Below are 57,671 nucleotides of genomic sequence, written 5' to 3'. Positions count from 1 at the left end.
CCCGAAAAAGGGCGCAAAAAAAGAAGGGGCCGTTGTCCCTTTCGGAAAAACGGCCCCAATTCTCGATTTTTTACTGCTGTTCCATCGTCATCCCCGCCTCCTCCGGGGCGCTGCGCTCATAGATAAACTCCCGGCTGTTCCGGGTGATGTAGGCGCTTTCAGCGGCGGTCAGCACATAGCCCGCTTCCTCCAGCAGATCCGCCGCGTACCCCTCCAGATCGATGCAGCCGGAGGAGAGCAGTTCCTCAGCCACCCCCGCCTCCAGCAGCTTTCGCCTGCCAAATTCCTTCAGGCTGTCACAGGGGATCCACTCATAGCAGTGGAGATTCTGGATGATGTCCAGGGCAAAGCGCAGGTCATGGCAGTTCTCAAATTCCAGGGCAGCGGCAAACCTCTCCAGAAAGCGGGGCGTTCCCTGGCCCTGTTCCTCCAGCGCATAGCCCAGGTCGCTGCCGTCGTTGACCAGCTCCAGAGCGTCTGCATATTGCTCCATCAGGTCCCCCAACTGGGGCCGGCCGCACCGGGCGTCCATCAGGACACAGTCCTCCAGACTTCGGACATTCAGCTCGTCCAGGGCCAGGGCCACCTCGTCCGGCTGGCCGCTTACGGCGGAGTGATCCGGCAGGCGCAGCCATACCCCCTCCGGTATTGTGGGGGAGGCCAGCTTCACCTTGACGCTCCAGCCGTCATCCTCCGGAATGAGCCCCTGGCCGGTGTAGCGGAGAGGGACGGGGCCGGACGGATAGGCCACATAGCAGCTCCCGATGAACAGGCCGGGGTGTCGGTCCTCATACATCATGCCGATCCGTTCCAGATCCGCGTAGTACATAGTGCGTTCCGGCAGATGGGCTTCGTGCCGGAGATAAAAGCTCCCCAGCTGTGCGTAGCTTCCCGCGGGAAAGCACACCCCATAGTCCTCCATGGAGAGCAGCTGATTGATGGCCTCCGCCATGGATTCCGGTCGCGCGCTGATGACAATGGCGCTGACAATGTGCTTTTCCTTCTTGCTCAATGTGGACAACCGCTCCGCCAGCCAGTCCCGTTCCTGTTCTGTTCCCGGAAGTATCATCAGTTCCTCAAATTCCCACATTACATCATCTCCATTCCGCCCCGCTGGGGCTGTTCTGCCATGACCTGGCCGTCCCGCCTCTCTACCAGGCCGTACTCAGTCACTGTACTGCCGTACTTCTGGAGCAGAGCCTCCCCATACCGCCAAAGGGTCACATGGGGGAGCAGAAGCTCCGCCGCTTCGTCACCAAGGATGATCCGAAGTTCATTCTCCGCCACCTCCGGCATGGTGCGCACATCCGGCTCCACCATATATTCGTCCAGCTGTCCGGCCAGCCGGGACGCCTCATTGATATCTGAGGGATCCTCTGCTATGAGGATTGCTTTGTACTTTGTCAGTTCCTCCGGTCCAAGCCGCGCCAGATGCTGCGCCAGCCGGTTGACATGGGTGATGCTGACGGCCTCGTCCACCAGATCCTTCAGGGCGGGTGCCGCGCAGTCCAGACAGCGGAATCGGATATTCTGCCACGCTTCCGCTCCAATGGACTTTAGCTTGTTATCAATCATCAGGTGTGACGCTGGCAGCGGCAGCGAAACATTGTGTTCGCCATTTGTCAGTTCCATCAGAACCGCATAGTCCGGCCTGCGGAGGCGGAGGTCAAGGGTATCATAGACCTGCTCCAAGTCTGAGTCCTGCGTCACATAACCATGGCTGGTGAATACGCCGCCCTCATCCATGCGGGCCTTTCTGCCCAGCATTTCAAAATCCAGCATTTGAAACACGCTGTCAGGGATGGCGTCAAGCTCCGGCATAAAACCGTTTTCCGCATAAAACCTGCCGAGCTGGGAGTCGTTCTGCACCTCACTCAGCACATGGCAGCAGTCCGTGCTGTAGGCCAGGTCGATGATCGTGGATATCTGGATCGGACCATACTTTTTGGAGACCTCCACCTGGAACAGCCCCTCGAACGCGGCTTTCTGCCGTTCATCCAGCCGCGCCAGCCTGTCTGCCAGTGCATTGAGCTGAAATAGATCGCATTCATCCGTCAGATGAATATGGAGATACGGAAAGTCGTTATACTCGAGGATATCCCAGTCCGGCTTGCCGTCCATGGGCATTTGCAGCCGCTCCAGCGCGTCCAGCAGTTCATAGGGGGCGGCGGGAAGCTCCAGTTCGCAGTAACAGCCGTTGCCTCCAGACAGTTCTACCCGAAACACCTTATTCAAGCGTCAACCCTCCTGTCTTCGGCTGAAAATCTTCCAGATACTTGGCAGGGTCAGCACCGGGACATCCCCAGCCGCACATACTGCCCACCTCCATGGCCTTGCGCTGCCACATGGTCACGCCAAGCTGCTCATTGAGCTGGTCCGCCAGCTCCACATTCCGTTCCTTGTCACCGGTGTCCCAGTCGGAGGGGTAGTAACCGGTCTCGCCCCGCTTGATGCAGATCAATTCGCCGGTGGTCAGGATGGTGGAGAAGCACAGCTCCGGCAATCCCTCCGCAATTTTAGGACTGAACCGCTCCTCCTCGGTCTGGATGCTCCAGTTGTTCCAATTCCAGAGATGGACATACAACTCACCGCCATCTGCCTCGATCTCCCGCTGCTCAAAGCCCTCACCCCAGCCGTCTGAAGCCTGTCCGGAGACATACTCCTTGAGCGTGTCCAGTTCTTCCGGGGTGAGGGTGCCGACCACCCGACACTCCGCCACGCCCCAAAGCTGGCCGTTCCGCTCCTCAGCAGTGAATACCACAGACCTGACCTTGTCATCCACACTGTCATTTTTGCCGTACCAGTGCATGATCCCGCGCTCGGTTTCCTCCGGCATCCGGTTCTTCACCAATGCGGCAAGGATATCCCCTTCATAGGTCCGCAGCTCCCTGCCGTCCAACGGAGTACCTTCCTCCTCCATATCGCCCCATTCGTTCCGCTCATAGAGGTCAGCGGTCAGGGGCATATAGAGTTTCATGGTGGTGGGTTCGGGCGGCAGGACGGTAAAGCTGTCCTCACCAATGACCAGCGACAATGTTCTTCCGTTGTCCCACCTCATGTGGAAGTGGCCGGCGTCGTCGATGAAGTCCAGCGTTCCCATGGCTCCAGAAGAAATTGGATCTGGATCGGTTTTCATCTCTCTGAGCTTGATTCGGCTGCCCGCGGGGTACTGCTCCCGCAGGAAAGCCAGCCACTCTTTCGGAATACTGTTCATGACAATCCCCCCATCGTCATGCCCTCATCGGGCGTATTTTGATAGTCCTCCAACAGGCGGGGGTTTTCCTCGCCGTAGAGGTCGTACAGGATATCGTCCACCTGCTTGCGGACTGTGGGGTCATCGGTCAGCGTTTCATACCGGAAGCCGGTGGCCGGATGGTCTGGCAGCTCCTCCCGGATGCACTGGAGATATGCCTCCGCATCCGTGTACTCCACCTGTTCGCCGCTGGCAAAGGTCACCCGCCCCACCACCGGCTTATCTGTCATATTCTGTCTCTGGACACGGAGGTCAAAGGCGGTCAGATAGGCTTGATACTCACCGGCTACGGGGTTGCACCGCAGGCAGTAGCGATAGTTCTCTGTCTCCACGATATAACCGTAGTTCTGTACCCAGCCGCCGCTGATCTCTCCGCCATGGCCCCGGCAGTAGCCAGCCATGGCGGAGAAGTTCTTCAGGACGTTATTTCGCAGCTCATCCACCACATCCTGCAATTCGGACTTGAATTCCGGGGAGTTCAGCTCCTCCGGGCCTCTCGGCCACCAGGTGTGCCAGAACTCCGTGCCGCTCCGTCCGAAATCCATGCGGACATAGCCGACGCAGCCGAATTTCGCATCTTCCTCCGGACTCATGGCGTAGAAAAAGCCCGCTTCCTCGGGTGAAGCGGGCCGAATGGCAAATGTTTGATTGTGAAAGGGATATTCCAGGCTGTTGTTCCGGCAGTAGTCTCGCAGTGTCATGGTCTCTCCAAGCAGGAGGAACTGCCTGTTCACTCTGCGGGATATTGTGTCGGCCCGTTTCAGGGGAACGGGGGAAAGGACAGAGCCAATGGGATTTATACGGGCGCGGTCTGACAGTGCGATGGGCTTTTTGGCATTGCGGACGCTGCCTCTCAGTTCGTAGTAATACCAGCCTTCCGGGACATCCTCCCGCGGGATACGCTGGGGAGTGAACAGTACCGGCCTGCCGAACAATATGGCTGATCGCAGGGGATCGGTTTTGATATTGATACTCATAGCGTGCCTCCTTCGCTTTTTGGTAACGGGAACAATACCACGCTGATTCTCGAAAGTCCATACTTATTTTCCTTAACACTAACTGCGGCGGAAACCCACCAGGACCTGCCGAGCTATAATTCTGCACCCAGCGGCTTGGCTCATTTCCTGCAAGGGCAATTTTGACCTCCTATTATAGACTACATGCTTTGCTGGGACTGCGTCTGATTTGGAAAGGGCGTACTGATGCGTCGCACAAAGCCAAATTCGGTTTGCTGGACATCGTCCTCCTCCATGTAAGCCTCACCGAGCCGCTCGAAATCCGTGTAGAGTTCAAGAATATCGAGAACGTCTTCATCGACGCCGAATCGCCGCAGAACCTGCTTTCCATATTCCTCCTGGTCGTCAGGGACACGCTCATAATCGTCCAGCTCCAGCGCCAGATCCAGAGCGGCGGGAAAGTCCTCCGGCTGCTCCGCTGACAGGACGGCAAGGTATTTCAGCAGCTCGCCGTCTGTCTGTCCCATCTCCCGCACGGCCATCGCCAGCTCGTTGGCGGACTCCACGCTGACGCAGTCCACAGGAATATGTTCTTCCAGATAAGGGACGAGAAATTCAACCGCTTCGATCCTGGCCTCCGCGAAGTCCGTGATCCCAAGCTGTGCTTTTGCGGCGTCCAACTCTGTTTCCTCTGCGGGAAGATGCAGAACGCAGACTGTCCCGGTGGTTTCCAGCTGGAGCCGGATCACCGAATCCTCCTTTTGTTCAGGCTCTGCTGACTGTTTGCGCAGGACATAGCCGCTGTAGGTATAAGCGCCGCCTCGGTCGGCATAATACTCTGCGCCGATCTTGGCAAAATCCAAATACGGCCATGCTTTTTCCGGAAACCGGGGATCGCCGTGGAGCAGTCCGGCAGCAGCCACATATTTACCAAGATCGGTATCCGAGCTCACATTGGGGATGATGGTATATTCCTCCAGCGACTCTGAGACACGAAGCACATCATCCAGCCCGTTGACGCTTTCGGCATCCAACGCTCCGGCGAAGATATCCCGCTGACGCTTGCTCATCCCGCCGATCCTTTCGGCCAGCGTGTTGAGCTTTTGCATGTCCTCTCTGCTGTTCAGGTCCGCATAGCGGACATACTGCCCGATATTGGCAACCGGGCTTTTGACATCCAGGATTCTGACATCCCCGGCATAGCGGCTGACTGTATCCAGCAGGGCGAACGCCTCGCCGATCTCCGCGGGTGTTGTGGGAAAGCGCAGGCGGACGCCCTCCTGGTTATCCCCGCGGGTCAGATGCAGTTCGATCATGACAAGCCTCCCATCTGCGGGCCCTGCTCCATCTGCTCTGTTGGGATGTTCCGGGCCACAATCTCGCTGATCTCCTGCGCTGTCCCCAGGTAGGCCACATAGCCCCGGTCTCCAAAAAGCCCGCCCTCCTCCCGGATACGGCGCTCTCCGTAGCTCTGGTAGTTGATATAGTCCTCCAGATTTGGGTCCACCTCAAAATGGCCGGACTCCTGGATCATATAACGCCCATATTCCTCCGCGGTGCTGATGTCCGGCACCACCGTAAACTCGTGAAGATTTTCCGCCAGGGCCAGGATCTCCTCCGGCGTCTGGGGCCAGACTGTATCGAAAACAGTATGGAAGTTCTCCATTGCCTGCCCGTCGAACTTTCGCAGGTGCCGGGTCAGGGCGTTCAGGGCAGCCAGATGCTCATTCAGAGGATATTCACGCTCAAAGACGCTCCGGACCGCGTCGCTGAGTTCGGCGGTATCCAAGACTGCAATACACTGCTCCGGCCTGTCCGCGCCCAGCCGCCGCACCGCGCGGGCGATCTTGCTCTCCGCGCAGGGGAAATAGAGCGTTTCCTGCTGCTCCGGCTTTCCGATCACCGAAAGCGTTACAGAGGCCGCGCAGTCCTCGTAGAAAAACTCCGGGAGATGGCGGCCGTCATAGATACTGGACAGCCGCATGCCGTTGTCATACACCACGCCATAGGGTGTGACTGTCCCGCCTCCGCCCTCAATGAGCAGCAGCGCAGTCTCATATCCGTCCAGAGCGTCCAGTTCTTCCGTCCTGGCGCAGCCGCCATGCAGGTTCATGTAGTGGTCACGGCCTATGGCCTCCAGATCGGAGAAGTCCGTGATCACCGTGGCCTGCTGGCAGCAGAAGGTCAGGTTGATAAAGTCTGTCATATCCCGAAGATCCAGCTTTTCCGCCATGGCCTGAAACTGCGCGGCCTCACCAACATCAAAGCTGTCCAGCCGCTTTGCCAGGTAGTCCAGCTCGTCCAGATTGACGGTGAGCATCTCCATTCGCTTTAACACGGGAAAACTGCTGCTGATCTCCATGACCTGACAATCCCGGTGGACGGGATCGCCGATCTCCAGTGCGGATAGAAGCTCAACACAGTGGTCATATTCCTCGTTGGGGATGGGGAATGGGATGGTGGCCACGCCATATTCAGGATGCTCCTGATTGGCCAACACCGCCTGCACCAAGGGAGCCATCAGACCTCACCTCCCGTTCCGCCGATGGTGAACATGGCCTTGCCGTAGTGGGCGATCAGCATCGCGTCCAGGATCAGCGTCAGGGCGGTATCATCCACCAGCTCTCGGTCGCATAGTTCCTGGAATGAGATGTACTGGTGGTTTTGATAGAGCCCCTTTGCCGCCTGATAGAGCACATATTCCTGCTCACTCATCGCCCGCACGGTGTCCCACCCGCTGAGGCGGATGCTCCAGAGGCCAAAGATATTCGGTACGGCGCGGCAGAGCGATTCTGTGGCGGTCAGCAGGTACATGGTAGCCAGACGGCGCCGGCCTGTGTCATCGCCATGATGACGGAGCAGATAGGGATAATAGAACAGGAAGCGGGAGGTGTGGGCGGCGTCATAGTAGGCGACTGCTTTCTTGTTGGAGAGCAGCTCCGCGATCCGCTCTCCCAGCCTGCCGCTCTGCCAGTTCCGATAATAGTCAGCCGCCAGGGAGGAATAGGTGACCGCCCCCGCCTCCGCACGCTCCTCGATCCAAGGGCATACCGGCATGGTGCATTGCTTTCTTCTGTATTTGGTGCAGTGCTTGCAGGCCACATCCTCGGGCCGGTAGCGAAACCGGCAGAGGATCATTTGGCCTCCGCCGCGAGGGGAGAAGTGGGGCGGCGTCATCATCTGCCGCTCCAGCCCCGCCAGAGGGGTGTCTCGCAGGAAGTATTTCGTCACGTGCTGTCCTTTCCGGATGGGACCTTTATCCCGAAAGGGCGGCAAAAAAGGCCGGCGTCCCAAACGGGATACGGCCTTGTCCTGTGTTGATGATGATTTAGAATTGCTGGGTCATGCCCTGATATTCCGTATCTTCTGCTGCCTCCAATTCCTTCTGATTTGACTGGCTGACCAGCTCTGCCAGGGCAGGAACCGCACATTCGATCTGCGCCGCCACGCCCTCCAGCAGCTTTTGGCGTTCCGCGGTGATGGGATAATGATTCTCCAGCGTTTCGTGGACGCAGCGGTAGACCTCCGCAAGCTGCTCCTTAGAAAAAAGCTGGTGCTTGTCCAGCAGGCCGGAGCGGATGGCAAAGTCCCGCTTTGCCGCCTGATAGTCATTTCCAGCATAATGACCTTGCCACAGGCTGGTACGCTCATTGATCCACGCCCAGGTGGTGAATTGAACGCCGTGTTTGCCGGGGAGGGCGGCAAGCACAACATCATTGAACTCCGCCAGTACTTGATATGGTTCGTGCAGGCTGTCCGCTTTCAGCAATGGGGCTTTATCCAGGAGAGTCATGTACTCCCTGACCGTGGCGGCGATATCCGCGGCCCGGTCACAGGCCAGCTCGGTATCTGAGTCGGTCATATCCTCCTGTCGGTATCGGATGCCGCCTGTGCTGGCGACTCGGCACAGAGGCTGGTCGTTCCACTCTACCGGGAGAAAACCATCCTGTTCTGGCAGGACCACAAAGCCCGTTTGCCGGAGGCGGAGGGCCAGTTCGGAAAAATAAGATTTATTTGCTGTCGTTTCTGTTTTCATACGCATTCCTTTCAAAAATTAAAGCCGAAGCTGTTGAACAACTTCGGCTGGGCATATTGCTGTATCTTGTACGGCTGGAGGCGGGTTCGAGTCTGATCTGTATTCGTTTTTCCTCGGCAAATAGTCAAAGTTCAAGGCCCTTTAGCATTCGAGCTAAAGGGCCTTGAAAGGCTTGAAAACTCTTGCTTTTTCTGCAAATAGTCTTTTTCGCCTATTGGTTTGAGACCAGTCCTGGGATTCAAACCGGCGGGCAATGGACTGTTTTAAACGGTCGATATAGATCTGCTGAAGCTCTTGCCGCGTGTTTAAGATCCACTCGTTATAGTATTCATTCTCTTTCAGATAGAAGTCTTGCAGAAATTCTCCGGCATAAATGTTTGTAATTTCCGCAGAATCTCTGTTCAGCTGCTCAAGGTCCAGGTGTACATCGATCTCTGGATTGATCTGCAGAATGTTCTTTCTCGGCTCAATCAGAAAGTCTGTCCACAGCAATTTGCGCAGAACATAAATAGCGTTTCGCATATTGGACTTGACCTTTTGATCCCCCACATTGTTTCCCCAAATTAGATCGGCAATTTTGCTGCGGGGTGCTTCACGCTCCACCAAAAGATAATACAAAATGGCTTCTGCTTGCTTAAACGGAAACGCAACAAATTCCCCGTCCTTCAGAATACGGGGGGAACCTAAAAGAGAAGCGGTTAATTGCCTCATGAGAATCTACCTTTCCTTACACACACATGATCCATTTTGTTCCAGTTTCAGAAAGAACACGATATTTTAAATTAGATTATAACATATCTTTTTTGACGTTACTACATTGAAATTGCATGCTGTGTTTTCCGGAAAATGTGCAATGGTGGTTATGGTCATCCGTTTGACATAATTGACGTAAAATGGAGCGCTTTTCCGGAGAAAATGATTCAAAATTTTTATTAGATATTTTTTTGACGCTTTTATTGACCTGAATTTGATTTTGAGGCTATACACTGAAAACATATTTGATACAGGACAAACCGACGCAAGGAAAAGGGCCATAAACTTTTCTGCAGTTGTAAGCAGAACATTCTACTAGCACCCTTTTAGGAAGAAAAAATTTTAAAGGATGATAGTTTTGAAAGAGTTTCATGTAGTTGGAAAAGAACTGTCGAACGATCAGGCGTATGGAAAGGTAACCGGCCGGCTCCACTACTGCGGCGATGAAACCACGCAGGGCATGCTGTACATGAGATTAAAGGCGGGTACGGTCAGCCACGGAATGATCCGTTCCATTGATATCTCAAAAGCGGTGCAGCTGCCCGGAGTACGTGCGGTATATACTTGTGAGAATACTCCGGACCGTCTTTATGACCGCGGACGGGTGGGACCTTGGGAGACCGTTCCCAATCAGGAGCGTTTGTTTGACCGGCATATCCGGTATGTGGGGGAGCGCGTTGCGGCCGTGGTTGCTGTTTCTGAGGAAATCGCAGAACAGGCCTGCCGGTTGATCGAAGTAGAATACGATCCTCTGCCGTTTGTGGTCTCCGTGGACGAGTCAGAACGTGAAGATGCCCCCAAAATTCACCCGGACGGCAATGTGTATGAATGTGCCCCCTTCGATTATGGCGATTATGCCTCTGTCACAGATGTGTTGTGTCATTCCAGCTGTTCCCACATTGGACGCATGACTCATTTGGCGATGGAAACCCAATCTTGCCGCGCCAAATATAACGCCTCGGAGAAGACCTTGACCGTCTGGACTGGGTGCCAGTCTGTATTTGGGGTTCGCAGTACGGTGGCAGAACTGCTTCAAATGCCGTATTCCAAGGTGCGCGTGGTCAAGATGCCAATGGGAGGCTCCTTTGGTGTGCGTCAGGAGACGCTGCTGGAACCGCTTACATCCTATGCGGCATGGGACTTGCAGGGTGAGGTGCGGCTGGTATATACCAGAGAAGAGCAGATTGTCAACACCATGATGAAACACAGTGTGGATGCACAAGTCAAAAGTAAAGTCACAGCGGACGGAGTGATTCAGGGGGTTTCCCTCTCCTGCCGGCTCGATGCCGGAGCCTATCTGACCGTGTCCAGAGATTATGTCTCTACCATAGGGGAAAAGATCAATAAAGTGTATCGAATCCCCAACATTCACTTTGACGGAAGAGCGGTGTGTACCAATACGCCCATCAATGGGAGCTTTAGAAGCTGGGGTTCCTGTGAGCTTACCCTTTGCCTGGAAAATCATTGGAATATGGTTGCCGGGGAATTGGGGATGGATCCAATTGAATTTCGGCTGAAAAATATTCATCAGCCCTATGATGAGGAAGTCGTGCATCAGGTTTCCATTGGCAATACGCACTTTGAAGAGTGTTTGGTTCGGGGAAGAGAGGCATTTCGCTGGGATGAGAGAAAAGAGGAGTGCCGCCGGCAGAATGAGCAGCAGCGGCGCTACCGGTATGGAGTGGGAGTGGCGTTGGCATCCCATACCTCTTCCTTCTATCCGTACCGGGTGGATGTTGCATCCACAAACGCCAGATTGCAGGAAGACGGAAGCCTGATCGTACATGTTGCGGTCCACGACCATGGGTGTGGAACGGTAATGGCCTTGAAAAAGATTGCTTCTGAAGTGACGGAGATCCCCCTGGAAAACATTCTGCTGCAAGAAGCAGATACCCAGTCCTGTCGATATGACCACGGCTGTTATGCCAGCAGGACCGTATATTCCCTGGGTCAATCTGTGAAGACATGTTGTGAGAAATTGATGGATCAGGCACGGAAGAAGGCCGCCGCTGCGCTTCGCTGCAATGAAAATGTGCTGCACTATGAGGCTGGAGTGTTCTTTAAAGAGACAGAAAAAACGGTCAGGATTTCGCTGCAGGAGATTTGTGAATATTCCATTCGTGTCACCGGAGAAGACCTGTTTTGTTCGGTTACCACCAATGCTGCAGCAAATCCCGGCGTACCGGCTGCACACTTTACTTATGTGAGAGTGGATACTTATACTGGGTTTACCAAGGTTTTGGACTGCCTCTCTGTACATGATGTGGGCAAGGCCATCAACCCCGATATGTGCCGGGGACAGGTGGGAAGCGGAATTCAGCAGGGCATTGGAATGGCTCTGTGTGAAGAGATCAAAATTGATCCGAAAACCGGCCGTGCGCTGATTACAAACTTTAAAAATTATGAGGTAGCCAACGCGGTGGATATGCCGGATTATCAGACGATCCTGATTGAGGACCCGGAGCCCAACGCTCCCTTTGGAGCAAAGTCCATCGGCGAAGTGGTGCTGGCTCCGGTGGCGCCTGCTGTCGTGGCTGCGGTCAACCATGCCCTGGGAACGCAGCTGAGGCATTTGCCCCTGACCCCTGCGGTGATTTTAGAAGCGTTGGAGGCACAAAGATAATGGAACTGCATTTCACATTAAATGGGCGGCCTGAAACCATGGAGGTGGACGGCAGCAAACGCCTGCTGGATTTTATTCGTGATGACCTCGGCTTGACCGGAACAAAGGAAGGCTGTGGAGAGGGAGAGTGCGGAGCCTGTACCGTGATGCTCAACGGAGAGGCGGTTCATTCTTGCCTGACCATGACCGGGCAGTTGGATGGAGGAGAGCTGTGGACCATTGAAGGGCTGGAACAAAACGGAGAATTGGACGTGATCCAAAAGGCTTTTATCAAAAAAAGCGCGGTCCAGTGCGGCTTTTGCGTCAGCGGAATGGTGATGTCGATCAAGGCGTTGTTATTGAAAAATCCTCATCCCACGCAAGAGGAAGTAAAAATGGCAATCGCGGGCAATATTTGCCGCTGTACGGGATACCGGGAAGTCAAGGCTGCAGTACAGGAAGCCGCCGCGGCACAGAGTGAGGAGGAGTGAATATGGCAAGGACAGAATACCTTCAGCCGGGCACCCTGGAGGATCTGAAGAACTTACTGCCAACTCTTCCGACAAACACCGCAGTGCTGGCGGGTGGCACCGATTTGATGCCGCAGATCCGCACCCGGCACCCGGATTATGAATGTATTTTAAGTTTATGGAACATTCCGGACCTGCGTGTCGTGGAAGAGACAACGGACGGCTATTTAAAGATCGGCGCAATGGTTACTCACGCTGCTGCAGCGGACAATCATCTGATTCGCCGCTATTTTCGTGGACTTTACATGGCGTGCAGCCATGTGGGATCCCAGCAGGTCAGAAATAAGGGAACTTTGGGGGGCAGCCTTGTAAACGCTTCCCCTGCGGGCGATATTGCACCTTGTATATTTCTATATCATGGGCAACTGGAGATCCTCAGCCAGGACGGAAGCCGAAGGGTAGACATGGACGAGTTCCTGTTTCCCGATGGGAAGACCTGCTTGCAGCAGGGGGAAATCTTAACTGCCATATATCTGCCCATTGACAAGGAGCTGAACAGCTGCTTTGTTAAGCTTGGCAGCCGCAGGGAAGTGACCATTGCACAAATATCCCTGTGCGCAGCCTGGAAAAACTACAGCGGGAAACCGGAGGTCCTGAGCGCTTTTGTCGGTGCTATTGACCGCAGGCCGTGTGCTTTTCCCAATCCGGGCTTGTTGGCCGACCTGCTCACTGCGGAACAAGCGGCGCAGCTGCTGGCAGATCAGATCCGGCAGATTCGTCTGAAGCGAACCCGGCCGCCCAAGCTGAAGCTGACAGAGGCAGAGCAGCTATATAAGGAACGTGCAGCAAAAGGTGTGGTTTACGATGTTGTGGAGCTGATTGGAGCGGCCGAACTGTAATGTGTTGTTTGTCCAAGAGAGATAAAAATTTTGAGGGAGTATAACCAGAAAACCAAGCTTGTCTGTGACATCAGAACGGCTCAAGAGAGCCGTGCGTTTCGATTACCCTGAAAAATTTGGATGGGAGAGAATGTTATGGCTAAGACAACCAATGAAGTAAAAAAAGCCCCGGTAGATTTTGGAAAGTCGGCAATCGTATTTGTGATTACCTTTGCATTGATCCTCAGCGGCATCATGCTGTTTGGAACCTCGGCACACATGCCGCTGGTGCTGGCCGCGGCGGTCGCCGGAATTGTTGGCATTCTGTCCGGTTACAAATGGACGGAAATGGAGGCTGGTATTTGCGACACCATCAAAGCCTCTGCCCCTGCCATGCTGATTATGCTGATCATTGGCATGGTCATTGGCACCTGGATGCTGGGCGGTATTGTGCCCACTATGATTTACTACGGCCTGACTTGGATCTCTCCGAAGATCTTCCTGCTCACGGCCTGCCTGCTTTGTACGTTGGTTTCTACCTTTACAGGAAGCTCCTGGAGCACCATGGGAACCGTGGGAGTTGCGTTGATGGGCGTGGGTGCCGGTCTGGGCGTCAACGCTGGAATGACTTGCGGCGCTATTATTTCCGGAGCCTATTTTGGAGATAAAATTTCGCCGCTCTCTGATACCACCAATCTGGCTCCCGCTATGGCAGGTACCACCGTGTTCTCTCACATGAAGCACATGGTCTATACTACGACTCCTTCTTATATCGTTGCACTGATTATCTATGGAATACTGGGAATTTCGGTGGTGGGAGAAAATGCCGATCTTGGTACCATTGATCTGTATCTGGAGACGCTGGATGCCTGCTTTAACATTAGCCCCATTATGCTGATCCCTCCCATCTGCGTGCTGCTGATGGTCATATTCAAGGTCCCTGCTATCCCTGGACTGCTGGGGGTAGCGGCGTTAGGCGGTATATTTGCCATCGCATTCCAGGGGGCCACGCTGTCTCAGGTGCTGGGAGCCGCCTATACTGGTGTCAGCATGGACACCGGCGTTGAGGCCATCAACAAGCTGGTCAACCGGGGCGGCCTGTCTGGTATGATGGACACCATTGCCCTGATTTTAATTGCGCTGGCCTTTGCCGGAATCGTGGAGCGCACAGGAATGGTCCATAGTGTGGTGGAAAAGATCCTTTCCCACGCCAAGAGCGACAAGGCGATGATGACGACGACGGTGTTTTCTACCCTGTTTACCAATTTTGCCACTGGCGTTCAGTATGTCGCCATTGTGCTGCCCGGCCGGATGTTCCGCCAGACCTTCCGTGACCGCAACCTGCATCCCAAAAACCTGTCCCGTATTCTGGAGGACGTAGGCACCCTCTGTGCTCCGTTTTGCCCTTATGGAACAGACGGCGCGTTTATCTTGGGCACCTTAGGCGTAGCGACCGGTCAGTATGCTCCCTTTATGTTCTTTGCAATGCTGAATCCTATCATGTCCCTGATCTGCATTTGGACTGGCTGGACCATCAAGTATATGGATCCTGCCCAGAAAGATGAGGACATCATTCCCTGATATCGCGGTTTGACTGGAGAAACCGGCTGTGGCGCAGAGAAAGGAGCAGAATATGTATATTTCCGCTGTGATTGCCGCGGCCGGGCTTTCCTCCAGAATGCACCGGTTTAAGCCCCTGCTTCCGCTGGGGACATCTACTGTGATCCAGCATACGATTGACAGCCTGCGTGCTGGGGGAGCCGGTCAGATTATTGTTGTGACTGGTTTTCAAGGACAATTGCTGGAAGAACATCTTCGGTTTTCCTCTGTCACACTGTGCCGTAATGCGCAATATGCAACGACCGACATGCTGACCTCTATCCAGCTTGGTCTGGCTCAGCTCACTGCAGAGGCGGAGCGGGTATTTATTATGCCTGGTGACATTCCCCTGGTTTCGCCGGACACCCTTCGTGCAATGTGTGAACTGGATGCTCCGGTGGTGCGTCCCAGCTGCCATGGCCGTGGGGGGCATCCCATTTTGCTGAACGCGGAGGCTGTGCATACAGTGCAGACCTGGAAGGGGACGGATGGGTTAAAAGGGCTTCTGCGTTCCGGAAAACTCGAGAGCAAATTTATGGAGACAGAAGATGCTGCCGTTCTGATGGATGCGGATTCGCCCCAGGATTATCAGAAGCTTTTGGAGTACTATGACCACTGGAACATGCAGCGAAGTGGTATGTAACAAAGCATAAAGGGACGGAGGCGCAAGGGTTGAAAAGACTGTTTCATGCGTTGAAAAATATGACGCTCAAGGGAGAAGACACGGTTTTGGTCACCTTGACTGCCAGCTCCGGCTCTGTCCCGCGAGGTGCGGGCGCACGCATGCTGGTGGGCAGCCAGGGGCGGGTGGCTGGCACTGTGGGAGGCGGAGCGGTGGAAAGCCGCTGTATTGAAACGGCGCAGCAAATATTAAAGTGCGATCCCACCCAGAGGCCGCAGTGCCGGATTTTTTCGTTGAATCAGACGGGACCGGGACAACTGGATATGGTATGCGGCGGACAGGTAGAGGCCCATTTTTTACCAATTCAAGGACACGACACCAAAATTGCGGCTGTGTGTGAAACAGTTGCAGCAGCTTTTGAGGCAGGAAAGCCGCTCTGGCTGTGCACTCCGCTGGAACATGGGGAACTGACCGTACAAGATTCATCGTCGCTGCCGGCTCCTCCCAGGATTTTGGAGTGGGAGGGAGCCAGGTGGTTCACGCAACAAATTCATCGCCCCGGCTTGGTCTATATTTTCGGCGGCGGCCATGTGGCACAGGCATTGGTTCCTGTTCTGTATCCGCTGGATTTTCCTTGCGTAGTTCTGGAAAATCGTGAGGAATTTGCCTCGCGGGAACTGTTTCCCCTTGCGTACAAGGTCAAGCAGATCGATTTTTCAAACATTCCTCAGGAAATTTCCATAACGGAGCATGATTATGTCTGTATTATGACCCGTGGCCATGATTATGACCTTTTGGTGCAGCAACAGGTGCTTTGCACGCCGGCCCGCTATATTGGAGTGATCGGAAGCAAACGGAAAGCACAGTATTCCTTTGAAATGCTGCAGAAATGCGGTTTTTCACAGCAGGCGCTTTCCCGCATTGTTACTCCTATTGGACTGCCGATAGGAGGACAGACCCCGGAGGAAATTGCCATTTCCATTGCTGCACAACTGATTCACTTCAGAGCAACACAAGACACTTGATAGACGTTGCTTGGTTCTGCTGTTCCGAACTACGGCAGGGAATATTTCTTACTCAATGAACTGCTTTGTGGAAAAATGAGACTGCTGCAGAATCAAATGTTCTGCAGCAGTCTCATTTATTTGGCCGCAGAAACCGGCAGGGTGCGCAGGTTTCTTGATATGGCGGCTGCAGCGGCCCGGCCTTTGAGGGCTTATTGCCGATCGTTACATGTGTAAAACCCGATTGGGGTTTGAGAAATGGATGAAACAAGAAAGGAATGGTAGTGGATGAAGAAGTATTTTGCGTTGATCCTTGCTGGGATGCTGGCTTTTTCCCTGGCTTCCTGCGGAAAAAATCATGGGAATAGCGTTTCGTCTTCGGGGAATGCTTCCGGCAGTTCCCAGCAAGTCTCTGAGCCGGTAGAGCTTATTGTATTTGCGGCCGCTTCGATGACGGAAACCCTCACGGAGCTTGGAAAACAGTACGAGCAGGAACACCAGGATGTCAGCCTTGTGTTTAATTTTGATTCTTCCGGTACGCTCAAAACTCAGATTCAGGAGGGGGCGGAGGTGGATATTTTTATCTCTGCGGGACAAAAGCAAATGGATCAGCTTGATATCAGCGCGGATCCTCAGGTAAATACGGAACAGTTGGACTTTGTTTTTGCCGACAGCCGATTCAATATTTTGGAAAACAAGGTGGCGCTGGCCGTGCCGGAGGGAAATCCGGCTGGGATTTATTCCTACGAAGAATTGGCGCAGAAGTTGAACGAGGGATCTGCTCTTCTGGCCATGGGAAATGCAGACGTGCCTGTGGGGCAATATACTCAGAAAATTTTTGATTACTTTGCGCTGAGAGAAGAAGATCTTGCAGCTTCCGGCTGTATTACGTATGGCTCCAATGTGAAGGAAGTGACCACTCAAGTTTCTGAGGCGGTGGTGGATTGCGGCATAATCTATCAGACCGATGCCTTTTCTGCAGGGCTTACGGTTGTGGATACTGCCACTGCAGAGATGTGCGGCCAGGTCATCTATCCAGCCGCGGTAATAAACAGCTCCGAACATCCTCAGCAAGCGAAGGACTTTCTGACATATCTGACTGGTGAAGCCGGGGATGAGGTGTTTGAGAAAGTAGGGTTTACACCTGTGGCTTAAAGTGCTCAGGCGGTTGAAACGGAAGCTGGCTTCCCGGCATCAAAAAGCAAAGGTCGTGAACGTGTGGACTGGTTCCCTCTGGTCAATTCCCTGCGGATTGCAGGGATCAGCACCATTATCATTTTCTTTACAGGCATATTTGCGGCCTATTACATTGCAAAAGCCCCAAAGATGGTCAAAGGAATTTTAGATGTACTCCTGACACTTCCGCTGGTGCTTCCGCCCACGGTGGTAGGGTATTTGCTTTTGCGTGTGCTGGGGCCGAAGCGTCTGGTTGGTGCATGGTTTTTAGATGTATTTGGTCTCAAACTGACGATGACTTGGTGGTCTGCAATCTTTGCTACTGTGGTGGTCATATTCCCCTTGATGTACCGTACTGCCCGAGGGGCCTTTGAATCCTTTGATGAGACGCTGGCCTATTCAGCGCAGAGTCTGGGGCTGTCCAATACATATATATTTTGGCGAATCCGAATGCCCTGCTGCCGCCAGGGGATCCTGGCGGGGACCGTGTTAGCCTTTGCCAGGGCGCTGGGAGAATTTGGAGCTACCAGCATGATTGCCGGCTACACCCCCGGCAAGACGGCAACAATCGCTACGACAGTCTATCAGCTTTGGCGTACCAACAATGACGAACTGGCTTTTCAGTGGGTGCTGTGTAATATGGCCATCTCCTTTGCGGTATTGCTGGCACTGAACCTGTTGGAAAAACGAACGTCGGCAAGGAAACCGGTAAGGGGGAACTGAGATGTCAGTTTCTGTGGATATTGAAAAGAGACTTGGAAGTTTTCATTTAAAAGTGAAGCTGGAGGCGCAGGAGGAAACGCTGGCACTTCTGGGGGCATCTGGGTGCGGAAAAAGCATGACGCTGAAATGCATTGCCGGAATTGAACGGCCGGACCGGGGGCGCATTGTAGTCGATGGGACGAGCGTATTTGACTCGGAAAAGGGAATCAATGTAAGCCCTCAGCAACGGCGGGTAGGGGTGGTATTTCAGAACTACGCCTTGTTTCCCCATATGACAGTGCGTCAGAATATCTGGGCTGGGGCATGGCGGGAGAACAGCAAAGAAAAGCGGATGGCTTTGGTCGAAGAGGCTATGGAGCGCTTCGGATTGGCGGACCAGGCACGACATTATCCCCACCAGCTCTCCGGCGGCCAGCAGCAGCGGGTGGCTTTGGCCAGAGTGCTGGTCTCGGCTCCGAAACTGCTCTTGCTGGATGAACCCTTTTCCGCGCTGGATAGCCAGCTGCGGTTTCGGTTGGAGCAAGAAGTGCGGCATGTGATCCGCCAGTTTGGAAAAAGTGTTTTATTGGTCTCCCATGACCGGGATGAAGTGTTCCGCCTTGCAGATTCCATTGCGGTCATGGACCGCGGCCAGGTGGAAGTGCAGGGAAAAAAGCAGGCCGTATTTGAGAACCCCCAAACCATGGCAGGGGCAATTATGACCGGCTGCAAAAATATTTCCAGATTGGTTCGAGGGAGAGCTGGCCGTGTGTATGCAGCCGATTGGGGCGTAGAGCTGAAGATCAATGATGACAACAGGGCGGGCTATCTTGGCATCCGAATGCATGATATTGTTCCGGGCAACGGAGAAAACGCTTTTTTGTTCCGGGTCATGGAAGAAGTGGAAAACCCGTTTTCCTTTGTCATTATGCTGCGGCCCGAAGGAAAGGAAGACGGCGTTCCAATCGGCTGGGAAGTGGATAAGGAAACCTGGGAGAACATGCGTGCGGACACCGTGCAGGTCAGTTTTCCCAGAAAATCAATTTTGCTGCTGGAACATTGAGCGGTGTGCAATCGGGGGCTGAACAAACGGCCTGGATGGGCAGGAGACAGAAGGGAGTTCTGCAATGAAAAAAGTAAAGGTCGAAGATGCGGTCGGCATGGAGCTTTGCCATGATGTTACGGCTATGTATGATGGATTTAAAGGCCCGGCATTCAAGCGGGGGCATGTCATACGCCCGGAAGACGTTCCGGCGCTGCTGGACTATGGCAAACGGATGGTGTTTGTATGGGAGGAAACTGCGGGCGAGCTCCATGAAGAGGAGGCTGCGGTGCGTTTGGCTGCTATGACTAAGCTGGATAACGCCCACTATACCGGACCCAGTGAGGGCAAAATGTTGCTGATCGCCGATGAACGAGGAATGTTCCGGGTGGATACGCAGCTGCTCAGAGCAGTGAACGAAATTGGAGATATCACCATAGCCACCCTTCCGGACCACTATCCGGTGCAGCCCGGTGACCGTTTGGCATCGATGCGGATTGTGCCTCTTGTGACAAAAGAGGAGCAGATTGCCCAGGCAGAAGCGCTTTGCCGGGACAGAAAGCTGTTGGACCTGCGGCCGTATCAGAGAAAGAACATTGGCGTTGTGGTCACGGGAAGTGAGGTATATCATGGGAGAATTCAGGACAAATTTGAGCCGGTGGTGCGGGAAAAACTGGCCGCGTATCCCGCTGAACTTTTGGGAGTAACGGTGTGTGACGATGATCTGGAAATGATTGCAGCGGCCGGAAAGCGCTATCAGGAGCTGGGGGCCGATTTGATAATCTTTACAGGTGGTATGTCCGTGGATCCGGACGACCTGACGCCCGGAGCCATTCGGAAACTGGGGGCGGAAATCATCTGCCACGGGGTCCCCGCCCAGCCGGGAAATATGACGTTGGTTGCCTACCTGGGCGAGACTGCGATTCTGGGAGTCCCCGGAGCGGCAATCAGTCTGCCTACCACCATGTTTGATGTGTTGCTGCCGCAGCTTTTTACTGGAGAAAAGCTGACCAAGGAAGATCTGGTGAAATTGGGGAACGGCGGATTGTGCCAGCTGTGCAGGGAGTGTCACTGGCCGAATTGTACATTTGGAAGGTACTGATATGGAGGATACCTATGGGAGAAGAGTGGACTATCTCCGGATCTCGGTAACCGAGCGTTGTAATTTGCGCTGCCGTTACTGTATGCCGGAGGATGGGATCTGTAAAAAACGCCGTGAGGAGATGCTGACGGAAGAAGAAATGGTGATGGCGGTGAAAGCAGCGGCCTCTTTGGGGATAAGCAAGCTGCGAATCACCGGGGGTGAACCGTTGGTCAAGCGGAATATCCTTTCCATCTGCGATCATGTGAGTAAGGTGGAAGGAATTCGTGAAGTCTGTATCACCACCAACGGCATTTTATTGCCCCGGCTGGCAAAGCCTCTGCGGGAGGCTGGTGTCCGCCGGGTAAATATCAGCCTTGATACCTTAAATCCCCAAAAATATTTTTATATTACCCGGCGCGATCACTTTGGTTCCGCCCTTGCCGGGATCCAAAGCGCGCTGGATGCCGGATTTGAACAGGTGAAAATCAATTCGGTTTTAATCAGGGGCTTTAATGATGACGAGATCCAGAAGCTGGCAGAGCTGACCTTGCGCAGCCCGGTGGATGTACGCTTTATTGAACTTATGCCCATGAATCGTGGGGATGAACTTGAGCAGCGGGCCATGGTCAAAAACGAAGTGGTGCTGGACAGGCTGCCTCAGCTGAGAAAAATCAATGGGGATGGCGGAGTGGCACAGCTGTACCGCTTACCAGGGGCAAAGGGAAACATCGGCCTTATCAGTCCGGTCAGCCATCAGTTTTGCTCACAATGCAGTCGCATTCGCCTCACGGCGGACGGAAAGATAAAACCCTGCCTTCATTCCAATGCGGAATATAACATCAAGGGACTCAAATATGAGGAAGTTGCGGCCCAGTTCCGGAACGCTATTATGGGAAAACCGGAAGGACACGGTGGCCTCGGTGTGCGCTGTCCCAGTGGAGCGGGCCGGAATATGAACGAAATTGGCGGCTAGTGCAGGATAGATGATCCAAAGACGATAGGACAAGGAACCGCAACTGGTTTTGTTCCATCGGCAGACTGTGAAAGGGGTGGGAGGTATGGATGAGAACCGGGAAGATTTTACCCATTTTAATCGCCAAGGACGGGCCAGGATGGTTTGTGTGGGCGAAAAACCGGACAGCCGCCGGACTGCTGTGGCGGCGGCGCGGGTTATAGTAAGCAAGAGTACCTTGGAGCGGATCCGCAGCGGAGGAGTGAAAAAGGGAGATGTGCTGACTGTGGCACAGATTGCTGGGATTATGGGAGCCAAACGAACTGCTGAGCTGATCCCTATGTGCCATCCAGTTTTTTTGGATGGGGTAGACCTGGAGCTGAGCTTGGACGAACACAGGTGCTGTGTGGAAATCAGAGCCAGTGTCGTCTGTAGTGGGAAAACAGGGGTGGAGATGGAAGCGCTGACGGCAGTCAGTGCTGCGGCATTGACCATCTACGATATGTGCAAGGCGGTTCAGAGGGACATTGTGATCCAAGAGATCCGGTTGCTGGAGAAGACCGGAGGGGTACATGGAAATTACATCAGAAAGGAAGAGACACAATGGGAAACACAGCCGCAGTGATTACCGTCAGCGATACAGGTGCCAGGGGCGAACGGATTGATACCAGTGGCCCGGCTGTGTGTGATATGCTGGAACATCGGGGATGGAAAGTAGAGTACACCAAAATAATTCCTGATGATCTGGAAACCATCAAAAAAGAGCTGATTTTCTGTGCGGATGAGAAAAAAATCCAGCTTGTGCTGACCACGGGAGGAACTGGCTTTTCCCCCCGTGATGTGACGCCGGAAGCTACGCTGGCAGTCATTGACCGCAGGACACCGGGAATTCCGGAGCTTATGCGCGGGGAAAGTGTGAAGCGGACAGACAGGGGATGCCTGTCGCGGGCAGAAGCGGGGATTCGGGGAAGCACTCTGATTGTCAATCTTCCCGGCAGTGAAACCGGCGCGCGAGAAAATCTTCAGGCTGTGCTGGAGCCGATCAGACATGGGGTAGAAATGATACTAAGCAACGGTTCGGCGGAATGCGCTTCTAACCCTGTGGCGGAGAGCGCTCAAAACCCACCTTCTATGGACCGGTGGCTGCAGGAGGCCAAAACGGCCCCCAGTGCCCCAAAGGTAGGCATGTATCTCATTCATAGCGGTACAGTTCGGGAGACCGCCAAGGCGAGCGTGCGGCAGGGAGTGGAATCTTCGGCTCGTGTAGTGGGGATGGCCGTTTCCTATGATAAAAATGTGTTGGATGCACTGATTGCCCAAGCATATCAAATGCCAGGGATCTATTACGTAAGAGCATGGATCAACGAGGGGAAACTGCAAGTCGGCGAGGATATTATGCGGGTACTAATCGGCGGGGACATCCGACCTCACGTTGTGGAGGCGCTGAATTACCTCGTAAGCAGTATAAAGAACGATTGCATTTTGGAGCGGGAGCTGTATTGGTAACCAGTCGCCGCTTCTCCCATAAAGCTGTATTAACGCCATCGAATTTATGCGGACAAGCTGAATATCTGCACGATAGGAACGCAGCCATCTGGTATACGAAATGGCTGCAGCTCTGTGCAGGGAGTTCAAAGTTTGGTGCGTATCAAGTTTTTTCAAAAAAAAACAATATGCTGTGCTTCCTGGCAGTGGTCCCAGTTTACCGGAGACAGCATATCGCCCGTCAAATGGTGTCCTTTATGCTGACGCTGATGAAGGACGGAGAGGATATCACCATAACCGCTTCTTGAAATGGTGGATGCCGAAAAACATGAGCACAGAATATCGGCAGGGGCTACAGATTTACAGCTGTGCGGCATGGGGGTGGGCGACTACTACCCAACCCCATCTTTGACGGCAAGGGTCACACAGAATAGGCCCCCGGCCTTTTTGGCCGGGGGCCTTTTGTATCCTTTTTTCATCCAATCAGCCACGGCGTCCCGCAGAAAACAGGCACAGCCTGGCACTGGCCTATCATAGTAAGCGGGGAAGTGCATATCTGCCAGAGGCGGCTGTGTCTCCGGTGCCTGAGCGGGGTGTGCCGGTTCCCGCTGATGGTGAGATTCGGGAGGTGGAGGGTGCGGCTCTCCTTGTGCTCTGGGGGACAGCTCTGCCTGGACAGCCGCTTCCTGCCAGTTCGGCCAAACCCTCTTGACGGTGTTCCGCTTCCATGATATGTTTATTTTATAAAATGTGTTGAAATTGGAAAATTATTGCGCAAAATTTGATAGAATTTGCGCAAAATTTGTGCTTTGTTGCATTGGGGAGGCTAACCATGCTGCGGATCGCTATATGTGACGATGAAGAAAAACAACTCGATCAAGTGGCGTCACTGTTGAATACCTATCTCCAATCCCGCCCAGGCCTGAATGGACAGGTGGAGATGTTCCAGAGCGGTGTTGCGCTGTTGGACCGGGCGGAGGAGGCAGAGGGGTTTGATCTCTACGTGCTGGACATCCTTATGCCGGAGCTGAGCGGAATTGACACCGGCCGCCGCCTGCGGGCGCTGGGGCAAGGCGGAGAAATCATCTATCTTACCAGCTCCAACGATTTTGCCGCCGATAGCTATGACGTCCGGGCATTTTTTTACCTGCTGAAACCGGTAAAGGAAGGGAAGTTCTTTCAGGTGCTGGATGGGGCAGTGGAGAAACTGAACCGCCAACGGAACAACGCGGTTGTGGTAACCACGGCGGACGGCCCCCGGCGCGTCCTTCTGGATAGTATCCGGTATGTGGAGCGGGTGGGGCGCTGTATGCGCTATTATTGCACCAATGGTACCGTAGATTCTCAAACGATCCGGGGCTCTTTTCGGGAAATGGCGGCGCTCCTGCTGGCCGACCGACGCTTTTACCTGTGCGGGGCCAGCTTTGTGCTCAATTTTCAGCATGTGACTGGGGTAAACGGCCAGATGGCGCTGCTGGACAATGGGCAAGCCGTTTCACTGCCCCGGACAGCGGCCACGGAGTTTAAGAAAGCCTGGGGGAATTACTGGCTGACGGAAATCGATAAATTGGACAACCACTGACGGAATGAGGAATAATGTTGAAACTGGATTTTTACCACACCTTTTACATTGGAATCTCACAGGCTTTTTTGGGTTGCTTCGTGTTTCTGTTGATTGATTTCCGCAAACCGGTTGCCAAGTGGCGGACCCGCTGGATCGTCTCAGCGGTGCTGATTGTTGGTTCCAACCTGATAGGACTGCTTTTTCTGAATTTTTGGGACACCTATTATCGTGCGGGCTTCTTTACCGTGACGGTCCCTTACATTGTGGTCACACTTTGGTGTTCGCAGTATCGGGATTTCCGTGCCGCGTTCAGTATTATTACCGGCCTGTTTGTTGGCTGCATCGGGACAGCGAACGAAATGTTGGCCGCATTGCTTCTCCAGCACAACAAATATTGCGAATACTATTCCTTTGCCGTACGTGCGCTTTCCTTTTTCCTAATGTTTTTTATCCTGCGGCGGTTCAGCCTTACATACCGGCAAATGCTTCACCAACTCAATCGCAGCTGGGGGATTCTTTGCCTCATCCCATTTTCCGCATTTATTGCCATGCTGTATACCGCCAGCTATTCGGCTAATTCCTCTGTGATTATTGTGCTGACCTACGGCTTGATGATCGTATGCAGCGGAGCCTATTACCTGATGTATCTCTTTTTTGATCGAGTGCAGAAGGAAAACAGTGCCCGCTATGAGGCTCGGCTGTCCGCTCTGCAGGTGTCTGCCCTGCGCAGCCGCATGGAGGCGGTGAAAGCTGCAGAACATGCGATCCGCACCGAACGCCACGACCTGCGTCATCGGCTCCAGACCGTCGCGGAGCTGGTATCTAGAGGGGACAAGGACGCGGCGCTGGATTTTCTGGACGCTGCTCAAAAGCGTCTGGATGAGCAGAAGGAGATTCGATGGTGCCGCCCGCCGGTGCTGGACGCGGTGTTTTCTTCCTACTTTGACCAAGCCCAAAACCAGGGAATTCGGGTGGAGGCAGCTATCTCCCTGCCCGGTGCCCTCCCCGTAAATGAGGGAGAATTGGCTATTGTCCTTGCAAATGCCCTGGAAAACGCCATCCATGCCAATCTGGAGCTGCCTCGGGAGCAGCGGGAGATCCGCTGCAAGATGGTAGGCACTCCCAGCATTATGCTGGAGCTATCAAATCCCTGCAGCAAGCAAGTGACCTTTGATGAACGCGGCCTGCCCCAGGCCCAAAAGAAGGATCACGGCCTGGGTGTACAGTCCATCGCCGCCTTTTGTGAGAAACACGGTGCTGTGTGCCAGTTTGAACTGACAAATGGCTGGTTCCGGCTTAGATTGGTGCTGTAACAGAAAAAAGGAAAAAGGGGTTCTCGCAGGCCGGTTTTCTGCGGGAACCCCTTTTTTCTGTACCAGCGCCTTGAGGCGGGGAGAGGCTACGCAGAGATCCATTGCCGCATGCGTAACCGTGTCCATATTTCCTCCGCTTGTCAATGAGTGACCAGGAACATCACCGTAAACAGCCCCGCAATGACCCAGGTCCCCACATTGAGCTCTTTTCCTCTGCCGGAAAACACCTGGATCAGAACGTGGGAGAGAATGCCAAAAGCGATTCCATAGGAAATGTTGTAGGTCATAGGCATGATCGCCAGGGTCAGGAACGCCGGAACAGCCTCTCCGGTGTTTTGCCAGTTTATTTTTTTGGTACAGTCCATCATGAGAATGCCCACATAGATCAAAGCCGCCGATGTGGCGCAGTTTGGCACAAGGGAGGCCACAGGGCTGAAGAACATGGCAAGGAGAAAGAGTCCGCCGGTGGTCATAGCGGACAGTCCGGTCTTACCGCCCTCGGCGATGCCGGCGGAGGCCTCCACATAGGAGCTGACTGTGGAGGTCCCGCACACGGCGCCGCAGACCGTGGCCACGGCGTCAGCCAGCATGGCCCGCTCCATATTGGGCACCTCACCTTCCTGGGTCAGCAGATTACCTCGGGCACAGGCGCCGTATAAAGTTCCGATGGTATCAAACATATCGACCAGGCAGAAGGCCAGAGAGGTAGTGCTGATGAGCAGGGCCAGCTCTGCGGGGTTATGGTCGACCAGATAGTAGGAAAAGTCAAAACCCTCTGTAAAGACCCGGCCAAAGGCCGAGGCGCCAAATTCCCCGAATGCCGTAAAGGGATTTAAATTCAGAGCGGTATTAAAATCGGAATAGAACCCCGGAACGGTAATGCCCAGCAGGTAATACAGGAGGGTGCCTCCCAGGATGCCCCACAGAACGGCGCCCTTTACCCCCCTGCATGTCATAACGGCAATGGCGGTCAGGGCGGCCAGGGTCACCAGAATGGGCATCACATCCGACCAGGCGGCTGAGCCGAAAAACAGATTGAATGACGCCAGGTCCACAAAAGTTTCGGGATCTGCCACGACGATACCGGCGTTCTGCAGTCCGATAAATGCAATAAACAGGCCCACTCCCGCAGGAATGGTCAAGCGTACGGATGTGGGAATGGCGTGAAAGATCTTTTTCCTAAGACCGGTTACCGTTAAAATGACAAAAGCGATTCCGTCCAAAAGGATCAGGACCAGGGCGTTGGCGTAGCTCAACCCGAAGCCCATGCACACGGTATAGACAAAAAAGGCATTGGAGCCCATGGCAGACGCCTGGGCCAGGGGCAGATTGGCCAGAAGTCCGATCAGAATCGTACCAATGGCTGCGGAGAGGGCTGTGGCGATATAAATTGCAGAATAGGACACGCCGGGCAGCTCGGCAAACATACCGGAGTTTACCATAAGGATATACGCCATGGTCATGAATGTAGTCAGGCCTGCCAGAAGCTCCGTGCGGATATTAGAACCCTTTTCAGTAATGTGAAACAGCTTTTCTGCCATCGCTCTGTCACTCCTTTCTCGGCCGGCGGGTCAGTCCCCGGCAGGTTAGCCATCCGACTTATTGAATTATGCCATGATCCCGCGCCAGCGCCTCGATGCTGCGGTCGTAGGTGGCTTCCGCCTCCTTGGAGAAGAAACAGCCCGGCACGCCTTCGTTGTGATCGCGATGGTGGGCGACACATTCGCAGCATTTTCCGTGCCGGGGGCAGGCGTAGGTGCAGGGGCACTCCCGCTGATTGTCACAGTGTTGTTCCATATGTCTTTTCCTTTCTCTCATCAATGATCAGGATCGGGACCCCAACCAGTCCACAAAATCCTCCGTGGAATAGGTAAAGGCGATCTCTGCCTTACTCCCGTCAGCAACTAGAAATTCGGTGAGGCCATAGGGCGAATCCCCGCCGCTCCAGTCGTAGGTGTAGCCCAGCCTGGTCCAGGGGTAGTCGCTTTCAAAATAGGAATAGAGAATATTGCTGTCAAACCATGCTCGGTACGCCGGGTCTGTGACCTGATCGTACCCGTTCGTCATCTGGGCGGTCACATCGGTGACATAGGCGGGGCGGATCACCTCAGATGGATCTACCCAGAAGGCGGTGAAGCGGGTATACCCTTCGTCGGCATGAACGCCCAGCAGCTGCGCAAACCGCAGCTCCCAGTCAGTGACACTGTGGTTGTTTTCCAGGTACCAGTCTGTCAATTCCCCCAGAGAGGTGGCCCAGATATCCTGGTGTTCCAATGCTTCTCCCGGTTTGCATGGCTCTTCGTAGCTGTGCCAGGTGACCAACAGCACCCGCTCTCCCGTCTCGTCCCAGATGACCTGTGGGTCCTGCTGGGTCAGGCAGACCAGCTCTTTTACCTCGCTGTCCTCGCTGAATACTGCATCGGCCATGGCGGCTTCCCACAGCTGCTCAATGGAGGGTGGGGGCTCGCTTACACATCCAGCCAGCGGCAGCAGACTCAGGATTAGCCAGGCGGCAACCGCAGCAAATCGCTTGCTTCTCAAAATCAATGGATTCCTCCTTGCTGAGACTACTGCAGTTGCCTGGATTTGAAACTTTCCGGCACTGCTTGCTCCTTTCCTGCTTGGGTGTAAGTTTAGTTTAATGATAATTTTGTCATTGTGAACCAAATGCAAAAAATTTGCCTCCTTTTGCGCAAAATCGGTAAACAGCCCCCGCTTTTCGAAAACGGTTCGAAAAACGGGGGCTGACTTGTGCGGAAAGCCTTGTCAAAACTGATTTTTCTGTTTATAATTATTTCTGAGCCGATCCTGAAAGCTCGGATGTCTGCCCATCATGCGCTGTGCATACAGTCAAAATAATGCAGTGATTTCCGGTCTGAAGGGATTCGGCTTTATTGGTCTATTTTAATAGAAAATACTGCCGTGTACAGCAAGCAAATTTTACGCAAATAGCCTTGGATTTTACATCGGCGGTAGAGGGTTGGTGGTTGAAAATATATAATGTTCTATAACAGAATCTGTTTACTTCAATTGTGAAAGCAGTTCCAGGATGTGTAATGCGGCGAGCTTTACCCTTGGAGTACACAGCTGAAACAATTCTAATATTTTTTCACACTGATAGTGGTTTGATTCTACGGAGACCCCGCAAAAGAGATATGCCAGATCACAGTCCAAAAATCCGCAAAGCCTTTCATATACATCCAGCGATGGCTTGGCGTGACCATTCTCTATTCGGGATAGATATACTGGCGTGATATCGGCCATTTCCGCCAACTGATCTTGTGACAGCTTCTGGCTGATTCGCCGGTTCTTTATTCTGCTGCCTATAAGCTTATAATCTATCACGAATCATCACCCCACAACACTTTAGCAAAGTTAATCTTTCATTTTAATAAACTTATAGTTGAACTTGATTTGTTGGTTTATGCTAGGTTATAATAGCCCAGATACGGGGAGGAGAAACTTCTTTGAAGATATGGGAATTCTTTGAGAAAATGGATGAAATGGTATACGTTACTGACGTTGAAACCAATGAACTCATTTACATGAATCAGAAGCTGCGTAATTCCATGGAAATCCATGATGATAAACAATATATCGGGAAAATGTGTTATGAAATTTTGCAGGGAAAGAGCAGCCCCTGCGAATTTTGTACAAATTGCAGGTTGAAAACCGGGGAGTTTCTTACCTGGACGCATATGAATCCGGTTATGAACAAACGGGTTCTGCTGAAAGATACACTGGTGGAAGAAAACGGGAAACAGTATCGAATTGAACTTGCCATTGATGCGGATTCGGAAAACAGCTGTAAGCCGTCTTATTTTTATACGCGCAGTGAAACGATATTAAACGAATGCCTGCACAAGGTTTTCTCAACGGCAAACGCAGAGGAATCCATTGACCAAATGCTCCAATACATTGGCGAGACCTTTCACTGTGACCGAACTTATATATTTGAGCTCAATGAATCACGCGTGGCGAGCAACACCTATGAATGGTGCAAACATGGCGTTACGCCGCAGAAAGAGTTCTTGCAAAATATTCCCTATTCGGCCATTGAGTGGTGGATGAAGTTATTTGCTTCTCAAAAGGTAACGGTTATTCCTGACCTGGAAGAGATTCGAGACACGTATCCCGAGTCCTACGCGATCTTAAAGCCCCAGGGAATTTGCGTTTTGGCTGCAGGGCCCATTACCTCCGACGGGGAAATTATAGGCTTCATTGGTGTAGACAATCCTGACTCCACCATGCTTCCTATGATTGAAACGCTTTTGCGCGTGATCGGGTATTTTACTTCTACCCTTTTACGCCGCCGGGAATTGCTGCGGCGGATGAACGATCTGAGTTATCACGACCAACTGACGGGGGCACTGAATCGGCACGCGCTGACGGAGCAATATGGGGACTTACCCATGCGCTCTGTAGGGGTGATCTATTGTGATATCACGGGTTTAAAAGAGGTAAATGATACGTTTGGGCACAAAGCGGGTGACCAACTCATCTACCATTGTTACCAGATTCTGAAAGAGGTCGCCGACTCAAGCAGGATTTACCGCACTGGCGGCGATGAGTTCATTGTTCTCTGTCCGGAATATACCGAATCGGAATTTCAGGATACCGTCTCCAACCTTCAGAACAAAATCAGGGAAGACCAACACCATATTGCCGTTGGCTACGTCTGGTCCGACCAACAGCCGCTGAACCTTGACAAGCTGATCTCGGACGCGGACCAAGTCATGTACGAGGATAAAAGAAACTACTACCGCATTTATGGTCAGCACCCAGGCATCGAACGCCGCAGAGCAGACGACAAAAGGCTCCCATCCAAAAGCAGCACGCCCAATTCACAGACACCGCTGCAGACCTTTCTCTCCATGGTGGATTTTGATGCGGAATCGCTTATCCAGTCAGTTTCAGAGGATAACGATTCAAGCTACTTTTATTTGGGGGATATGCAAAAAGACCTGTTCTATATTTCCGATAATATGCGTGACGATTTTGGTTTCCAAAGCAATCTGGTGTATGGGCTTTTATCTGCTTGGGGAAAACGGATCAGCACGCCGGAAGATCAGGATATTTATTGGCAGGATATTACGCAAATGCTGCGTGAAAAACGGACAGTTCATGATTTGCGATACCGTATCAGAGATTCCAAAGGGAATAATCAGTGGGTACGCTGCTACGGGATCTTAAAATGGGACGAGGAGAAGACAAGACCTCTTTTGTTCTCCGGCAGAGTTACGCACCAGGACAAAAAGTTTGTCGTAGACCCTGTGACCGGGTTTCTGCGTGAGCACGCATCGTTCCGGCAGATGAATGAGCTGAGAACGAGAAACGAAAATACACTCATTATTGGCTTTAGCTTAAATGGACTGACCGAGATCAACAGCACAAGAGGGCGGGAATACGGCGATCGTTTGATCGAAAAAGTTGCCAACGCGCTGCTCGAACACCTCTCCTGGCAAATGACCTTTTACCGGCTGGAAGGCGCGCGCTGTATGGCCATTGTGAACCCCGTCTGTACACATCAGGGAGCCAAAGCCCTTGTGGAACAAATCAACGGCATCGTCAAGGCGTGCTACGAAAGCAAAGATGTAACCATTCAAAAGGCATGTGCGTTTGGAGTTATACAATACCCAAACAGTGATCTATCTCCGGAGGAGCTCATTGACCGGCTTCTCGCTTTGATCCGCGTAGCCAAACAAAATACCGCGCTGTGCTATGCGGATAATTCCACGGAACATTTTGAAGCGGCCCGGAAAATGTCCAGCATGGCGCTGACCTTGAGTCAAGATGTTATGCAGGATATGAGGAATTTCCGGATCGTCGTTCAGCCTGTGGTCTCAGCGGGTGATGGCTCCATTCTGGGCGGAGAGGTTCTGCTCCGCTGGTCTTTTGAGGGGAAGGATGTGTCCCCAGGAATTTTCATCCCCATGCTTGAGAAGGACAGTTTGATGCACATCGTGGGCCGTTGGGTGTTTGAACAGGCTGTCAGTACCTGTGTTCGGATCCATACATACAATCCCGTTTTTTATCTGACGTTTAATGTTAGTTTGCAGCAGCTCTCCGATCCCTTGCTTCTGCCGTTTATGAAGGAGACGTTAAACAAATATGGCCTGTGCGGCTCTAATTTAATTGCGGAATTAACGGAGAGCTTTCTGGATGAGCAGCCAGAAAATTTGACCCACTTTGTTCTGGAATTGCAAAAAATGGGGCTCTATGTTGCGTTAGATGATTTTGGAAGCGGGTATTCTTCCCTGCGCATGCTGCTTCGTTATCCCTCTAGTATCATTAAGCTGGATCGCTCTTTGATAGCGGAAGTAATGGAATCCAAAGAGAACCTAAACTTCATACGCAGTATCGTTTTTGCATGTCACCAATTTGGGAAAACGGTATGCATCGAGGGAGTAGAGACGGAGGAACAGAACGAACTGATTTTAGATACAGGCTGTGATATGATCCAAGGTTATTATTATTACCGGCCTATAGAATTAGGGACACTGTATGAGCTGTTAAGCAGACAGGGAAAAGAAGCGCGTGAAACGCGTGAGGAGGTTTGAAAAAACCTCAAAATGGGAGGATAAAAACCGCTCAGCTTATGCTGGGTTGAGTCAGTTTTTGATCGTCACCGGTCCAATCGGCCCATGGGAATCCATGGGCCGTATTATCGGGACGGCTATGCCGTTTCAAACTGGGCCGGGGGGACACACAGTTTAAGCGGTGCCCGCTGGCCGGCGGGATGCTCTGCCAAATGAAAATTACCATAAGGGAGAATGAACCTTGCACGGCCCTGATTGGGCCGCAGGCAGGCTTGCACCGTGGAACACAGGGGGAACTGGTATGAATGTTGGAAAGAAATACAACCAGCATGGCTTCACCGTACATGAAATGCTGCTTGTCATACTGATTTCCCTGGTTCTTCTGGCGCTGTCTGTCGTGGGGATCGTGACCTATATGCGCCACTTGCGCCTGGCCCAGTTGGATAATTCTGCCAAAGAGATTTTTCTGGCGGCCCAGAACCGGGCCATCCTCCTGCGCGGCAACCAGCAGCTGAAGGGATTGGTTGTTGAGGAGGCAAATTCCATTCAAAATGTGGATGTGATCCCCGGTTCGGATGGCGGCATCCAGATCACCGCCTACTACATTCACTGCAGCAGTTCTCATATGAACCAGCTGCTTCCCGACGGGACCATTGACCCGACCCTCTGGGATGGGGATTTCTGGATCACCTATGAGCCGGAGAGCGGCAGCGTGATCGATGTGTTCTTCTCCGATGAGGACCTTGAGGTGGGGGGTGATTTTGCCGACTTCTACAAAGAATGGCGGGCCGCCTCCAAATCCGACCGCATGGACCGCAAGCCCATGGTGGGGTACTACGGCGGAGAGTCCGCCGAAAGCGGTACCACCATTTCCCTGCGTACCCCGGTCATCAACATCTATAACGAGGATACTCTGCGGGTGGAGGTCACCTACTGGGTACCCAGGACCCTTTATACCATGGGGGAGGACGGCAACGTCAAGCTGGATGTGACCCTGACCTATCAGAGTTGGTCTGCCCGGCTGAGACAAACGGAAGCGGAAGGCTTTATGGCTACGGAGGGGACCTCCTATTTTACCTACATCTACACCTGGACGCTGGATTCGTTAGAGGAAGACGAGAGACAGTTCCGGGAGATTTTGTTCCAGGATGCCTCGGGGCTAAGTTATGGCGATGATTTCACGGTTTCCGCCGAGGTAAGCTACACCGGAACTGACTTGAAGGTCAACGGCGCCCGAAAGAGCGCCAGCGACAACAGCCTGTTTGCCAAGGACAGCGGCGGGGATACCGCCTACATTACCTGTCTGCGCCATTTGCAAAACCTGGATGCAGATTGGTCCAAAGTGTCCAGCGAGAAAACCAAAGCGGTACAAAAGGCCAATATTCAGGAAGTGGAGGGCTACAAATTCCTGCCCATTGAAAATACAGCGTTGAACAGCTATGACGGCGGGGAGTTTTCCATCTATGATTTGAATATCAGCGGGACGGGCGCGTGCGCTGGTATGTTCGGCAATTTTTCCGGCGGGGCCGGTACACCCAAAACATTGGAGAATATCCGTCTGGTCAATACGGTGCTGCAGGGCAGCCGTGGCCCGGCAGGCGCACTGGTGGGCAATGGCAGCGATCTGACCATAGACAACTGTCAGGTCTACTGGGAGAACCGTTCCGAGGAGACCACCAATCTGCGGGAGGTTCTGGGCGACAGTACCAAAGGGATCAAGTACCAAATCACCGGCAGCGGACCGGCGGGCGGTTTAGCAGGAATGCTCACCAATTCTGCCATTACCAACTGTTCCGCTTCTTCCCTGGTTGAGAGCACAGAACCTGTGGGCGGTCTGGTGGGCCGCGGCAGCGCACTTGAGATTGACGCTTCCTACGCCGCATCTTATCTGAATGGACCCACCTGCGCGGGGTTGGTGGGGGACCTGACAGGGAGCGCCGATCTTTACGGCAGCTATGCCGTTGGGTTTATTGACAGCGGCACAGCCCAAGCCAAGGCGGCCGGGCTGTGTTTGGGCGGCGGTACCGCGGCGGTAACAAGCTCTTACAGTGCCATGCTGTTTACCGCAGCGAAAACGGCAGCCAACTATCCTCTGTGTGAAAATGGCACATATACGCTGACCCACTTCCTGGCTTCCAATCACTTTAACTTTCAGCAGGATACCAATTTGGGTGTGTCTTATGGTACCCTCATTGCTTCGGAACAGTGGAGGGAACTGTTTGGCTCGGGTGTGTTCGCCTCCAAAAGTATTGTGCAGTCCCACCCCTATAACCTCCAGACTACCCTGTCCTTGAACACCTACATATACCCCGGCCTGGACAGCCTGAACCACTGGGGCGACTGGGGTGCGCAGTTCCAAGACGGAAGCCTGGTGTACTACGAAGCCTATGCCGACGGTTCCTACGGCTTTAATATCAGCGGCCTGAGCCACCTCTTTGACGACAAAACTGTGGTGGCGGACGGATATGCCGTGGCCTACAAGAGTACGGAGCCAATCTCCGGGATTGGAGCCACTTTGAAGGTGACCTATCAGACCGGGGATGACAGTACGACAAGGGAGTTTGACTACGGAGGCCAGGGAGAGCACCCCATTTATGTGGTCTATGACGTCATCGATACCGAAAAAGAAACCAATGACTATTACCTGCTTCCTCTGCCGGGGGAAGTGGTCAACAGCGGCTATGCCGCCGAGAATTTCTACCAGAAGATCACCATTCAGGATACCCCGGATCAGGCAGTTGCTGCCGCGGGAGAGAAAACCTACTACTATAGCCCCCACTTTGCCAACACCGTCCTCTCTGCCGATGAGGTCAAAGAGGAGGAACTGCCCGCCAAAGCCAAGCGGCTGCAAGTGGAAGTGCGCACCCCCCGGCATCTCTATAACCTGAGTCAGTTTGAGAGCTACTATTCCAGCGGCAACGAATATCGCTTCCTCCAGCAGCTGGACCTGGACTATGACACCTACACGGGGTATGACCTGTTTCCAGACGGCTGGGCGCAGACCCCCATCGGACTGGACGTGACAAAGCCCTTCGGGTGCGTCTACTATGGCAACTACCACAGTATTACCGGAGTGGTTCCTGCCGTTGGAGATGAAGAGGGAAAGGCCTACCAGCATGTGGGCCTGTTTGGCTACAGCATCGGCGTACTCCAGGATATTGTCTATCAGATGAAAGATGCAGATACGCTCTCTGTAACCCAATCGGGCAGCAGTTCCGAGACGCTGTATGTGGGTGGCCTGGCGGGCTATAACGGAGGTACGGTGGAAAATTGTGCCGCCTATGGCGTGCAGCTGCAGGCCAACGGCTACCAGTACAGCACTATCTATCTGGGCGGTCTGGTGGGGGAAAACCACGGCACCATACAAAGCAGCGCCGTGGAGGGGGCGTCCATCACCGCGGAAGCTTCCATGTCCCACGCCTATGCGGGGGGATTTGTGGGGGAAAATACCGCCGGCGGCATCATCGACCAGTGTTACGCTGTGGGTAAGGTGTCGGTCACTCAAGCCCGGTACGGCACGGTGTACGCCTGCGGCTTCGCTGGGCGCAGCAGCGCCACCCTCTCCCGCAGCTATGCCGCCGTCTACCTGCTGGCCGACGGCGAAGCCCAGCGCTATGGCTTTTGCCCGGACAGTTCCACAAGCTGTGTCTATCTCAACAAGGGCAACTTCACCTATCGGGATGAAAACTATGCCGCCCTGTATGAGGATTCCTTTGCTGTTCCGGTGACCTGGGCGGCTCTGGCTGGTCAGCATCAGGGAGACACCAGCGAGGGGATGCAGCAGCAGGCCGCGGCAGTGAAGGCTTTGGGCATGCAGTGGGGGGCAACGTCCACCTGGAAGGGAGATTACCCCTATCCCGCTGTGGTGACCAAGAAAGAGGATACCTCCCTGAACTATGTCCACTACGGCCAGTGGCCCGAGCAGATGGAGCTGGGCACTATGGGCGTATATTATTGGGAAAAACTGACCATTGGCGAAAGCAGCAACTATTATATCAGTGCCATTTCCATGACAACGGGACAGCAGGTGACGAAAAGCGGTACCCTGTCCACCGCCCACGGAGACGGCGGCGTGGTCACAGAATATGGATACGGATATTTTTCCCAGGTATCCGCGCAAGGCGAAGTTATGGATACCGCGCTGACCAGCACAAGCATCGGATACCATGACGACACAGGCTTTATTCCCGGCGAAAACCTGGAAAACACAGCAGCCAACGACAATCTGACTGCACTGATGGGCGGACAATATGTGTTCCACAGCTACAACACCTGGCAGGCAGCGGAAAACAAAGGCCTGTATGTGATCCGGTCCGGTGAGGCCCAAGGGAACCAGCCCCCCTACGGCACCTGGACGCTGACACAGGGGGCCTATACTCTGACGGTCCAGCTCAATCCCTTCTTTGCGGATGCCATGTCTTATGATAAAGCTGGCCAGCTTCGGAACGCCAACGCTCCCACGGACTTGCCCGGTACCGCGGCTAACCCCTACGGGGTACGGTCCATTGATCAGCTGCAGTTTATCAACTGGAATCATTCCTCCCGCAATACCAAAACCGTTCTTACCCAGGGCAGGAATGACCAATTCCCATACCTGTGCTACAAAACCAGCTGGTCTACCATCACCCGTCCCTTCTACTGGGTACAGAGCCATGATTTAACCGGAAACAAAGGTGTCTACACCCCCATTGCGGAGTTTTATGACACGACAAATGCGGCGACAGGCTTCTTGTACGGCTGGTTTGGAGGCACCTATGACGGGCAGGACTACCTGATTGCCAATGTGAACATTCAGGGACAGAAGTCCTCCTGTGCCGGCCTTTTCGGTGTGGTATTCAACGGTATGCTGCGCAATGTAGTCCTCTATTCAGAGGATGGCAATGGCTTTGTGAACAGTTATCCGAGCAAGACCGACAGCAGCTGGTACGCCATTGGCGGACTGGCCGGGTTGGCCGCCACCTCCTCTGCCCAGCGCAGCGCCATTGAAAACTGCGCTGTAGCGGGCTATACCATTACAGACAGCCACACCGGCGGCGGCAATTGGGGCGGCACCGGTCTGGGCGGTCTGGTTGGAATCTCCAATATGAATCTCTCCGGCTGCAGCGCGGTGACCCATATCGTCCTCAGCTCGAATGACAACGATAATGTCCGTGTGGGCGGTTTGGTTGGTACCAGCCAGGGCAGTATCAGCAGCAGCTATACCGGCGGCAGTATTCAGGTAAAAAACGCACAGGTCGGCAAGGAACGCGGTATCTACATCGGCGGCATCTGCGGCGGTATTTACATGAAGCCCTTGACCGTAGACAGCAACACAACGATTGGGAAAAACGGCAATTTGCAAAATGAAATCAAAAATTGCTACACCTATGTGGAGCTGCCTGCTCAGGATAGCATGAAAATCCAACTAAATACGAACGGGTGGTATGGACAGCATTATTATGGCGGCGGGATTATGGCCCTGTATGCCATTGGCGGAAACGGCGATCTGCATCAATATTATGAGAACGACCGCTATGTTCAGCATCCCAATGATGCGGGACCGGCCACTGGAGACCGCGGGCAGAGTATATGCAGCAATAATTACTACTTGAAAGACGTAGTCATGCGCAATAATCCGGATGGTATTACAATCCGCGACGGGAACAATCTTCCTATTGCAGAGACGGATATCTATACCAACAACTACGGTAATGCAGTTGCTGTCTCCATGACCTACAGGGAAATGAAGGATACGGAAGGGGCGGATGGCCTGCTGGCAAAACTGAAAAACGCCGGTTTTTCCACCGTGACCACCACCTCCTCCGGCGGAAATCCCCTCAACGGCCGGTACAGCTTTGGCTGTGACCAAAGCCTGTTGGGCCAGGACTACCCCTTCCCCACCATTCTTACCCAGGCCAGTGATCTGGTGTACAATAAGAAAGCCAGCGTCCACTACGGCGACTGGCCGTTGGCAGGTATCCGGCGTCAATACGGCGGCCTGCCGGTGAATTTGGATCTGTTTGCGGATTATGAGGAGAACAAGGGCGCAGTACATACCGAAAATCTCTCCCTGGAGGGCGTGGAGCCGGGCGGCAAATGGGAGTGGAAAAGTGCGGACGAGAAAATTGCCACAGCAGCGCTTTCCGGAGAGGAAAGCGATCACAAAACTCTGTCCATCACCGGCCTGAAAGAGGGCAGCACGGTGGTCACCGTGACCTACACCGTAGGCGGCGAGTCATACGAGCTGAACATTGAGGTCAATGTGACGGCGCAGCTGCGTCTGGCCACTGAGGCCCCAACTCCGGTGCTGGCCTTTACCAGCCAAACGGTACAGACCACGCTGGAGCTGCGGGATCGGGACGGAAAAACGCTGCCAAGCCCGTTGGAAGATCTCATCGAGCTGTCCAACCCCACAGTAAAGTTCGATTCTGACTACTTTGCCTCTGCCTCTGTGGGCCAGCAGGACGGTTTGACCTTGACCGCTGACGGCGGGACAAAAGCCGGTAATACCCAGATGACGGTGGGGTACGACTTTACCTACCTGGGAAATCAATATTACGCCACCAGCTCCATCGCCTGGAATCTGGTTACCCCGGAGATCACAGTAAAGCCCCTGGCCATTACCTTCCAGGCAGATGCTATGGAAGGAGCACAGCAAACACTCTCCTATACCGGCAAGGGAACAGAAGAGTTTATCCTGAAGGTGAACGGTACAGCCGTATCCATTGAGAATCTGCGTATTGCGGAGTTCCAAGTGGATGACGACCATACAGGCACCATCTGGGTGGACTGGGCTAAGGGCGAGGACGGCACAGTTTACAAGGATACCTTGTCCATTGAGGCCTACTGTCCGGCACAGGGTACTGCCTACGCCTCGGTGCGGATTCGGTTCCAGTATGAGTATGAGGGCAGTACACACACCGTGTGGACAGAGCTGGAGGTGCAGGTCAAAAAAGAAGCCGCCCAAGAAGGCAGCGAAGGCACACAGGAGGGGCAGCTATGATAGGCGTAATATCCCGTAAACTGCACAGTCAGCGTGGGGCCTCCATGCTGCTGGCCCTGCTGTTTCTGCTGATTTGTTCCATGGTCACCGCCTCCATTTTGATGGCGGCGGTGGCCAATGCCGGCAAGCACCGCAGCAATTTGGAGGAGCACCAGGTCTATCTGTCTCTTTCCAGTGCGGTGAGCACCCTGTGCGACGAGCTCAACCGGTGTGAATACAGAGGGCAATATTATAGCTGGAAGTATACAGAGCGGACTGGAACAGACGAGATGGGGAGACCCATTTATACGACTTACTATTGTTTTCAGCAGGATACCGGGTCATATACCTATCGTGAGGACCCGACCCCCGCGTTGGGTGTCCCCTTTCATCGCATCCTTCTAAGTGACTTTGATACGATTTTTCGCCAGGAAGCAGAGCGGAAATTAAGGGAGTCTTTCCCGGATGTGATCAATAAGACAGACCCTTCTTTGTTCCGGGACAGTGACTTTGACTATGCTATGACCCTCTCTCCGGACACCCGGATTGCGGCATTGGATGGCAGAACGGTATACGTCACCCTGAAGGTGCAGGAATCCTATGCCATCTATATTACCGCATATCTGGAAGGGCTTCCCCAGTACAAAGTTGAGGCCGAACTGACCCCAAATGATAACAAGCCGTCTTTTTCCACGCTGCAGTATGCAGGCGAAAGTGAAGATAAGATAGAACAGACTGCACCTATGCAGTGGACCCTGGGCTGGATCACCATTCTGGATGAAGAGGAAGGAGGAGGAGCATGACAGCGTTGAACAGAAAACTCCGCAGCCAGCGGGGAGAGACTCTGGTCGAGGTGCTGGCAGCCATCCTCATCGCCTCCTTGTCGGTGGCCATGCTGCTGGGGGGCGTGGCGGTTTCTGCCAATCTGGGGCGGCAGGCAGACACGGCGGACGCATACTTTTATGAAACCCTGACGGCAGCGGAAATGCGCCAAACCCCTGTGGCAAACGGGTCCGTTGAACTGACGCAAGGTGGGATATCCATTGAAATTCCCGTTCGGGTATATGGAGGCGAGGGGTTATACTCCTATGCTCTGAACACCGACGGAGGTACCGGCTCATGAAGCGCCTGCGCCAAAAACTGAAAAGCAGCCGGGGTTTAACTCTGGTAGAGATGGTTGCGGCGGCAGGGGTATTGGCCCTTCTGGGGCTGATGCTCCATACCGGCCTAATCATGGCGCAGGACAGCTACAACACCATGACGGGCGAGGCGGAAAGCCAGCTGCTCCTGTCCACCCTTACCGACCTTTTGTCCAATGAGCTGCGCTACGCACGGGATGTGGTGACGGGGGAGGGAGGAACGCTCCAGCGCTATACCAGCGTCAATTACGGCCGCAACACTACCTTGTCCCTCAATGAAAATGGGCAGCTGGAGGCTAACAAGCAGCGCCAGATGCTCTCCGGTGGAGCCTACGGCAACGGGGCCTACCGCCTGGAGACATGGAGCATCGTCTATGATGAAGCGGCCTATCTGTTTACCGTCGAACTAAAAGTGACCGGAAACCATTCTATTTCCAATGAAACCAAATTTACTGTCCGCTGCCTCAACGGCAGCGCCGGTGAAGAGGGGAGAAGCACATGAAGTACACTCGACTGGGTGACCTTCTGGTGGGCAACGGAACCATCACCCAAGAACAGCTGCAAGAGGCGCTCAAGCTCCAAAAAGAAAACGGCAAACGCCTGGGCGATATTCTCCGGGACAACCAAATTATTACGGAAAACCAGGTGATCGAGGCCCTGATGACCCAGCTGGGACTGGAGTTTATCGACCTGAACGCCTGCACCATCTCCTCGGAAATGGCCCAGCTGGTGCCCAAAAGCATCGCCAAAAAGCACCGGGTAGTCCCGGTACGGGCCACCCGAACCGAGCTGTATTTGGGGATGTCCGACCCACTGAACTTTTCTGCCATTGAAGAGGTAGCGGCGGCTACCCGCCGCCAGGTCATTCCCATGATCGCCACCGAATCCGCCCTGGAGCGGGCGGTGCAGAACCTGTACAGCAACCAGGGCACCATGAAAGCCATTGAGGATATGCGCCGGGACCTGGACTCGGGCCAGTATGGGGCCGCCATCCGGATCGGGGAGGAGTTGCATCTGGCAGCTGACGAGGAGGACGAAAATGCCGCTCCCACGATCCGCCTGGTCAATTCCATTATCCACCGGGCCTATACGGAAAATGCCAGCGACATCCACCTGGAGCCCACCGGTGAGAAGCTGCAGATCCGCATGCGCATCGACGGCGTGCTGCGCAACATCATCACGGTGCCGAGGGAATTACAGATGTCGGTGATCTCCCGCATCAAGATCATGGCCCAGATGGATATTGCCCAGAAGAACATTCCCCAAGACGGCCGTATCAATATGACGGTGCAGCAGGAGACCCTGGACCTGCGTGTGTCCACTCTGCCCACCATCCACGGGGAGAAGATCGTCATCCGTCTGCTGCGCAAGGATGCCCGTATGGTCACCATCGACGGCATCGGCCTGCAGGGGGAGAACCGGCGCAAGTTCCTGGAGCTGCTCTCGGGCAGTACAGAGGGCGTGCTGCTGGTGGTGGGTCCCACCGGCTCTGGTAAGACCTCCACCCTGTATACCATGATCGACCAGAAAAAGAGTGAGGAAGTAAACCTCATCTCCCTGGAGGACCCTGTGGAGTACCACATGGAAGGGGTCTGCCAGGTACAGATCAACGAGCGCACCGACCTGACCTTTGCCAACGCCCTGCGGGCGGTGCTGCGCCAGGACCCGGACATCATCGCCGTGGGCGAGATCCGGGACGGCGAGACGGCGGAGATCGCCATGCGGGCGGCTATGACCGGCCATCTGGTGCTCACCACCATCCACACCAATGACGCACTATCCTCCATCGACCGTCTGCTGGACATCGGGGTGGAGCCCTACCTCATCGCCGGAGCGGTGCGGGGCATCATCTCCCAGCGGCTGGTACGGAAAATCTGTCCCCGGTGCCGCCAGGCCTATGCCCCCACCCAGGAGGAGGCCGCCCTGTTGGGACTGCCTTGGAGCGAGAAGCTGACATTTTACCGGGGCGCGGGCTGCTCAGACTGTTTCCAGACCGGCTACCGGGGCCGGACGGCGGTCTTTGAGATCCTGCCCGTCACCCCTGAGATCCGCCGGGCTATCCACCGGCGGGATCTGAAGGAGCTGCAGGAGGCAGTACAACACTCCACCTTCCAGCCTCTTCTGGTCAACTGCGCCCAGCTGGTGACCCAGGGGGTCACTACCACAGAGGAAATTTTCCGAATCATAGGGAGACAAGTGGAATGAACATCAAGGAATACATCGAAAAAGCGCGGGGGGACCGGGCCTCTGACCTGCATCTGGTCTGTGCTCTGCCGCCCAAATACCGGGTGGACGGGGAGATCCGGGACCTGGAGCCCACCCCTCTCACCGGCCAGCAGTGTCTGGAGATGGCACAGGAACTGGCGGGGGACGATTTTGGCCAACTGGAGGCGGTGGGCGAGCTGGATCTGGCCCTTACCATTTCCGGGGTGCGCTGCCGCGTGAACTTGTTCCGCCAGCAGGGGGTCTACTCTGCCGCCATCCGTCTGCTCAATGACCACATTCCCCAACTGGAGGAACTGGGCCTGCCTGAGGTGGTGAAGGAATTTGCATCCTACAACCAGGGACTGGTGCTGATCACCGGCGAGACCGGCTCAGGCAAATCCACCACTCTGGCCGCCCTGCTCAACCAGATCAACCACACCCAGCGGCTGCACATCCTTACCCTGGAGGACCCGGTGGAGTACATTTATACCCCCGACCTGTGCCTCATTAACCAGCGGGAGATTGGCCGGGACACCATGAGCTTTGCCGCTGGCCTGCGGGCCGCCCTGCGTGAGGACCCGGATGTGATCCTGGTGGGGGAGATGCGGGACCTGGACACCATCCAGACCGCCCTTACCGCCGCTGAGACAGGCCACCTGGTCTTCGGTACCGTCCATACCAACTCAGCGGCCGACTCCATCGACCGCATTGTAGATGTCTTTCCCGCCGAACGCCAGCAGCAGATCCGCCTTCAGCTGTCCATGACATTGAAGGCAGTACTCTCCCAGCAGCTGCTGCCCCGCAGCGGCAAACCGGGCCGGGTGCTGGCCTGCGAAGTGATGAAGACCGACGACGCCATCCGCAACCTGATCCGGGAGGGCAAGACCCCCCAGATTCAAAACTCCATCCAGACCAGCGGCTCCATCGGCAACATCCTGATGGACCGCTCTGTGCAAAATTTGTACCGTAGTGGCGCTATCTCCTTGGAAACCATGGAGGGGGCCCGGCGGGGCGGCCCGACCCAGGCAGGGAGCTCTCCATTGGGGTCGCCCATGGGGACCGGCCTGGGGACCCGCCCCCGGAGCTTTGGCCGATGAAGGAGGGATAGACCATGCCGACCTATCGCTATGAGGCCATGAACGGAGAGGGGCAGCGGGCGGAAGGGGTGTTGGAGGCTTCGGACAGCGCCCAGGCAGTTGCCCTCATCCGCCAGAGCTACGATGTGGTGCTCAAGCTGGAGGAGATCGCCGCCCCCCGCACTGACCCCCTGGAGAAATTCCAGAAGCTGAATTTAAAGATTTTTGCCCTGATGTGCAAGCAGTTTGCCATCATTCTCAAGGCAGGGTTGCCCCTGGTGCAGACGGTGGACCTGGTGGCCTCTCAGGTTTCCGATAAAATGCTGAAAAAGCTGCTGGAGGAGGTGTCGCTGGACATCGCCAACGGCTGGAGCCTTTCTTACAGCTTCTCTCAGCGGGGAAAGGGCCGCCTGCCCACCACCTTCATTGAGACCATTCGGGCGGGGGAGGAGTCGGGCGACTTGGTGCGCTCCTTTGACCGTATGAGCGCCTACTATGACCGCATGACCAAGACGCGGGCCAAGGCCACCAGCGCCCTGGTATACCCTGCCTTTCTCACGGTGGTGGCAGTGTTTGTCATTATGATTATTATGACCTACGCTGTGCCCACCTTTGCCCAGGTGTTTGAATCTATGAGCGTGGAGCTGCCTTTGCCCACCCGCATTGTGATCGGAGTATCTAACTTTTTCAGCCGGTACATCTGGGTGCTGCTGTGTGTAGCGGCGGGTTTGATCTTTCTGCTCCGGCTATACGCCGGGACGGCGAGCGGACGCATCCGCGTGGCCCAGTTCCGGCTGACTCTGCCCATTTTGGGGAAGCTGGCCGCCATGACCTCAGCCAGCCAGTTTGCCCACACCATGTCCGCCATGCTCTCAGCGGGTATGCCCATTTTGAAGGCTCTGGACACCGCATCCCGCTCGGTGAGCAATGCCCACCTCTCGGCGCAGATTCAGAGCACTATCCCCGGTGTGGAGGGTGGGCGACCCCTGGGCGAGTGCCTGCGTACCTGCAAAGATCTGCCCCCCATGCTGGTGCAGATGACCGCCATGGGCGAGGCCACCGGCTCTCTGGAGAGCACGTTGGAGATTCAGGCTGAGTACTACGACAACGAGGTGGATACCCTGTCCGCACGGGCCCTGTCCCTGCTGGAGCCTATCATCATCTGCGTGATGGCAGCGTTTGTAGTGCTGATTTTGCTGTCCATCTACCTGCCCATGTTCAGCCTGTACGGCTCCATTTAATCCGTCGTTAAAGGGCGGCCACCCCGCCCTTTGATGAAATAGATGTTTTTTGATCCGCCTGGAGGCGGATAACAATAAAAAGGAGGAGAGAATCCAATGAATCTGAAACAGAAACTGTCCAAGAAGCTGAAGAAGACCGGCGGCTTCACCCTCATCGAGATGCTCATCGTGGTGGCCATCATCGCCATTCTGGTGGCGGTGTCTATTCCGATGGTGAACACCAATCTGGAGAACGCCCGAGTAGCCACTGACCAGGCCAACGAGCGGGCTGCTAAGGGTGCGGCCATGATCGAGTACCTGTCTAGTGGCGAGACTGGCGATGTGACTTATGAGTATAATGCTACAGATGGTACTGTGGCAAAAACAGGCGGAACTGCTCCCAAAGCTTACGGTCAGTGCAAAGTCCATAAGGGTGATTATGTGAAGGTGGAGATTAAAGCTGCCACGGATACAGAAGACATGAAGGTTAATGTTACTTGGTCTGATAGTAGTGCCGGCCACGGTATCCCCACGACTACTACTTAAGTAGGCATATCATTTCAGTTAGCTAGTTCCAGCACCGCCGGGGGGGTGGCCCCCGGCGGGACCCCAAAGCGGCAAGCCGCTTTGGGAGGGCTTCGGAACCTCCGAAGCCCTCCCAAGGCCCCTTGTCCAGTACACAAAAGGAGCATTTCATGGATATCGACCTGCTTGTTAACCTCTATCTGGCCCTGTGGCTGGCCATTCTGGGGGCGGTGCTGGGCAGCTTTCTCTGCTGCGCCGCCGACCGGGGCGGCCTGCCCACGGGACGCTCCCGGTGCGACGGCTGCGGCCATGTGCTGGGAGCGGGGGAACTGGTCCCCATTTTCAGCTATTTGTTTTCCAGGGGCCGCTGCCGCCACTGCGGCGCGTCCATCCCGGTGCGCTGTCTGGCGGCGGAGCTGGTGGGAGCGGTTGGCTTTGCCGTCCTGGGACTGCGGTTTGGCCCCGGTCTGGAGCTGGTGATGCAGCTGATCCTGGCGGGCCTTCTTTTGCTGCTCAGTCTAGTCGACTGGACTGCCCATGTCCTGCCTGACAAGCTGCTGTTGGCGGCGGTGGTCAACCGGCTGGTCTTTTTGTTTCTGCTCCGGGAGCCTTTGGGGGATACTTTGCCCCAAATGGCCCTGGGGGCCTTTAGTGTGTCCCTGCCTTTGCTGCTGCTGTCCCTTGCCATGGATGCTCTGCTGAAAAAAGACACTCTGGGAGGCGGCGACATAAAGCTTTTATTTGTGCTGGGGCTGTACCTCAGCTGGTTGGAAATGCTGCTGCTGTTGATCGTTGCCTGTGCTCTGGCCCTTTTGTGGGCTGCCGGGCCGGGACGGCGGCAGGCGGGGGGAGAAATTCCCCTTGGCCCCTTTTTGGCGGCTTCCTGGCTGGGTGTCACTGTGTTTGGCGCGCCATTGCTCCAGTGGTATGTAAGTCTGCTGGGATGAGAGGATGAAATTGATGTCAAAAAATATAAAAGTTGCATTTGATTTGGGCAACAGCAGTTTAAAAATTGCCGCGCTGAAAAAGGGCGTGCTGGAGATGCATGAGCTGCCCCTGCCCGAGAACCTGATGGAAGAGGATGATATCCTCATGCCCCACGCCTTTTCTGCCTTTTTGAAGAAGGCCAAAAAGGACCTGCGTCTGCCCGGCGGTCCGGCGGGGCTGCTGCTGCCCTCCAGCAAGGTCATCTGCCGGTTGGTGACCATGCCCCACATGTCGGTGGACCAGCTGATGCTGAACCTGCCCTATGAGTTCAGCGACTTTGTCCATGGAGAACCCCATCAGTACTACTGCGACTACGCCCTGTGCCAGGATGGATCCCAGCAGTCGGCGCCCCAGGAGGAGCAAGGTGAGGAACAGCTGACTATGATGGCGGCCGTGGTCCAGCGCCAGCAGATTCAGGACTATATTCGCATTTTCTCCGCCGGGGGCTTTTCCCTTAAACTCATCCTGCCCCAGGAGATGTCCCTCATTCAGCTGGTGCAGAACTGCCGCCGGGAGCGGTCCGCGGCTCCCAGGGAGTACTGCTTCATCGACCTGGGCTTTTTGTCCACCCGTATTTTTGTCGTCAACAGCGACCGCATCCAGGCTGCCCGCCGGGTACATATCGGCTGCCGGGATCTGGACAGGGTGATCGCCGACATTTTCAATATGGACCCCTTCCTGGCCGACGCCTATAAACGGGGCAACCATCAGGGGGTGTTGGAGCATCCCCGCTGTATGGAGGTTTACGAGAGCATAGCGGTGGAGGTGCTGAAGGTCATCAACTTCTACCACTTTACCTACCGGCAGAGTCAGCTGGAAGGCGTATACCTGATCGGCGGCGGTGCTGAGATCGAACCGCTGCGCCGCCTGTTGGAAGAAACGCTGAGCCTGCCCGCCCTCACAGTGGATACGCTCCTCCCAGGCGGTGAGGGACAAGGGCAGGGGCACAACGCCACCTTCATGGGGGCTGTGGGGCTGATGGCTGAGCCGGAAAAGGAGGGATAAGCCGTGAAATTGAATAGTGATGTACGGCAGCTGATGGCTGGGAAAAAGGCGGTCTATCCCACCAAACGATCTATGAACCTGTACTTTAAGGTGGACCGCACCACCGCCCCCGCTACGGCAGCACTGTACGTGCTGTTTGTGGCGGCAGTGCTGCTGGGACTGGGAAAAATTATGGTTTATGACTTTATAAGCCAGGAAAAACAGCTGGAAAGCCAGGTCCTGGCATTGGAGCAGCGCACGGTTCAGCAGATGCAGCAGCTTAAGAACTATGACCAGGTGCTGGAGGACTATATCCGTTCTCTGCCTACCCAGCAGGAACAAGAGCAGCCCGATGTGATGGACCTTCTGGCGCTCATTGATACCACCATTCGGCCCACCGCCCAAGTTACTCAGGTGTCCATCGAGGGAAATCAGGTGGTGATCGCCTTCTCCGGCGTCACTCTGGCCCAGGCCGCTGACCTGGTGGTCCAGCTGGAGCAGTCCCCCCTGGTAGCTAATACCCAGGTGGATACCGCTTCCTCCACTGATGGAACCGATCAGGTAGAGGTCCACGTCTATTTTCAGGCTGCACAGGAGGAATCTGCTACATGAGAAAACTTACGGTTCGTGAGCGGGTACTGCTGCTCCTGCTGGCTGTCATTGCCTTGGTCAGCGGATATGTCCTGCTCTTTTATCTGCCCACTACCCAGCGCCTGGAATCCCTCAACACACAGATTGCCCAGAGCCAGGAGCTGACAGCCCAATTGGATGCCAGGCTGGCAAGCCAGCAGCAGATGGAGAAAAAGCTGGCACAGCTTTCTGAGCAGGGGGCCCAGGTACCCTATATGCCGGATTATGACAACCTCCAGGCCGTCATGGTGGAGCTGCACACCATCTTGGCCGGATGCCAGGAATATTCCCTCTCCTTCCAAAGTGAACAGGGTGAGAATCATGTGGTTTCTCGCCGTGTGTCCATTCCGTTTACCTGCAGCAGCTACGAGCAAGCCAAAGATATTCTTCAGAAACTCCATGATAGTGCTCTGCGGGGACTTCTGGGAGACATGCAGCTTTCACAACTGGAAAATGGAATGGTCAAAGTATCTGTGACGATGACATTTTTTGAGTATCAAGCGGCAGAACCAGCGCAGGAAGAAACATAGAGGGGAAGTTGAACGGCATAGGATTTCTTCCTCATACGCAAGCAGAAGATATAGAATTTGAGGATAAGGAGAACGATTTCTATTTATATTTATGGAAATGAAACGGGAAAAATGTGCCCACAGTGTGGACATGATTGCTGGTCTGTACGGTATATCGAACAGCCGGGTGGAACCGTATGTTTCTGTACCTGTGCTGTGTGTTTACGCCATGCTAAAACGAGCGCACAAATTGTCCCTCAAATCGTTCTGGTGGAGCGTCCAACAAAAAGTGTACAGCTCCAGTTATAAAGCGGCGAAAAGAATTCTTCATGTGGATGATTCCTTTTCGCTTCCAGCCTTGCGTATGCCACAGTCGAAGCCTGCGAGGGTTGGGTGACGGAGTTTAAGAAGACCTGGGGAAATTACTGCCTGGAGGAGCATTTGCTATGACAAATATGCTTTTTCTCGTTTTCCGCACCTTCTTTATTACAGTGATGACCGTGGGAATGATGGCAAGCCTGACGGAATTTCGCTTTAGCCGCAGAAAGCTGCTGCTGATTTTGGCGGTTTACAGCCTTTGGGCAGCTGGTTCCAGCTTGGTTTTACTCTCGCTCGGTGGAGAACTGCTGCTGCTTCGCCTGTTTTTTCTCACCATTTCTATCCCCGCCACGATTCTTACATACTGGGCGGCCACCGATACCCCCGCGCAGGCGGTGTTCAACTACATGACCCAGATTATGGTCTCCACATTGTCAGCTTCCATGATCCGTTGGCTGACGGAGTCTCTGGGCCTTTCCTTGCTTGTGAACGTCCTGCTGATGTGCGGATTCTATTTTACGGTCATCTATCTGGAATGGCGTTTTCTGCGGCAACCCTTTCGCAGGCTTATCAAAATCATTCCTACCCGATGGGGAGTGCTTACCCTCATCCCCTGTGTGTACTGCATCTATCTCATTCTCGTGGCGGCTTGGCCAAGCAGCTATCTGGAAAACAATGCCCAGAGACTCTACGTCTACGCAGCTGTCGTCCCTCTGATCTTTGTGTATATCGCCGTATTCAAAAGCCTTTTGGCTCAGTACCATATTCAGCTGGAGCGGCAGAGTACCGCACTACTGGAGGTGCAGATTACGGCCCTGAAGGAGAAAGTGCAGAGAGTGAAAGAAGTGGAGGAGGGCATTCGCATCCAGCGCCATGATCTGCGCCATCAGCTCCAGGCTGTCACAGAATTGGTGGTACAGGGTGACCAGGAGGCTGCACTGGAGTTTTTGGATGCTGCCCGGAAGCGTCTGGACGAAAAAAAGGAGATCCGCTGGTGCCGCCCGCCGGTGCTGGACGCAGTATTCTCCTCCTACTTTGACCAGGCAAAAAACCAGGGTATCTCATTGGAGACGAACATTGCCCTTCCTGACACCCTCCCAGTAGATGAGGGTGAACTGGCCATCGTCGTGGCTAACGCCCTGGAAAATGCCATCCACGCCAATCTGACTCTGCCCCAGGAGCAGCGGCATATCCGCTGCAAGATGGTGGGTACTCCCAGCATCATGCTGGAAATTTCCAACCCTTACAGCGGCAATATCTCGTTCGATGCCAGTGGGCTGCCAATGGCCAAACAGGAAGGGCATGGCTTGGGTGTGCAGTCCATCTCTGCTTTTTGCCGCAAAAACGGAGCCGTCTGTCAGTTTGACCTAACAGACGGCTGGTTCCGGTTGAGATTGGTGTTGTAGGAACATGTGGTATTTATAACGCCCCACACATCCGCTGACCATGCTTTTGCCTTGAAACGTTATCCGTTCACTTGTGTGAAGTTTGAGTTATCATGCAAATTTTTGCATTTCGGTTCTGAAAAGCAGGAGGTTGTTCATGCCAAAAATACGCCATGATTCCTTTCTAATATCCTGTTTTCTTAGCGTTTTGGCTCTGGCGGGCTTTTTTGTCATATTCTTTTTCGCCCTGCGTGCTCCCGTGTGCTGTCAACCCGAACTGCATCCGCAGCTGGTGCAAATCAAGCCGGTGGGCCCGGCTGAGGATGGGGCCGACACCATTTATCAGAAGTTGCTGTCAGATGACCGCTGGGGCCAGCCTGTCTGTGCCGTCACTGCCAAGCGGACCCCTTATTCCGTATATCTGGACGGAGTACTCCTGCAGGAATACATCCCCGGTACATTCGACCACGGCGGGATGATACACTGGATCTCGCTGCCTAACAAGGAACTGGCGGGACACGTTCTCAAGGTGTCCGCACCCTCCGAAGAGCTAACGGTTCTGGTGGGCGATTACAGTGATCTCATCCTTCACTACCGCAATACCAACGCTGCCACCCTGATATTTTCAGGGCTGTTTCTGCTGCTTGGCATTCTCATCGGTCTGCTGTCTCTGGGAGCCAGCACCGCCTTTGGAGCGAAACGCCTTCGGACGCTGCGGTATCTCAGCGCGCTGGTGCTGCTGGTGAGTTTGTGGATATCCATGGATTCAGCGGTGCTCCAGATGGTCCACATCAGCGGTGCGATCATGTATGTATTGGCTATGTACGCCTTTATGGCCATGCCGCTTTTTATGATCCAGTTCTATCGCAGCATGATGGATAAGGATAGCCGTCTGCTGCGCCTGATCTATTGGCTCCACCTGCTGAACCTCTGTATCTGCGGTCTGCTGCAGGTCCTGGGCGTGGCCCAGTTCCATGAGATGCTGCCCCTGACCCATATACTGATGATCGTAACGCTGTTGTCCCTGCTGCGCCTTCTGGTGTCCTGGCTCCATTCCCAATTCCATCGGGAGGCACGCCTGATGCTAAGTGGTTTTGGCGCCCTCGGCTGCTGCTGTGCAATGGGATTTCTGGACTATTACCTGTGGGGAAAGCGGCTGTATCTTATTTATTTCAGCGTCGGCGCACTGCTGCTTGTGGTGTCGCTGCTGGCAGTATCTATTGGCTATGTGTACCAGGAAATGGTCAAGTCCTCCCAGATGTCTTACTATCAGAAGATGGCCAACACGGACCTGATGACACAGCTTGATAGCCGTACAGCATTTGAAGAACGGGTTCGGCAGTTCCCCATCCTGAAAGGCCTCAGCGCCTGTATTGTTTTGGACATCAACAATCTGAAACAGGTGAATGATACCATGGGGCATTCGGCCGGAGATGAGCTGATTTGTACTGCTGCTGAGTGTATTCTGTCGGTTTTTGACTCTCTGGGCCGATGCTACCGCATGGGCGGTGATGAATTTGTGGTACTGCTGCAAAACATGACCGAGTCCCAGGTGAGCAAAGCACTATCGGAATTGGAACTGTGCATCAGCCGCAGAAATCTGACACGCTCCTTTCCGCTGTCGCTGGCTGTGGGGTATACCATGGGACAGGATGCGACCATTGAGCAAATGTTCCGCGAAGCAGATGCCAATATGTACCAGAATAAGAGTCAGATGAAATGCCATGCCGCAGATCTATGACTGCAACGCGTACCGTTCCCCGTTTATCCGGAAAACTCCACCTCCAGCTGCTCTTTGGGCTGGCCGATGTACTGCCGGGATTGCTGGAGCCGCTGTTCCATTTCCGTAATTTCCTTCTGAATCTGCTGGCGGCTTTTCGCCCGGTTCATCTGCAGGAAGAGATGATACCGCTCTTGAAGGGTTTCTGCCTTAGAAGGAAAGGTAATGACATCGTCCCCAATCAGATGGCCTTCCAGCTCGTTGCGGCAGATTTCATCGTCCATGACCGCCATATAGAGAGCATACCGGGTAAATTCCTTCAGCGGCATCCGGATCATCCAGTGCCAGCAGGCGGCAGTGCCAGCGGCAACGGTCAGACAGCCCAGAATCGCAATTTTTTTCCCTGATTTCATATTCCGTTAGCCTCCGACGTTCTGAATTTTCCGCCCGGATTTTTCTTCGATGAAACGGCAGAATTCAGGGATGCTGCCCCCTTTCAGTGTTGCCTTTTCCACTGCCAGCGCGTGATTTTTCCCCACTACGAAAACGAGATAATCCTTGGTCTCTGCCAGTGCGAGGATCTTATCGTACTGCCATTTTGACTCCGCTGCGTCAGACTTTGTCAGAAAGCAATCGGAGAAAAATGTGGTGTTTGCAGCATCGGTGCCCGGCATAGCTTTGCGCTTTGCAAAAAAGGCATTGATGCGGTCCTCGTTCCGGCTGATCAACAGCAGCGCGGCAATGACCGTGCAATGGAGTGCAGTTTGCCAGATATCGCCCCAGCACAGCCAGAGGGATACCAGGAGAAGCCCGATCATGATCCAGGTGTTAAGGTGGATCAAACGGTTTCGCTTGGCTTGGATTGTTTTTCGAACGGCCCGTGCCATGGCGGACAGCGCTTTTTGGTCGTACGTAGTATGACAAGTAAATTCCATAGGTACCTCCCAGACAGTAACGGCAGTAAGTTTTTCAACGTGGGCACTACTATACCAGGAAAAAGCGCATTTCCAGTGAATTTTTTCTTAATTATCTTTAAGATTGCGGGATCACGTCCCATCATTGTCATTCTCCGGCGCTGCTTTCCGGCTGACCTTTCCTGGACCACCGTTGACAGGCCAGGGTGCTGACGGTATGATAAGACCAATCCAGTGCCTGCGCTGCAGCTGCAAAGGTTCCCGGCAGGCCATCCAATGGGGAAAGGCTGCGGCCGGACGGCGCCGTGATACCGCCTGGGCGGATCTGTCCCAGAAGGAGTAATGAGGTGATATGGTCATGCGCACAAAGCCAATGCCCCGGCGTAAAAGGTGGCTTGCTGCCGGCGGGATACTTCTTCTGATGTTGGCCATTTTGGCGGGCGTATTTTTCTGGTATGTGTCTGACTACTACCGGGCGGAGGAGTCGGCGCTTGCGGTGATGAACCAGGGCGGAGGGATCACGGTACAGGACAATCTGACGATGTTATCTCCTGCCTATCCCACCGATACTGCTATCATTTTTTATCCCGGCGCCAAGGTGGAGGCGGAGGCCTACCTGCCTCTGCTGGATCAGATTCGACAGACCGGAGTTACCTGTATTTTGGTACACATGCCCTTCCGTATGGCAATTTTTGATGCCAATGCGGCAGAAAAGGTGATTGCTGCGTTCCCTGAGATCCAGCATTGGTATGTGGCCGGACACTCCATGGGCGGCGCTATGGCGTCCAAGTTCGCCTCTGACCATCCAGACCAAATTGATGGGCTTATTCTGATGGGAGCCTATATCTACGGCGATTACCCGGATGAAAAGGCCCTGACTATTTATGGCTCCCTCAACCAGAGCGTGGAGGACCACATCGACTACACGGAGAACATTGTGGAAATCCAGGGCGGAAACCACGCCCAGTTCGGCAACTACGGCCCACAGAAAGGGGATCTTCCCGCAGCCATTTCCGCCCAGGAGCAGCAAAAGCAGACCGTGGAGGCCATCAAAGCCTTCCTTTCACGGTAGACAGAAGAATCCTAGGCAGAAAAGCGGAGTGCCTGCAGGCGCTCCGCTCAGGAGGGTGCTATGAAAGGCTTTACCCGTACGGAAACCCGCTTTTCTCTATGTGGTCTCAACTGTGTCCTGTGTTCCATGCACCTGGGCGGCTACTGTCCCGGCTGCGGGGGTGGAGCAGGAAATCAAAGCTGTGCGAAAGCCCGCTGTTCTCTGGAGCATGGCAGCATTTCCTTTTGCTGGCAGTGCCCGGAGTATCCCTGCTCTCACTACGAGGGCTTTGACGATGGGGATTCCTTTGTCCCGCACCGGAACCGGAAGCAGGACATTGCCCAGGCCGAGAAGCTGGGACTGGACGCTTACCTGGCCCAGTTGGAAGAAAAACGGGCGATTTTAGAAAAACTTCTGGCCCATTACAACGATGGCCGCCGCAAGACCCTGTTCAGCACGGCAGTTTATCTCCTGCCCTTGGAGGATTTGCGCTTTGTAATGGCCGCTCTGGACAGCCGGGCAAAACCGGGTGAGCAGGCGGTCAGGGAACGGGCCCTTGCCGCTGCAGAGCTGCTTCAGGAGGCGGCGGACCGCCGGGGAATCGGGCTGAAACGCAACCAGAAACCGAAGAAGGGGTAATGGTATGGCGACGTCCAAGGTGACCGCCCGTTTTCTCTGTCCGGTGGACCAGGTATGGACGGACAGGGCGGAATTTACAGCAGGAATAAGACACTTAGTGTACGGAAATCGTGATAAATCAGAGGGGGGTACCATAAAGGTATCCCCCTCTATGCTGTGAAAAGAGAGCTGCTCTGAGCTGGTGTGGTACATTGACGGCTGGTACATTTTTTCGTTAGCAGGCGTTGCTTGATGGGGGACAGGGTCCAGACGGATGGAAGAAGCAAGAAAAAAGCAAGGATTTTATTCCTCACGGCAAGGTGATTCTATGGTATGATAGAACGACCTGTGGAGGTGAGGCAATGAACATAAATCCTATCGCCCATCGGCGTGTACTTGATTACGCATATATGGATGTCGACACACTGTTCCGGGATTTTCACATTTCCAACCAAGGTTACAGCGAGGAACAGGTGGAGGAAAGCCGCAGCCGATATGGAAAAAACAGTCTTTCAGGTCGGGCCTCGGATACGGTACTCTACCGTTTGGGGCGGGCTTTTCTGAACCCGTTTACCATTATTCTGTTTGTACTGGCATGTATTTCCTTTTTGACCGATGTGGTATTGGCCTCTAATTTCAGCCGAAATATCACTACTGTAGTCATTATTCTGTGTATGCTGCTCATCAGCGGTGCAGTACGGTTTACCCAGGAGCTGAGGGCAAAGCATGTGGCAGACCGTCTGACGGGGATGATTGCTTCCACGGTGCTGGTGCGCAGGAGCGGAAAATGGATCAAAGTGTCTTCCACTGAGCTGGTGGTAGGCGATCTGGTCCGTCTGTCTGCCGGCGACCGTGTTCCGGCGGACATTCGGCTGACTGCGGCAAAGGATCTGTTTGTCTCACAGTCGGTCATCACAGGAGAGAGCGAGATCCTGGAAAAGAGCGCCCGAACTCTTTTTCACGGACAGGCCCAGTCCTATGCCCAGTTCCATAATCTCGTTTTTATGGGTTCGGCCCTCACGGGCGGCAGCGGGGAAGGGGTGGTACTGGCCGTAGGGGAGGACACCGTTTATGGCGGCTTTGCGGCGGCGCAATCCACCCGGAAACATGGATTTGACCAAGGCGCCAATTCCATTGCGTGGGTGCTCATCCGTTTTATGGCAGTTCTGGTCCCGGTGGTTTTGGTTGCCTGTGGTTTGACCAAAGGAGACTGGATTTCCGCCTTTCTGTTTGCACTGTCTGTTGCCGTGGGACTGACGCCGGAAATGCTCCCTATGGTCATCAACGCCTGCCTGGCTAAGGGCAGTGCAGCCATGGGGAAAAAGCAGACTGTGGTAAAAAACATCAATGCCATGCAGGGGTTCGGCAGTATGGACGTCCTATGTGTGGATAAGACCGGCACCTTGACGGGAGATAAAATTACACTGGAATATTACATGGATATTCTGGGCAATGAGAGCAGAAACGTTCTGGATCTTGCCTACTTGAACAGCCTTTATCATACTGGCGTCAAAAACCATCTGGACAGCGCCCTTCTGCAGTACCGGGAGATGCCGGGCCGAGAACAGTATGTTCAGGAATTGGCAGCCCAATACCCAAAGCTGGATGAGCTGCCCTTTGACTATGAGCGGCGGTTTGCCAGCGTTTTGGTCCGAAATGGGGAAGAAAGTCTGCTGATCATCAAGGGAAGCATTGAGGAAGTATGCTGCCGGTGCGGCTGGGTGGAATATAGGGGTGAGCACCACAGAATATCCGGCGACGGAATGGAAAGTGTGCGTGCCATCGTAGATGAGATGCTGGAAGACGGGATGAAAGTGCTGGCTGTGGCCTATAAGCCCCTGAAAACGGTGACGCTGTCACAAGAAGATGAGCATGATTTCATTCTGTTGGGATATCTGGCGTTTTTTGATGCACCCAAGGAAAGCGCCGCCGGGGCAATCCAAAAATTACAGAAACTCCATGTGGGGGTGCGGGTGCTGACCGGAGATCACAGAGATATCGCAATTTCAGTCTGCCGGAGACTGGGCATCGACACCACTCAGACGCTGACCGGCAGAGAATTGGAGCGGTTGGGGGAGGATGAACGCCCCATAAGGATAGAACACACCACCCTGTTTGCAGAGCTGTCGCCCAAACAGAAGGTGCAGGTCGTGCAGCTTCTTCGGGCCAATGGACACACGGTGGGCTTTTTGGGGGATGGTATGAACGACCTGCCGGCCATTGCAGAGGCGGATGTGGGCATATCGGTGGACACCGCAGCGGAGGCCGTCAAGGAAGGGGCGGATGTGATCCTGCTGAAAAAGGACCTGAATGTGCTGGAAGCAGGGATTCAGGAGGGCCGGAAGGCCTTTGCCAATGTGTCAAAGTACATCAAAATCACGGCTTCTTCCAATTTTGGCAACATCCTTTCGATCGTCATTGCCAGTGTATGCCTGCCCTTTTTCCCCATGACATCGCTGCAGCTTTTGCTGCTGAATCTCCTCTATGACATTCTGTGTCTGGTTCTGCCCTGGGACCATGTGGACGAGGAGACCTGTTCCCGGCCGCTGGAGTGGTCCGGCAGAACGCTGGGACGCTTTATGCGGTTTTTCGGACCAATCAGCTCCTTTTTTGATATCCTGACCTTTTCCTATTTGTTTTTTGTCCTGTGCCCCACAGTATGTGGAGGGAGCTTTGCCTCCCTGGCCGGGAGTGGGGAAGAGCTGCGCTTTATTGCCCTTTTTCAGACGGGATGGTTTCTGGAATCCATGTGGACCCAAGTGCTTATCCTGCACCTGCTGCGTACGCCCAAAGTGCCGCTGCTGCAAAGCAGGCCTTCCCGGCCGGTGATGCTGGTCACACTGCTGGGAACGCTATTCTTTACGGGCCTGACCTTTACCCAGGCCGGAGAACTGTTGGGGCTTACCCCGCTGCCCCCTGACTACTTCGGCTTTTTGGCCGTGGTGGTCTTGCTGTATTTGCTCTGGGTCACACTGGCCAAAGGATGGTATATCCGCCGCTGCCGCGAGCTGTTGTAAGAGAGGAGGAATCTGTGATGAAAAAACATATTGGATTTATCACCCTGGATTTCTCCCTTGCACACTGGCTTTCCGATGCCCTTCGCAGCGCTCCGCGCACCCCCGCTGCCCAGGAACTGCTGGATGGGGTGGGGGAGCTGATGAATGGAAGCACACAGTCCCTGATGCTGGAGCTGGGGGAGGGAGAGCATGCGGCTGTGACAGAGGATACCCTTTGCTGCGGCGGGCTTTCCATCGACTGGAGGCTGCGCAGAGTCAGCCGGGACGGAGTGGAAATTTCATTGACTCCAAAGGAGTTTGACATCCTGTATTTTCTGGCCCGAAACCGGGGAGAGGTATTTACCAAGGAGCAGATTTATCAGGCCGTGTGGGAGAGTGACTA

Annotated in this window: 50 protein-coding genes (1 of these 50 only partly in view); 35 read left to right on the top strand and 15 right to left on the bottom strand. The window is 54.2% G+C overall.

The window, feature by feature from the left end; genetic code table 11:
- Nucleotides 1-70 precede the first annotated feature (70 nt).
- The 9 genes from ACTQ3R_RS04285 to ACTQ3R_RS04245 form a co-directional block, all read right to left on the bottom strand.
- On the bottom strand, nucleotides 71-1,090 hold the full coding sequence (locus tag ACTQ3R_RS04285) for a hypothetical protein (RefSeq protein WP_235396096.1): 1,020 nt from the start codon (nucleotides 1,088-1,090) through the stop codon (nucleotides 71-73).
- On the bottom strand, nucleotides 1,090-2,226 hold the full coding sequence (locus ACTQ3R_RS04280; RefSeq protein WP_235396339.1) for an antirestriction protein ArdA: 1,137 nt from the start codon (nucleotides 2,224-2,226) through the stop codon (nucleotides 1,090-1,092). The genes ACTQ3R_RS04285 and ACTQ3R_RS04280 overlap by 1 nt, the downstream gene beginning before the upstream one ends.
- A 1-nt stretch (nucleotide 2,227) precedes the next feature.
- Nucleotides 2,228-3,214 (bottom strand): DUF4314 domain-containing protein, encoded by a 987-nt coding sequence (locus ACTQ3R_RS04275; protein ID WP_209345320.1) that lies wholly within the window; start codon nucleotides 3,212-3,214, stop codon nucleotides 2,228-2,230.
- Entirely contained in the window at nucleotides 3,211-4,230 is a 1,020-nt protein-coding gene (locus ACTQ3R_RS04270; protein WP_209345323.1) for an LPD28 domain-containing protein, read from the bottom strand. The genes ACTQ3R_RS04275 and ACTQ3R_RS04270 overlap by 4 nt, the downstream gene beginning before the upstream one ends.
- 179 nt (nucleotides 4,231-4,409) lie before the next feature.
- On the bottom strand, nucleotides 4,410-5,525 hold the full coding sequence (locus ACTQ3R_RS04265; protein WP_209345325.1) for a DUF6329 domain-containing protein: 1,116 nt from the start codon (nucleotides 5,523-5,525) through the stop codon (nucleotides 4,410-4,412).
- Complete coding sequence (locus ACTQ3R_RS04260; RefSeq protein WP_235396094.1) at nucleotides 5,522-6,730, bottom strand: antirestriction protein ArdA; 1,209 nt, start codon at nucleotides 6,728-6,730, stop codon at nucleotides 5,522-5,524. The genes ACTQ3R_RS04265 and ACTQ3R_RS04260 overlap by 4 nt, the downstream gene beginning before the upstream one ends.
- Nucleotides 6,730-7,440 carry a hypothetical protein gene (locus ACTQ3R_RS04255; protein WP_209345327.1) on the bottom strand — a complete coding sequence of 237 codons (711 nt, stop codon included), beginning with the start codon at nucleotides 7,438-7,440 and terminating at the stop codon, nucleotides 6,730-6,732. Before ACTQ3R_RS04255 ends, ACTQ3R_RS04260 begins: the two co-directional genes overlap by 1 nt.
- 97 nt (nucleotides 7,441-7,537) lie before the next feature.
- Complete coding sequence (locus ACTQ3R_RS04250) at nucleotides 7,538-8,245, bottom strand: hypothetical protein (RefSeq protein WP_209345329.1); 708 nt, start codon at nucleotides 8,243-8,245, stop codon at nucleotides 7,538-7,540.
- A 153-nt stretch (nucleotides 8,246-8,398) separates the two neighbouring features.
- The gene (locus ACTQ3R_RS04245; RefSeq protein WP_441778159.1) at nucleotides 8,399-8,956 is read right to left on the bottom strand and encodes an AfsR/SARP family transcriptional regulator; all 558 of its coding nucleotides are present in this window, start codon (nucleotides 8,954-8,956) and stop codon (nucleotides 8,399-8,401) included.
- 400 nt (nucleotides 8,957-9,356) lie between these two features.
- On the opposite strand from ACTQ3R_RS04245, the gene ACTQ3R_RS04240 reads away from it, so the two are divergent.
- The 15 genes from ACTQ3R_RS04240 (at nucleotide 9,357) to ACTQ3R_RS04170 (ending at nucleotide 25,491) form a co-directional block, all read left to right on the top strand.
- Nucleotides 9,357-11,621: a xanthine dehydrogenase family protein molybdopterin-binding subunit gene (locus ACTQ3R_RS04240; RefSeq protein ID WP_441778158.1), complete on the top strand. Its 2,265-nt coding sequence runs from the start codon at nucleotides 9,357-9,359 to the stop codon at nucleotides 11,619-11,621.
- Nucleotides 11,621-12,091 carry a (2Fe-2S)-binding protein gene (locus tag ACTQ3R_RS04235; RefSeq protein WP_441778157.1) on the top strand — a complete coding sequence of 157 codons (471 nt, stop codon included), beginning with the start codon at nucleotides 11,621-11,623 and terminating at the stop codon, nucleotides 12,089-12,091. The genes ACTQ3R_RS04240 and ACTQ3R_RS04235 overlap by 1 nt, the downstream gene beginning before the upstream one ends.
- Nucleotides 12,092-12,093: 2 nt before the next feature.
- Entirely contained in the window at nucleotides 12,094-12,969 is an 876-nt protein-coding gene (locus ACTQ3R_RS04230; RefSeq protein WP_441778156.1) for an FAD binding domain-containing protein, read from the top strand.
- Nucleotides 12,970-13,104: 135 nt separating this feature from the next.
- Nucleotides 13,105-14,529: a Na+/H+ antiporter NhaC gene (gene nhaC, locus ACTQ3R_RS04225; RefSeq protein WP_441778155.1), complete on the top strand. Its 1,425-nt coding sequence runs from the start codon at nucleotides 13,105-13,107 to the stop codon at nucleotides 14,527-14,529.
- A 28-nt stretch (nucleotides 14,530-14,557) separates the two neighbouring features.
- On the top strand, nucleotides 14,558-15,190 hold the full coding sequence (locus tag ACTQ3R_RS04220) for a nucleotidyltransferase family protein (RefSeq protein WP_441778154.1): 633 nt from the start codon (nucleotides 14,558-14,560) through the stop codon (nucleotides 15,188-15,190).
- A 29-nt stretch (nucleotides 15,191-15,219) separates the two neighbouring features.
- Entirely contained in the window at nucleotides 15,220-16,194 is a 975-nt protein-coding gene (locus ACTQ3R_RS04215; RefSeq protein ID WP_441778153.1) for an XdhC family protein, read from the top strand.
- A gap of 267 nt (nucleotides 16,195-16,461) precedes the next feature.
- Entirely contained in the window at nucleotides 16,462-17,328 is an 867-nt protein-coding gene (gene modA / locus ACTQ3R_RS04210) for a molybdate ABC transporter substrate-binding protein (RefSeq protein WP_441778152.1), read from the top strand.
- Between the two features lie 63 nt (nucleotides 17,329-17,391).
- Nucleotides 17,392-18,072 (top strand): molybdate ABC transporter permease subunit, encoded by a 681-nt coding sequence (gene modB / locus ACTQ3R_RS04205; protein ID WP_441778151.1) that lies wholly within the window; start codon nucleotides 17,392-17,394, stop codon nucleotides 18,070-18,072.
- 1 nt (nucleotide 18,073) lies between these two features.
- Nucleotides 18,074-19,114, top strand: a complete 1,041-nt coding sequence (locus ACTQ3R_RS04200; protein ID WP_441778150.1) for a sulfate/molybdate ABC transporter ATP-binding protein — start codon at nucleotides 18,074-18,076, stop codon at nucleotides 19,112-19,114.
- Nucleotides 19,115-19,178: 64 nt separating this feature from the next.
- A complete protein-coding gene (locus ACTQ3R_RS04195) occupies nucleotides 19,179-20,195 on the top strand; it encodes a molybdopterin-binding protein (RefSeq protein WP_441778149.1) in 1,017 nt (338 codons plus the stop codon).
- A 1-nt stretch (nucleotide 20,196) separates the two neighbouring features.
- Entirely contained in the window at nucleotides 20,197-21,150 is a 954-nt protein-coding gene (moaA, locus tag ACTQ3R_RS04190; protein WP_441778148.1) for a GTP 3',8-cyclase MoaA, read from the top strand.
- Between the two features lie 85 nt (nucleotides 21,151-21,235).
- On the top strand, nucleotides 21,236-21,754 hold the full coding sequence (gene moaC, locus ACTQ3R_RS04185) for a cyclic pyranopterin monophosphate synthase MoaC (protein ID WP_441778147.1): 519 nt from the start codon (nucleotides 21,236-21,238) through the stop codon (nucleotides 21,752-21,754).
- A complete protein-coding gene (locus tag ACTQ3R_RS04180) occupies nucleotides 21,733-22,635 on the top strand; it encodes a MogA/MoaB family molybdenum cofactor biosynthesis protein (RefSeq protein WP_441778146.1) in 903 nt (300 codons plus the stop codon). Before moaC ends, ACTQ3R_RS04180 begins: the two co-directional genes overlap by 22 nt.
- Nucleotides 22,636-23,446: 811 nt before the next feature.
- Entirely contained in the window at nucleotides 23,447-24,196 is a 750-nt protein-coding gene (locus ACTQ3R_RS04175; RefSeq protein ID WP_441778145.1) for a LytR/AlgR family response regulator transcription factor, read from the top strand.
- A 14-nt stretch (nucleotides 24,197-24,210) separates the two neighbouring features.
- Nucleotides 24,211-25,491 (top strand): sensor histidine kinase, encoded by a 1,281-nt coding sequence (locus ACTQ3R_RS04170; protein WP_441778144.1) that lies wholly within the window; start codon nucleotides 24,211-24,213, stop codon nucleotides 25,489-25,491.
- 140 nt (nucleotides 25,492-25,631) lie between these two features.
- On the opposite strand, the gene ACTQ3R_RS04165 is transcribed toward ACTQ3R_RS04170, so the two are convergent.
- The 4 genes from ACTQ3R_RS04165 to ACTQ3R_RS04150 all read right to left on the bottom strand — a co-directional run bounded on the left by ACTQ3R_RS04165 (nucleotide 25,632) and on the right by ACTQ3R_RS04150 (nucleotide 28,836).
- Entirely contained in the window at nucleotides 25,632-27,032 is a 1,401-nt protein-coding gene (locus tag ACTQ3R_RS04165) for an NCS2 family permease (RefSeq protein ID WP_441778143.1), read from the bottom strand.
- A gap of 58 nt (nucleotides 27,033-27,090) precedes the next feature.
- A complete protein-coding gene (locus tag ACTQ3R_RS04160) occupies nucleotides 27,091-27,288 on the bottom strand; it encodes a hypothetical protein (RefSeq protein ID WP_441778142.1) in 198 nt (65 codons plus the stop codon).
- A gap of 27 nt (nucleotides 27,289-27,315) precedes the next feature.
- Nucleotides 27,316-28,032 (bottom strand): hypothetical protein, encoded by a 717-nt coding sequence (locus ACTQ3R_RS04155; RefSeq protein ID WP_441778141.1) that lies wholly within the window; start codon nucleotides 28,030-28,032, stop codon nucleotides 27,316-27,318.
- Nucleotides 28,033-28,512: 480 nt separating this feature from the next.
- On the bottom strand, nucleotides 28,513-28,836 hold the full coding sequence (locus ACTQ3R_RS04150; RefSeq protein WP_441778140.1) for a helix-turn-helix domain-containing protein: 324 nt from the start codon (nucleotides 28,834-28,836) through the stop codon (nucleotides 28,513-28,515).
- Nucleotides 28,837-28,958: 122 nt separating this feature from the next.
- Between ACTQ3R_RS04150 and ACTQ3R_RS04145 the strand changes: the two genes are divergently transcribed.
- The 15 genes from ACTQ3R_RS04145 (at nucleotide 28,959) to ACTQ3R_RS04075 (ending at nucleotide 51,710) form a co-directional block, all read left to right on the top strand.
- Nucleotides 28,959-32,051: an EAL domain-containing protein gene (locus tag ACTQ3R_RS04145; RefSeq protein WP_441778139.1), complete on the top strand. Its 3,093-nt coding sequence runs from the start codon at nucleotides 28,959-28,961 to the stop codon at nucleotides 32,049-32,051.
- A 280-nt stretch (nucleotides 32,052-32,331) separates the two neighbouring features.
- Nucleotides 32,332-39,012 carry a GLUG motif-containing protein gene (locus ACTQ3R_RS04140; protein WP_441778138.1) on the top strand — a complete coding sequence of 2,227 codons (6,681 nt, stop codon included), beginning with the start codon at nucleotides 32,332-32,334 and terminating at the stop codon, nucleotides 39,010-39,012.
- Nucleotides 39,009-39,794 (top strand): hypothetical protein, encoded by a 786-nt coding sequence (locus tag ACTQ3R_RS04135; RefSeq protein WP_441778137.1) that lies wholly within the window; start codon nucleotides 39,009-39,011, stop codon nucleotides 39,792-39,794. Before ACTQ3R_RS04140 ends, ACTQ3R_RS04135 begins: the two co-directional genes overlap by 4 nt.
- Nucleotides 39,791-40,114 (top strand): type IV pilus modification PilV family protein, encoded by a 324-nt coding sequence (locus ACTQ3R_RS04130; protein WP_441778136.1) that lies wholly within the window; start codon nucleotides 39,791-39,793, stop codon nucleotides 40,112-40,114. The genes ACTQ3R_RS04135 and ACTQ3R_RS04130 overlap by 4 nt, the downstream gene beginning before the upstream one ends.
- On the top strand, nucleotides 40,111-40,632 hold the full coding sequence (locus ACTQ3R_RS04125; RefSeq protein WP_441778135.1) for a PulJ/GspJ family protein: 522 nt from the start codon (nucleotides 40,111-40,113) through the stop codon (nucleotides 40,630-40,632). The genes ACTQ3R_RS04130 and ACTQ3R_RS04125 overlap by 4 nt, the downstream gene beginning before the upstream one ends.
- On the top strand, nucleotides 40,629-42,335 hold the full coding sequence (locus ACTQ3R_RS04120; RefSeq protein WP_441778134.1) for a GspE/PulE family protein: 1,707 nt from the start codon (nucleotides 40,629-40,631) through the stop codon (nucleotides 42,333-42,335). The genes ACTQ3R_RS04125 and ACTQ3R_RS04120 overlap by 4 nt, the downstream gene beginning before the upstream one ends.
- Nucleotides 42,332-43,432, top strand: coding sequence for a type IV pilus twitching motility protein PilT (locus tag ACTQ3R_RS04115; protein WP_441778133.1), 1,101 nt, complete (start codon nucleotides 42,332-42,334; stop codon nucleotides 43,430-43,432). Before ACTQ3R_RS04120 ends, ACTQ3R_RS04115 begins: the two co-directional genes overlap by 4 nt.
- A 14-nt stretch (nucleotides 43,433-43,446) precedes the next feature.
- The gene (locus ACTQ3R_RS04110; protein WP_441778132.1) at nucleotides 43,447-44,652 is read left to right on the top strand and encodes a type II secretion system F family protein; all 1,206 of its coding nucleotides are present in this window, start codon (nucleotides 43,447-43,449) and stop codon (nucleotides 44,650-44,652) included.
- A 96-nt stretch (nucleotides 44,653-44,748) separates the two neighbouring features.
- On the top strand, nucleotides 44,749-45,177 hold the full coding sequence (locus ACTQ3R_RS04105) for a type II secretion system protein (RefSeq protein WP_441778131.1): 429 nt from the start codon (nucleotides 44,749-44,751) through the stop codon (nucleotides 45,175-45,177).
- A gap of 149 nt (nucleotides 45,178-45,326) precedes the next feature.
- Nucleotides 45,327-46,103 (top strand): prepilin peptidase, encoded by a 777-nt coding sequence (locus ACTQ3R_RS04100; RefSeq protein ID WP_441778130.1) that lies wholly within the window; start codon nucleotides 45,327-45,329, stop codon nucleotides 46,101-46,103.
- A 13-nt stretch (nucleotides 46,104-46,116) separates the two neighbouring features.
- Complete coding sequence (gene pilM, locus ACTQ3R_RS04095; protein WP_441778129.1) at nucleotides 46,117-47,148, top strand: pilus assembly protein PilM; 1,032 nt, start codon at nucleotides 46,117-46,119, stop codon at nucleotides 47,146-47,148.
- A gap of 3 nt (nucleotides 47,149-47,151) precedes the next feature.
- The gene (locus tag ACTQ3R_RS04090) at nucleotides 47,152-47,739 is read left to right on the top strand and encodes a hypothetical protein (RefSeq protein ID WP_441778128.1); all 588 of its coding nucleotides are present in this window, start codon (nucleotides 47,152-47,154) and stop codon (nucleotides 47,737-47,739) included.
- Nucleotides 47,736-48,287 carry a hypothetical protein gene (locus tag ACTQ3R_RS04085; RefSeq protein ID WP_441778127.1) on the top strand — a complete coding sequence of 184 codons (552 nt, stop codon included), beginning with the start codon at nucleotides 47,736-47,738 and terminating at the stop codon, nucleotides 48,285-48,287. Before ACTQ3R_RS04090 ends, ACTQ3R_RS04085 begins: the two co-directional genes overlap by 4 nt.
- Before the next feature lie 425 nt (nucleotides 48,288-48,712).
- Entirely contained in the window at nucleotides 48,713-49,990 is a 1,278-nt protein-coding gene (locus tag ACTQ3R_RS04080; RefSeq protein WP_441778126.1) for a sensor histidine kinase, read from the top strand.
- A gap of 136 nt (nucleotides 49,991-50,126) precedes the next feature.
- A complete protein-coding gene (locus ACTQ3R_RS04075) occupies nucleotides 50,127-51,710 on the top strand; it encodes a diguanylate cyclase domain-containing protein (protein WP_441778125.1) in 1,584 nt (527 codons plus the stop codon).
- A gap of 23 nt (nucleotides 51,711-51,733) precedes the next feature.
- Here ACTQ3R_RS04075 and ACTQ3R_RS04070 read toward each other — a convergent pair whose 3' ends face one another.
- Nucleotides 51,734-52,102, bottom strand: a complete 369-nt coding sequence (locus ACTQ3R_RS04070; RefSeq protein WP_441778124.1) for a hypothetical protein — start codon at nucleotides 52,100-52,102, stop codon at nucleotides 51,734-51,736.
- Between the two features lie 6 nt (nucleotides 52,103-52,108).
- The gene (locus tag ACTQ3R_RS04065; protein ID WP_441778123.1) at nucleotides 52,109-52,624 is read right to left on the bottom strand and encodes a YcxB family protein; all 516 of its coding nucleotides are present in this window, start codon (nucleotides 52,622-52,624) and stop codon (nucleotides 52,109-52,111) included.
- Between the two features lie 196 nt (nucleotides 52,625-52,820).
- On the opposite strand from ACTQ3R_RS04065, the gene ACTQ3R_RS04060 reads away from it, so the two are divergent.
- From ACTQ3R_RS04060 to ACTQ3R_RS04040, 5 genes are all read left to right on the top strand, one after another.
- Nucleotides 52,821-52,946, top strand: coding sequence for a hypothetical protein (locus ACTQ3R_RS04060; protein WP_441778122.1), 126 nt, complete (start codon nucleotides 52,821-52,823; stop codon nucleotides 52,944-52,946).
- 9 nt (nucleotides 52,947-52,955) lie between these two features.
- Complete coding sequence (locus tag ACTQ3R_RS04055) at nucleotides 52,956-53,675, top strand: alpha/beta fold hydrolase (protein ID WP_441778121.1); 720 nt, start codon at nucleotides 52,956-52,958, stop codon at nucleotides 53,673-53,675.
- Nucleotides 53,676-53,735: 60 nt separating this feature from the next.
- Entirely contained in the window at nucleotides 53,736-54,293 is a 558-nt protein-coding gene (locus ACTQ3R_RS04050) for a DUF3795 domain-containing protein (RefSeq protein ID WP_441778120.1), read from the top strand.
- 341 nt (nucleotides 54,294-54,634) lie between these two features.
- Complete coding sequence (gene mgtA / locus ACTQ3R_RS04045; RefSeq protein WP_441778119.1) at nucleotides 54,635-57,289, top strand: magnesium-translocating P-type ATPase; 2,655 nt, start codon at nucleotides 54,635-54,637, stop codon at nucleotides 57,287-57,289.
- A 17-nt stretch (nucleotides 57,290-57,306) separates the two neighbouring features.
- Nucleotides 57,307-57,671, top strand: the 5' portion of a protein-coding gene (locus ACTQ3R_RS04040; protein WP_441778118.1) for a winged helix-turn-helix domain-containing protein. Its footprint extends 130 nt past the window's final position; only the first 365 of its 495 coding nucleotides appear in the window; the start codon lies at nucleotides 57,307-57,309; the stop codon falls past the right edge of the window.

This window comes from Lawsonibacter sp. LCP25S3_E2 (assembly GCF_052117285.1).
Classification (GTDB): Bacteria; Bacillota; Clostridia; order Oscillospirales; family Oscillospiraceae; genus Lawsonibacter.
Note: the sequence above shows the minus strand (reverse complement) of the source record. Positions and strands in the feature narration are given on the sequence as shown.

Bases quoted from the DNA above. Each gene is read 5' to 3' on its own strand.
- ACTQ3R_RS04200 (WP_441778150.1), top strand. From the start codon at position 18,074: ATGTCAGTTTCTGTGGATATTGAAAAGAGACTTGGAAGTTTTCATTTA.
- ACTQ3R_RS04230 (WP_441778156.1), top strand. From the start codon at position 12,094: ATGGCAAGGACAGAATACCTTCAGCCGGGCACCCTGGAGGATCTGAAG.
- ACTQ3R_RS04265 (WP_209345325.1), bottom strand. From the start codon at position 5,525: ATGATCGAACTGCATCTGACCCGCGGGGATAACCAGGAGGGCGTCCGC.
- ACTQ3R_RS04260 (WP_235396094.1), bottom strand. From the start codon at position 6,730: ATGGCTCCCTTGGTGCAGGCGGTGTTGGCCAATCAGGAGCATCCTGAA.
- ACTQ3R_RS04130 (WP_441778136.1), top strand. From the start codon at position 39,791: ATGACAGCGTTGAACAGAAAACTCCGCAGCCAGCGGGGAGAGACTCTG.
- ACTQ3R_RS04160 (WP_441778142.1), bottom strand. From the start codon at position 27,288: ATGGAACAACACTGTGACAATCAGCGGGAGTGCCCCTGCACCTACGCC.
- ACTQ3R_RS04135 (WP_441778137.1), top strand. From the start codon at position 39,009: ATGATAGGCGTAATATCCCGTAAACTGCACAGTCAGCGTGGGGCCTCC.
- ACTQ3R_RS04105 (WP_441778131.1), top strand. From the start codon at position 44,749: ATGAATCTGAAACAGAAACTGTCCAAGAAGCTGAAGAAGACCGGCGGC.
- ACTQ3R_RS04270 (WP_209345323.1), bottom strand. From the start codon at position 4,230: ATGAGTATCAATATCAAAACCGATCCCCTGCGATCAGCCATATTGTTC.
- ACTQ3R_RS04175 (WP_441778145.1), top strand. From the start codon at position 23,447: ATGCTGCGGATCGCTATATGTGACGATGAAGAAAAACAACTCGATCAA.
- ACTQ3R_RS04165 (WP_441778143.1), bottom strand. From the start codon at position 27,032: ATGGCAGAAAAGCTGTTTCACATTACTGAAAAGGGTTCTAATATCCGC.
- pilM (WP_441778129.1), top strand. From the start codon at position 46,117: ATGTCAAAAAATATAAAAGTTGCATTTGATTTGGGCAACAGCAGTTTA.
- moaA (WP_441778148.1), top strand. From the start codon at position 20,197: ATGGAGGATACCTATGGGAGAAGAGTGGACTATCTCCGGATCTCGGTA.
- modA (WP_441778152.1), top strand. From the start codon at position 16,462: ATGAAGAAGTATTTTGCGTTGATCCTTGCTGGGATGCTGGCTTTTTCC.
- ACTQ3R_RS04245 (WP_441778159.1), bottom strand. From the start codon at position 8,956: ATGAGGCAATTAACCGCTTCTCTTTTAGGTTCCCCCCGTATTCTGAAG.
- moaC (WP_441778147.1), top strand. From the start codon at position 21,236: ATGGATGAGAACCGGGAAGATTTTACCCATTTTAATCGCCAAGGACGG.
- ACTQ3R_RS04070 (WP_441778124.1), bottom strand. From the start codon at position 52,102: ATGAAATCAGGGAAAAAAATTGCGATTCTGGGCTGTCTGACCGTTGCC.
- ACTQ3R_RS04115 (WP_441778133.1), top strand. From the start codon at position 42,332: ATGAACATCAAGGAATACATCGAAAAAGCGCGGGGGGACCGGGCCTCT.
- ACTQ3R_RS04085 (WP_441778127.1), top strand. From the start codon at position 47,736: ATGAGAAAACTTACGGTTCGTGAGCGGGTACTGCTGCTCCTGCTGGCT.
- nhaC (WP_441778155.1), top strand. From the start codon at position 13,105: ATGGCTAAGACAACCAATGAAGTAAAAAAAGCCCCGGTAGATTTTGGA.
- ACTQ3R_RS04195 (WP_441778149.1), top strand. From the start codon at position 19,179: ATGAAAAAAGTAAAGGTCGAAGATGCGGTCGGCATGGAGCTTTGCCAT.
- mgtA (WP_441778119.1), top strand. From the start codon at position 54,635: ATGAACATAAATCCTATCGCCCATCGGCGTGTACTTGATTACGCATAT.
- ACTQ3R_RS04100 (WP_441778130.1), top strand. From the start codon at position 45,327: ATGGATATCGACCTGCTTGTTAACCTCTATCTGGCCCTGTGGCTGGCC.
- ACTQ3R_RS04120 (WP_441778134.1), top strand. From the start codon at position 40,629: ATGAAGTACACTCGACTGGGTGACCTTCTGGTGGGCAACGGAACCATC.
- ACTQ3R_RS04285 (WP_235396096.1), bottom strand. From the start codon at position 1,090: ATGTGGGAATTTGAGGAACTGATGATACTTCCGGGAACAGAACAGGAA.
- ACTQ3R_RS04125 (WP_441778135.1), top strand. From the start codon at position 40,111: ATGAAGCGCCTGCGCCAAAAACTGAAAAGCAGCCGGGGTTTAACTCTG.
- ACTQ3R_RS04080 (WP_441778126.1), top strand. From the start codon at position 48,713: ATGACAAATATGCTTTTTCTCGTTTTCCGCACCTTCTTTATTACAGTG.
- ACTQ3R_RS04170 (WP_441778144.1), top strand. From the start codon at position 24,211: ATGTTGAAACTGGATTTTTACCACACCTTTTACATTGGAATCTCACAG.
- ACTQ3R_RS04180 (WP_441778146.1), top strand. From the start codon at position 21,733: ATGGGAAACACAGCCGCAGTGATTACCGTCAGCGATACAGGTGCCAGG.
- ACTQ3R_RS04250 (WP_209345329.1), bottom strand. From the start codon at position 8,245: ATGAAAACAGAAACGACAGCAAATAAATCTTATTTTTCCGAACTGGCC.
- ACTQ3R_RS04060 (WP_441778122.1), top strand. From the start codon at position 52,821: ATGATAAGACCAATCCAGTGCCTGCGCTGCAGCTGCAAAGGTTCCCGG.
- ACTQ3R_RS04075 (WP_441778125.1), top strand. From the start codon at position 50,127: ATGCCAAAAATACGCCATGATTCCTTTCTAATATCCTGTTTTCTTAGC.
- ACTQ3R_RS04140 (WP_441778138.1), top strand. From the start codon at position 32,332: ATGAATGTTGGAAAGAAATACAACCAGCATGGCTTCACCGTACATGAA.
- ACTQ3R_RS04235 (WP_441778157.1), top strand. From the start codon at position 11,621: ATGGAACTGCATTTCACATTAAATGGGCGGCCTGAAACCATGGAGGTG.
- ACTQ3R_RS04065 (WP_441778123.1), bottom strand. From the start codon at position 52,624: ATGGAATTTACTTGTCATACTACGTACGACCAAAAAGCGCTGTCCGCC.
- ACTQ3R_RS04050 (WP_441778120.1), top strand. From the start codon at position 53,736: ATGAAAGGCTTTACCCGTACGGAAACCCGCTTTTCTCTATGTGGTCTC.
- ACTQ3R_RS04055 (WP_441778121.1), top strand. From the start codon at position 52,956: ATGGTCATGCGCACAAAGCCAATGCCCCGGCGTAAAAGGTGGCTTGCT.
- ACTQ3R_RS04110 (WP_441778132.1), top strand. From the start codon at position 43,447: ATGCCGACCTATCGCTATGAGGCCATGAACGGAGAGGGGCAGCGGGCG.
- ACTQ3R_RS04275 (WP_209345320.1), bottom strand. From the start codon at position 3,214: ATGAACAGTATTCCGAAAGAGTGGCTGGCTTTCCTGCGGGAGCAGTAC.